Raw genomic sequence first — 57,671 nt, forward strand, 5'->3', positions numbered from 1 at the left:
GGGCGTATGCGGTATTAGCCCGAGTTTCCCCGGGTTATCCCCCTCTGCCAGGCAGATTCTCATGCGTTACTCACCCGTCCGCCACTCGCCACCCAGGGAGCAAGCTCCCCCGTGCTGCCGTTCGACTTGCATGTGTTAGGCATGCCGCCAGCGTTCAATCTGAGCCAGGATCAAACTCTTCAGTTCAAGTCCTTCTGGTTTTACCTAAGTCAATTAGGCTTAACCGTGTCTTGCTCGACAGGTCTCACTTGAGAAGACTTGTCCGATCTCTTGGATTCCCAATCGACCCTCAAAGTCCCCACACAAATTATCTGAACAGCTTGTTAAAGATCTGATTTCCTTCATGTTCTTCGCGAAACTTTCGCCCCGCCAAGACCAACCATTCTACAGACTCCCTTCACGCTGTCAACTCCTTTTTTCAGCTCCGTACCGCTTTGCTTTGTCTTCAGCGATTCGGCTCGCAACTTAATCAGCACTGTCTGTGCCGCTTCGCCGCCCTCCTGAAGCTTCCCGCTTCGTGGTGAGCCGCGCATTCTACTCCTACCAACCTCTGTGTCAATACCGTATCAAATTTATTTCACGGGCATGACGGACAGCGTTCTATACATATGGCGCAACCGACCACGGCACCCAATATCGTTGCCCATGATGTTCGCCCATCACTGCCCCAATTCCATACGCCTGCTGCAATGATGCGGCGCTCAAGACGCGCTCGACTGCGCCCGTTGCGACCACGCGCCCGCCGTTTAATAACACTAACCGATCACAAAAGCGGCTGGCTAATGTCAAATCGTGCAGCACGACGATGATGCTTGCTCCGCGTTGCGCTTGGGTGCGGAGCACGGTCATCACTTCAAGTTGATGACGCGGGTCGAGCGCCGCGACCGGCTCATCTGCCAGCAGCAATCCGGCTTCAACCGCCAATGCCCGCGCTAGGCGTACCCGTGCCCGCTCGCCGCCCGACAGGGTATCGGATGCCCGTTCGCGCAATGTCCACACATCAGTTGCGTGCAGCGCGGCCTCAATCGCCTGCTGATCGGCAGCCCGCGTCTGGCCCGCGCCGCGCCACCAGCCGCCGCGATAGGGATGCCGTCCGAGTGCGACTAAATCGGCGACTGAGATCGGCCATTGGACGCGATCATCTTGGCTTAAATAGGCGATTTGTCGCGCCCGTTCTCGCGCCGTCAACTGCTCTAGTGGTTTGCCGTGCCAGCGCATCGCGCCATGATAGGGAATCAGTTGCGCAATCGCCTGAATGAGCGTGCTTTTTCCGGCACCATTGGGGCCAATGAGACCGACTAATTCACCCGCGCTGACCTGACATGACACCGCTTCAATCAGCGTGCGCCCGCCGCGCTGGACTGTTACGTCACTTAGTTCGAGCGCGGTCACAGCATGTCTCTCCGCGCTCGCAGTACCAGCGTCAAAAAGAAGGGGGCACCGATCAACGCTGTGACAACGCCGAGCATCGGTTCGCGCCCGCTGTTGGGTAGTCGCACGGCGATGTCGGCTGCCAGCACCAGCACTGCTCCGCCCAGTGCACTGGCCAAGAGCAGCGGCCCGGGGCGAAAGCCGACGGCGCGGCGCAAGAGATGTGGCACCACTAGCCCAACAAAACCAATGGTGCCCGTGATCGCCACTGTTGAACCGACGCTCAAGGCCGATCCGAGAATAATTAGTGTACGCAAGCGCCCCAAATCCACGCCCAAGCTGCTGGCTTCCGCTTCGCCCAGTGCTAACGCATCGAGCGCCGGAATGCACCAGAACAAAAGGGCCAGACCGATTAACACGAATGGCAAGCATAGCCACACATCGTCAAAACTGCGATCACTAATCGAGCCGAGTAACCAGAGAATGATGTCTTGGGCATCGGTTGGATTGGGCGCGAGGTTGAGCGCCAGCGAGGTCAAGGCACCGGCCAGTGAGGTCAGCGCCACACCAGTCAAGATGAGCGTGAGATTGTTCGAGCCGGCGCGGGTCAAGACGTGTAGCACCAGCGTTGCTAACAGCGCACCGAGCATCGCGGCGGCTGGGAGCAGCCAGGGACTGACCAGCGCCAGCCCAAAATAGAGCGTCAATACCGCACCGAGACTGGCGCTTGCTGAGATGCCTAGCAAGCCGGGTTCGGCTAATGGATTGCGCAACAGTCCTTGCAGCGCCGCACCTGATGCGCCCAGTGCGATCCCGACCAGCCACGCCAATACGACACGCGGTAGGCGAATCTCGCGCACGATGACTTGATGGGGTTCGGGGCCGCTGCCGATCAATGCTGCCAGCACTTCCGCGAGACTGAGCGGCGCTTCGCCAAATCTGAGCGAGAGCACACTGAGCAGCAGCAAAGCGAGGAATAAGAGATGATTTAGCATTGAATGGGGTGGTGTTAAATTAGACAGGATTAACAGGATATTTCAGGATTGACAGGATTTTTTATTTTAAGTGATTGTTCATAAAGCAATTTTAAAGTTGAATCCTGTTCATCCTGAAATATCCTTTTAATCCTGTCTCATGGCTGAACGTGCCGCCGTTCCAATTCAGCCGATTGCGCACTGAGTTGTTCGGCCACATCGAGCAATTCCAGCCCCCCACAGCCCCAGGCTTGACCGGGCAGCGTCAGCAATGGGGTACGCGCCAACAGCGTCCGCAGCAGCGGATGCCGACCATAGGCCGAGCGCGTCGGCGACTGTGCTTGATCGAAATAGCCGAGCAGCAAGCGATCCGGCGGCGTGTGCGCTAACCGTTCGAGCGGAAACCGTCCCCAGCCGCTGATGCCCTGTTCTGCCGCCAGATTGCGCCATCCTAGCCGCGTGATGAGATCATCAACATAGGTGTCGCGTCCCGCCGTGCCACCACTCGGACGCAGATAGAGCACACGCGGTGCAATGGTCGTCGTTGCTGGTCGCGCCAACGCTTGCATCCGGTGCGCAAAATCCGCGACCAGTGCCGCGCCGAACTCCGCCCGCCCGATCCGCGCCGCGAGCGTGCGGGCCGTATCTAATGCCGCATCCCAAGTTTTCGTGTAAGGCACGGCGATGACTTCTATGCCCTGTGCCGCGAGCCGTTCGGCATGACGCCGCCCCGTCCAGCCCGCATACACCAGCACGATATCCGGCTTAAAATACAGCACATCTTCCACCCCGCCGCGATTGGCTGGATAGAGGCTGGCGTGCTCGGCCACTGGCGACACCTGCCGATCCTGACTGTGGCGCGACACCGAGCGAATCTGTGTCGGATCAGCTAATCGCAACAGCAGCAAATCAGCACAGAGATTGGTGCTCATCACGCTCGGATAGGGCGGGTCAGCGAGCGCCGCGCCGGGAACAACACTCAGCCACAACCCAAGCGCATAAGCGGTGAGCTGTTGCCGAATATGGACAGGAGTCACAGGATGAAACAGGATAAATATAGCCCTAAAATACTGTTTTATAAAGTTTTTTAATCCTGTCAATCCTGAATCATCCTGTTAATCCTGTCTAAAAATCCGCTTAATTCTATGCGCGATCAATGGGGACACCCAACCGCCGCAAATCAAGCGCATACCCCCCCGTCACCAGATAGGTTGCATCAGCACGCGGCCCCAAGCGCCGCACCAGCGCCCCGAGTCGATCACGAAACACGCGCCCCTGCGGATAGGCCGGTATCACCCCCCAGCCGGTTTCTTCCGCGACCAGAATCACCAGCGCCGCCGGGCGCTGCACCAGCGCATCCAACACCTGCGCACAGTGCGTGCTCCAAGCCGCATCATCCAGTTCCAGCAAATTAGCAACCCAAGTGCCAAGTGAATCGACCAATAAACAGCATTCACCCGTGCCGACTGTCAGCAGCGCCAACTCTAATTCAGTCGGCGAACAGAGCGTCAACCAATGCGCCGGGCGGCGCTGACGATGCGCGGCAATGCGGGCCGTCCAATCCGCATCATCTGGATCTTCGCGGGCCGTCGCGATATAGAGCACTGGCCGCCCCGATTCGTGCGCTAACCGTTCGGCCCATTCGCTTTTGCCGCTCCGCGCTGGCCCGGTGACCAAAATTGTTGTCTGCGCGTGGGTGTTGTCCATTTGGCATCAGGCTCCGTCGTAGAGTCGCGGCACGCGCCGCCCAAGACCGGTAAACAGTTGATAGGCAATGGTATCGCTGGCCTCGGCGACTGCACGCGCCGCGACAGTCTGACCCCATAGCTCGACCGGATCACCAAGCTGCACCGCGCCGCAATCGGTGAGATCAACCGTAATCATGTCCATCGACACCCGCCCGATCAGGCGCGTGAGCTGTCCATTGACGGCAACCTGCGTGCCGTTGCGGGCGTGACGCGGATAGCCGTCGGCATAGCCAATCGCCACCACCCCAACCCGCGTCGGGCGCGTGCAGACAAACCGCCCGCCATAGCCGACCGGCTCGCCGGCGGCCAGTTCACGCACCGCAATCACGGCTGATTCGAGCGTCATCGCTGGACGCAGTGCGGGCGTGGCAGCGTGCGGATCGCCCGCCACAAATGGCGAGACGCCATAGAGCATAATGCCGGGGCGTGTCCAGTCACCCTGCGCGGCCGGCCAAGCCAGTACAGCGGCAGAATTAGCAAGACTGCGCCCGATCTGCGCACCGGAAACGGCGTGCTCAAAGGTCGCCAGTTGCGCGGCGGTATAGGGATGCGCGGTCTCATCAGCGCGGGCAAAGTGCGTCATCGCCACCCGTGCGCCGATATGCGGACACGCGGCTAGTTGCGCATTGACGGCGTGAAATTCGGACGGCGCAAAGCCGACGCGGTGCATTCCGGTGTCGAGCTTGATCCACACCTCAAGCGGACGGCTGGGCGCAGCGGCGAGCAACCAAGCAAGTTGTGTGTGATTGTGAACAACGAGGGCTAATTCTGCCTGATCGACCAGCGCCAATTCATCGGGACTAAACACGCCTTCCAGCAGCACCATACGCCCGCGTATGCCCGATTCACGCAGTTCCAGCGCCTCTTCAACACAGGCGACAGCGAAGCCATCGGCCTCTGCGGCCAGCGCCTGCGCAACGGCCACCGCGCCATGTCCATAGGCGTTGGCCTTGACGACCGCGAGGGCGCGAGCGTGTGGGGTGTGAGATTTCGCGTGACGGTAATTGTGGCGAATCGCGTCCAGATGAATCCGAGCGCGGAGCGGGCGAGCAGAGCGGGTCATGGGTGCAGTCGAAAAAGCCGTAGCAACGAAAGCAAATCAGTGTCGCATAAGCTGAGTGCAAATGCGCGAGGTGGCGTGCCGTGCAGTTATTTTCCGGGCAGACCGCCGTCGATCTGACCATGCTCAAAAAAGGTATGACAACGCGAGCATAAATAGAGCACCGGGGAGTTCATGTACGGCGTTTTGAGCACCCGCGTCCCGCTGCCACAGCGCGGGCAGGTATGAATGCGTCGATGTAGCCAATACATGCCTATGAGCCAGGGCGTGACGATCCAGACGAGATCAGCGTGCCATCCGGCAGCAGCCAAGAGCGGAATCCCCGGAAAAATGCCGAGTAATACCAGCGCCAACCACAGCCGAAAGCGCCGTTGAGCACGGGCCGGAAAGGCGCATTCTCGATACAGATGACCGTCGCGGCGCAAGCTGTGGCCATCTTCCGAAAACAGCACGCCGCGATAGCGATACCCTTGACGGCGGTCGATCCAGTTAGGTGGCGGGTGAGAAGGGGTCATAACTCACTGTGAACAATCAGTTTTTCGGATCCAGCCCAATCTTTTTTAATCCCTGACGAATCAATCCCTCACGCGCCTCATAATCCGGCACATCCAGCAAAATCTGCTCAGATGCCCGCGCCGCTGCTCGCTTCGGATCGGGGCGCTGCGTGCCCTCGATGCGCACTAACAGATCGTCCTTAAAATGCAGCGTCAAATCGCGCTGCTCCATCGGCTGATGCCCGCGCTGGATGGTATAGGTGTAGTCCCAGCGATCAGCATGGAAAAAACTTACTAACGGCGGCGTGCCTAACAGAAAGTTGACTTGACGCTTATTCATGCCGAGTTCCAGCGCGTCAATCATCGCTTCGGTCAGGATATTGCCTTGCTGAATCGTCATTTTGTAGACAAAGGGCACGGTCTCCAGCAGCGAGTTAGAGGCCGCCTCGGGCTTAGTTTCGCGTGTACAGCCGGTCAGTGCGCTGACCACCAACACGCCGACGATTGGAAGACTCAAAAACTGTCGCATCTTGCCTGAATCACACCATTGCGCTAAATCAATCCATCATACCGCAGCGCCGTGTTGGGAGCATCGGGGGGCGTGAGGGCTTGGGTGCAACCAAGAGGCCGCTTAAAAGCTAAACTATTGATTTTTAAGTATATTTTTCAAAAATCTGACAGATTTTGCGAGTTAATCAGCCTAAGAGACTATCTAGAAACGAGTCAATCATCTTTTCTAGCTGATGGCGAATTTGATTATTGCAAATTTGGCGAAGCCATAACCGACTAGATGCTAAATAAACAGTGGGTTTGGCTAACAATGAATGATATACACGAAACAGTATTGCCGTTTGCATCGGCGACCGTAATGCGAAATCTGCTCAAGCTGTATGGGATTCTCTGCGGCTAGCTGATCGTCAAAATTATTTTAATCACGAAGCGCCAACTTCGTTACGAGCACAATTCTTCTGCTGTCTGCAACATGAGCGACGGATTATTCCGGTTCAGTATCCATATTAAGTTCATGCTGCTCTCCTGTGCTTTTATTCGGTGCTTTTTTCACAAATGACGTTACGGAGACCTTTGATAAGCTCGATTATTTGTGGTGTAAAACGACCACCTTCATTCAAAGCGATTTCCTGATACCCCTGCTCTGCCAAAGTATCCCATGACCACGTATCAATAAAAGCCTGTGCCTGCGCTTTATCTTCCCCGATATTCAGATATATTTGATTGTACGAACGCTTGGAATTAAAAGGCGGATCTATATAACATAAATCAACTGATTCGTCTGATACCTTTTTTCTTAATACCTCAAGATTATCTCCGTAATATAAATTATTTTTGTGTTTTGTTTCCATTTGTATTCCTATGCCTTCTGGCAAGATTAATAGGGTATATACCAATAGCGATGCGCTACATATTATTATGAAATCTTCGACTAATTGCACTGGTAGTGTCAAGCAGTTAACCGCTAGACTTTTGCAAAAAGCGGGGCGAAGTGGAGCAGTGATTCAATTTGCGATCATCGGCATCGATTTCAGCCTACACGTAGCCGCCTGTTTGCGTTTTGCACCGCTCATACGATAGTGTCAATCAGCCACTGATTTGGCGACATTCACATACAACATGACATCTAACGGGGGGCATATCGTGGAACAGCTAACCGCGTGGATCAACATTTTGAACGGCTGGGTCTGGGGGCCGCCGATGCTGGTGTTGATCTTGGGAGTGGGCTTTTTTCTCATGCTCGGACTGCGCTTGATGCCGCTCATCAAGCTCGGTTTTGGCTTTCGGATGCTCTGGCGCGGGCGCAGCAGTCAGGGTCATGGCGATATTCCACCTTACCACGCGCTGATGACGGTGCTATCGGCGACTGTTGGCACGGGCAATATTGCCGGTGTCGCCACCGCGATCTTTCTCGGCGGGCCGGGGGCGCTGTTCTGGATGTGGTGTACGGCGCTCGTCGGCATGGCGACCAAATATGCTGAAGCCGTGCTGGCGCTGCATTACCGCGAAGTCGATAAGCAAGGTCGGCATCTCGGCGGCCCGATGTATTACATCAAGCTCGGATTGGGCAAAAAATGGCTGTGGATGGCGACCGCATTTGCTGGTTTTGGGGTGCTCGCCGGTTTTGGCATCGGGAACACCGTGCAGGCGAACTCAGTGGCGCAAGCGACGCTGAACGCATTTGACGTGCCAGTTTGGGCAACAGGTGTCGTCATGGCGAGCTTGACCGCGTTGGTGCTGCTCGGCGGGATCAAGCGCATCGGCGATGTGTCGGCCGCATTGGTGCCGCTGATGGCCGTGATCTATGTCAGCGGCGGTCTGGTGGTGCTGGCGCTCAACAGCGAGCAGATTGTGCCGGCGCTCGATCTGGTCTTGACCCAAGCCTTTAACCCCACCGCTGCCAGCGGCGGTTTTGCGGGCGCGACCGTGGCGGCGGCAATTCAATTCGGCGTAGCACGCGGCATCTTTTCTAATGAAGCCGGTCTCGGCAGCGCCCCGATTGCACACGCCGCCGCGCAGTCTAATGATCCGGTCGCACAGGGCGCTGTCGCGATGGTCGGCACCTTTATTGACACATTGGTGATTTGTACGATCACCGGCTTGGTCATTCTCGTTACTGGCGCTTGGGAATCGGGCGCAACGGGCGCGGCGCTGTCCTCACAGGCATTCGAGAGCGCATTGCCTGGCTTCGGCGCTTACATCGTTGCTATCGGGCTGGTGTTATTTGCTTACACGACGATTTTGGGCTGGAGCGTGTATAGCGAACGCTGTGCGCAATATCTGCTTGGCGAACGCGCTGTGTTGCCATTTCGCATTCTGTGGGTGTTGGCTATTCCGCTCGGCGCAATAGCGCAACTGGATTTCGTCTGGCTGGTCGCCGATACGCTCAATGCGTTAATGGCATTGCCGAATTTGGTGGCGCTGCTATTACTCAGTCCGGTCGTCTTTCGATTGACTCGCACGTATTTTGCCAAACCGCGTTTGGAGACCTCGGCGGAAGAGGTTTAAGCAATCAACTCCCCCGCCGAAAAGCGGGGGTTTTTTATTCCCGCCACGCTTATCCCCCCGTCATATTCATAAACCGCTGAACCACAGGCAATCCCGACTGTGCGAAATCATGGCCGCGTGGTTTGAGTTCTAGGCTGGCAATAATCGCCTGTTTAATGCGTTCTGCATCTGTCGGATGTGCGCGTAATACGCGACGCAAATCAACTGCATGTTCTTGCCCTAAACAGAGCACTAATCGCCCTTCAGCCGTCACCCGCACGCGATTGCAGTCGGCGCAGAAATTATGACTGTGCGGCGCAATAAATCCGATGCGATGTTGATAACCGGCGACCCGTACATAGCGCGACGGCCCGCCGGTTGTTTCAGTTGTCGGGAGTAAAGTAAATTCGCGTTCAAGCTGACGGCGAATTATATTGCTTAAACATCGCTCGTCGGTGCGCTGATGATCGCTGATGTCACCCAGCGGCATTTCTTCAATAAAACTGATATCCAATCCGCGTTCTAGCGCAAATCGTGCGAGATCAATCACTTCATCGAGATTCTGTTGCGCTAGGATCACGCTATTGAGCTTGATGCGTTCAAATCCAGCGCGTTGCGCGGCTTCAATACCAGCGAGCGTTTTGCTTAATTCGCCGATGCGCGTTAAGGCTTTAAATCGCTCTGGGCGCAATGAATCTAAGCTAATATTGACACGGGTTACGCCCGCTGCTTTTAGCGCCGTAGCAAAACGCGGTAATTGCGTGCCGTTGGTGGTTAAGGTTAATTCACGCAAGCCGGGTATTTCACCGAGTCGCTCAAATAACCACAGCGCATTCCGACGCATTAAGGGTTCACCGCCGGTGACACGAATCCGCGTCACACCCAATTCGACAAAACAACGCGCTAATCGCGCCATTTCTTCTAATGTCAGCAATTGATGACGCGGCAAAAAGCGCGTATCCGCTTGCATACAATAGAGACAGCGCAAATCACAACGATCTGTGATTGACAGGCGCACATAGTCGATGCGGCGACCATAGCGGTCGAGCAGCGCAGACGTTGCGGCAGACGGTGGCATGGGATGTCCTCAATACGCCGCGCTATGCCGCAATGGGCGGCGGGCGGTAGGATGTTATTGTTATGTTGATTGATGGGGATGTTGCAGTGATCGACGCACGCGGCGCAACCCTCTACGCTGTCCGAACTCGCCACCGCACGTTATGTAGCGCCAATATGGGGTCTCGCGCACGCCTGATGAACGATACTTTACAGACGATTCTTGAACACGCGATGCACTTGGGTCGCGCTGGGCGGCTCACCGCAGCGGCTGAACTGATTCAACGTGAACTCGGATGGGCAGCGCCGCGCACCGCGCCGTCGGCGGCTACCGATACCCGCTCGCCGCTGATCGACGCCGATTTTGAGGCCACTGAGCCGCCCGCCACCAGCGCCAGCGGTCAATTCCTTCATGGCCGTTACAGTCACGGCAACGAGACACGCGATTACCGCCTATATCGTCCGGCGCATCTCCGTACCGCGCCGCCGCTGATTGTGATGCTGCATGGCTGTCAACAGGATGGCGAGGAACTTGCCCGTCTGACCCGCTGCAATCAGTGGGCTGATGCGCAGGGCTGCATTGTCCTGTATCCCAGTCAATCGCGTCTGGCCAATCCGACCGGCTGTTGGAATTGGTTTGCCCCCGAACATCAACGGGCCGATCAGGGCGAAGCGGCGGTGCTGGCGGCGCTGACCCGCGAGATCGCGGCGCGTCACGGGGCCGATCCGCAGCGGCTATATGTCGCCGGTTTGTCAGCGGGCGGCGCGATGGCGCTCAATCTGGTGGCGACGCATCCCGGACTCTTTGCAGCAGTGGCGGTGCATTCGGGCCTGCCGTATGGATTGGCGCACGATCAACTTTCGGCGTTGACGCTGATGCACCAGGGGCCAAGCGGCGGCCATGTGCCCTTGACGTTAGCTGAGAACGGCGTGCCGATCATCGTGTTTCAGGGCGATGCCGATCTGCGCGTCAATCCGCTCAATGCGTCCTGGATCATCGAGCAGGCCTTGAACACGGCGGATACGCTGCATCAGGAACGCGAGACGCGACGAGCGGCGGGCGGTCTGGATGTCACGCGCACGCGCTATCTGACCGCATCGGGAACCGCCTGCGCGGAACTGTGGATGATTCACGGCGGTGGACATGGCTGGTTTGGTGGCGATCCAGCGGCGGCCTTTGCGGAACCAAAAGGGCCAGATGCAACCGAGGCGCTGTTGCGATTTTTTCTCGCTGAGCATTGAACTGAATCCAGATCAGCGCCCATTGAATTAAGCCATTCAAGAGCCATCTAGCGCCAAACACCTAACCGGATTGCAACCATGTCCATTGATTTGCCACCGATTCCGCCGACACAGGAAATCAGCGCATCATTACCAGCCGCAGCCGCTGAATCGATTGCAACGGCGACCGTGCCGCCATTAGAGAGTGCGAATTTATCGCAGACGCGGCAATTAGTGCTATTTGAAGTTGAACAATGCGCGGCCTGTCAGCAATTTAAACGCGATATTGTGGCGACTTGGCAAGCGCCAGTCCCCTTAGCGCGGAGCTTACGTTTTGATGCGCCAAATGGTTGGATATTAGAAAAACCGTTAATTGCAACACCAACCTTAGTGTTATTTGAGCAGGGGCGCGAAGTCTCGCGCTATACCGGCTATGATGGCGATGCCGCGCGCTTTTGGGCTTGGCTTGGCGGGCAATTACTCAGCCCGGAAGCGCGTAAAATTGCCTTCGAGCACGGCACTGAACGCGCATTTACTGGCTCGTTACTCGACGAAAAACGCTCGGGAACATTCATCGATTCCATTACCGGCGCGGCACTGTTTCGCAGTGAAACCAAATTCGACAGCGGCAGCGGGTGGCCGAGCTTTTTTAATCCAGTCGCTGGCGCTGTGACATTTCATGAAGATGTCAGCTATGGAATGCGCCGGGTTGAAGTGCGCAGCGCCAGTTCTGGGATTCATTTAGGGCATGTCTTTGATGATGGCCCACCACCAACCCATAAACGCTATTGCATCAATAGTCAGGTGTTGCGATTTGTGCCGGATTGATAATTCAGGTGTTGCGATTTTTTCTGGTCACGAAGTTTCCGCTTCGTGACCGCTGAATAGCAAGCTGACCAACCCATCGGCCAGCTTCGGCTCAAACCAAGTCGATTTCGGCGGCATGATCGCGCCCTGATCGGCGACCGCCATCAATTCCGCTACGCTGGTCGGATAGAGCGCAAAAGCAACTGCCATCTCGCCGCTATCAACCCGTTCGGTCAGTCCCGCCAGCCCACGAATGCCGCCGACACACTCAAGCCGCTCATCGCGGCGCGGATCGCTGATGCCCAGCAACGGGCCGAGTATCTGATGCTGTAAACGGCTGACATCGAGCGCAGCGACTGGATCGGCAGACTGCTCCGACTGTTCGGCCAATGTCAGCCGATACCACTGACCAGCTTGATACATCCCGACCACGCCCGCCCGCTCGGGCGCGAGCGGAGCCGTGACGGGTTCGACGGTGCAGCGCGTTGCCACCTGTTGCACAAAACTGTGCGGCGCTAGTCCATTGAGATCGCGCACCAGCCGGTTGTAATCGAGAATGCTCAGTTGATCGTGCGGGAAGGTGACGGCGAGAAATCCCGCTGTCGGATCGTGACGGAGCGCCGCGACCCGCGAGGCCGCCGCCGAGCGGTGATGACCGTCAGCGATATAGAGGCTATCGAGCCGCTCAAATGCCTGCGTCAACTGCTCAATAACAGCGCGTTCGGTAATCCGCCAAAGCTGATGCCGCACGCCGCCGGGTGCGGTGAGGTCGTAATCCGGTGCGTGTGCGTCGGCAAGTGCGGCCAGCGTCGCATCAATCTCAGGCGTGGCGCGATGCACCAACAGCACTGGCCCAGTCTGGGCGTTGAGTGCTTCAATCTGGCGCACGCGGTCAGCTTCTTTGGTCGGGCGGGTCAATTCGTGTTTTTTGATCCGTCCGGCGTCATACGCAGCAATTGAGGCGGCCACCACGCATCCGGTTTGAACATGCGCCCCCCAGGTGAGCCGATAGACGCTATACCCCGGCTCGGAATCGCGCACCAGCACGCCAGCGGCCAACATGCGTTCCAGATTAGCCCGTGCCTGCGCGTAGACTTCGGGCGCATAGGGATCGGTAGTTTCGGGCAGATCGACTTCAGCCCGCGAAATATGCAAAAAGCTCCACGGACGACCGGCAACCAACTGCCGCGCCTCGGCGGTACTGAGCACATCATAGGGCGGTGCCGCGACCGCAGCGGCGTACTCGGCGGTTGGGCGCAAGGCGGCGAAGGTTTGAATTAACGACATGGCGGATCACGGCTCGGCATCATGGATCATAAAAGCGAGCGATGGTAGCAGGTCACTTGCCACAACGGATGCTTACCAACGGGCACGGATCTGACCCAATCGGCTACACTGGCACCCCAATCGCCGCCCGCCCATCAAACAGAAAAGACTGAATTTCCCCAGCCAAGCGGGTAAATTACGGCGTCAGCATTTCTTTTTCTCCGCGAACGTGACCACAACAATGCATACAATTTGGGTAATGAACGGCAAAGGCGGCGTCGGCAAATCGGTGTTGACGATGGCGCTCACCTGGCTTTACGAAGCCTCTTGGCGGCCACTGCGCATGATCGACATCGACGACAAGGCCAAGCTGGCCGAGTTTGCCGGTCAAGACAAGGTGCTCTCACTGCGCATCGGCGCGAGTGCTGAGGAACTGCGGGCTGATCCGGCACTGGCCTATAGTTACTGGGATCAACTGGCCGCCGAGATTCTCGAACACGACACCATCATTGACACTGGCGCGAACATGGATCGCCCGCTGCTGGAATGGGCGCGTAAATCCGAACTGGCCGAATTGCTCTCCGACAGCGGCGTAACGATGGATCTCTATGTCCCGATCACCGCCGATCCGCTCTCGGTGAAGGGTGGACTGGATGTGCTCGAAACCGTCGGCGAGATTTTCCCTGACTGCCGCCGGATTCTGGTGCTCAACCGCATCGCTGGTCAGTTCAATGCTTATGAATCGACCCCTGAATTTCAGCGCGTCGCCGATCTGCGCTCCGATGGCTTGATTGTGCTGCCGATGGCCGCCTGTTTAAGCGAAGCTTGGACAGACTTTGAGCGCCTCAAACTGCCGCCCTGGAATGTGCTGACCATGAATGCTGCCGAGGTCGCCCGTCAAACTGGCTTAGGCATTTTGGCTGCAAAACGTGCCGCTGGCGATTACGCCTCTTGGATCAAACAACTTCAGCAAACCTTCGGCCCGCTCGTCGTCAAGAAAGCGTGACGCGCCCGCCAGGAAGCCGCAACCGATGGATAGCCGCTGGATTGCCCATCTTGATTCGCAGATCGCCGCCGGTCAGGTCGCCGCCGAAGCCGAGAGCGCCGAACTGTTGAGCTGGCTGCTCAAGCTCGAACCCGAGCAACGCTGGTGTCTGGTGCTCAGTCGTGAGTCACGGTTAGAGCGTCTATCAGCGGCCGATTATCGGCGACTGCTGGCGCTGATGGTCGAGCACGAAGCCGGGGCGCTCACTGCCGCGCCGCCGAATGCGGATGCTTGTCTCGATGAACTGCCGACTACCGCACTGCCGGTGCCCTTTGCCGCACGCATTGCTGATCCGCCGCGCCTGCTGCCGCCGCCCTCGGCCTCAGCAGTGCGTCCGCGTTGGCTGCTACGCGGGAGTCTGGCGGCAATGGTGCTCGGTGTCGGCTACTGGCTGACCTTCCACGCCGGTGCCCAGCGTCTGCTAGAGGCCGGGCACTGGCTCGCCGGTCTGGAAGCGCGGATGACGCACGAAACCCAGAGCAATGCGCGGCTCGAACGCTTGCTCACCACCCGTGGCGCGTTGGAAACGCTCGAACGCAAACTCACCAGCGGCGAGCCATTTGCCGCTGAACTCACCGCGCTCCAACGGCTGTGGCCGACGCCCGCTCAGCTTGCCCCGCTGCATGCCCTCGCTGCCAGCGGTCGCCCGACACCGGAGCAGTTACGCGCTCGGTTAGAGCGACTCCAGCACAGCACGCTCAGTCAGCAAGACGCCGCCCTGCAAGCGGCACGCAGCGGACAGCTTGCGCCGGATCAATACTATGCTCGGCTGCAAACCCTGACGACCCAGCGCACGCAGGGTGAAACGGCACTGACCGCAGCGCAGCGCGGCGATTGGACAGCGGCACAGCGGGCGGTGCAGCGCGTAGAGGATGCGGACTATCAAACCTGGCAGGCACAGGTCGGCGCGTGGCTGGCCACGCAAACGCTGATGGATACCCTGCTGCAACAGCTCTGGTCGGCGTGGCTGGACGATACCAACGCGACCCCGACCGCTGCTGCTGATGCGCCATGATCGCGGCGCTGGTTATTGCGCTGGTGCTGTTGGTGCTGCTGGGCGCGGTGGTGTGGTTTTGGCAGCGGCGCTTGCATCAGGCAGCCCGCACGGAATTTAACCCAGTGATGCGCCCCGAAGCACCGCGTTCGACCCAACTGCGCCCAGCGACATCGACTTTATGGCGACCGCCGCCGCGCCAGCATCTGTTACAGCAGCAGCGCCAGAGTGCAGCACAACGCGGCCAGCGTGAGGGGCCGAATCAGCGGCTGTATACGCGACGGCAGCGGGTGGTGAGCGATGATCCTGATTCGGCGGCCGTGACATCCTTTGCTGCTGCGCCGGAACGCTTTGCTCACGCGCCCAACCCGATCACACTTCAGGTCGAACCGCGTGCAGGGCGGGTTGCGCCGGGGAACGTCTCCACGCGCCTCGACCGCAAACGCCAGGGACTCGATAGCTTGATTACTGAATGGTCGTCCGAGACAACGGATCACTCTACTCGTGAACACTGATTCTTCGCTCCAAACGCCCGAAATCATCGCCCTTGTCAGCCAACACAGCGGCGTCGGGCGCACCACCATTGCAGTTAATTTTGCCCTCGCCCTGGCCGCCGCCGGACGGCGCGTGCTGCTGATGGATTTGAACACCGACGGCGCAGTCGGGCGGGCGCTGGTGCGCAGTGGCGAGGGGCTGGGCTTAGAACGGGCGCTGCTCGATGCGGTGCTCAGTCGTGACATGATCGTGGCGACCGAAGTGCCGGATCTCTATTTAGCCGCCTCTGGCCCCGGATTAGCACAGATCGAGACGCAACTGACGCTGCTCGGCGACAGTCGCACGCGGCTGCATCAGGCGCTTGCTGCTGCCACGACGCTGACGCAACGTTTTGATCACATCATCATCGACTGTCCACCGGCGCTCGGATTATTAACGCTCAATGCGCTCAGTGCCGCCCATCGCGTGCTGATGCCGCTGCCCTGTGATGTCACCACGCTCGAAGGACTGCCGGAGTTACTCAAAAGCATCGGGCGACTGCGGGCAGGCTTGGCGCAACCGCTGCTCGGAGTGCATCTGCTGGTGAGCGGCACCTGCACCAAAGATGCGTTCTCGCAGCCGAGTTTAGCGGTGGTGCGGCGCAACTATAAACGGCTCATGCTGCATACCGAGATCCCCGATGATCCGGCGGTGATGACCGCAGCAGCCAATGAGCGTCCGTTGCTGGTCGATAATCCGCGTGCGCCAGCCAGTCGCGCCTATCTGGCATTGGCGGCAGAATGGCTGACGCTGGGCGAATTTGGCGAGCGGTCGCGGCTGCCGTGGCGCTCAAAAAGCCGTCAGGAACAGATGACTTATCACGGCGCGGTGATGAATCGGCGCATCGAAGCTTGGTTGAGCGATCCGTCCTCGCTGCTCTATGACGAGCAGGTGGCGTTGCGCTTGCAGGATGCGCCAGCGTTTGATGAGTTTTTAGGTCTGCCGCCGCTGCCCGATGCGCCCACTCAGCAGCGCCGGACGCGACGAGCGTGGCTGTGGCGGACGGGGACGGTGCTGGCGTTAGTCGTGCTGGTGTTCTCGACTTGGAATCTGACTGCCGCGTGGCGCACGACACTGGGTATATGGCTGATTGGTTCTGAGCCATCGTGGGAGGTCGGCAGTTTGCTGCTGGCGCGGGCCGATCCGCTCGCCTATCGTGAAATTCAGTGGACGCTGAATCTGCTAGAACGCAATCGTCAGGCGCTGTTGGAGTGCGGCGAGCAGGCGCGGGCGGAACGTGAAACCATTGCGTGTTTGATTGATGTCGGGCCGTGAGTTTTCAGCGTCCAGCGATCAGCTTCCAGCTTTCAGCCACCAGCAGGCGGACGCTGATGGGCGCTACATCCGTCTGCGCGGTGTCCGCACCCATACCCTGAAAAATATCGACCTCGATCTGCCGCGTGAGCAACTGATTGTGCTCACTGGCGTTTCGGGATCGGGCAAATCCTCGCTCGCCTTCGATACCCTGTATGCGGAAGGGCAGCGGCGCTATGTCGAATCGCTCTCGACCGATGCGCGGCAATTTCTCTCGATCATGGCCAAACCCGATCTGGATCAGATCACCGGCCTCGCGCCCGCTATCGCCATCGCGCAGCACAGTGGCTCACACAATCCGCGCTCAACTGTCGGCACCATCACCGAGATTTACGATTATCTGCGGCTGCTGTTTGCCCGCGTCGGTCAGCCGCACTGCCCGACGCACGGCGCGCCGCTGGCCGCGCAAACCATTAGTCAAATGGTCGATCAGGTGCTGGCGCTGCCCGAAGGCGAGAAGCTGATGTTACTCGCGCCGCTGGTGATCGCTGAGACGGACAATCCGCAGCGGGTGCTCGCCGAACTCCACGCGCAGGGCTTTATTCGTGCTCGCATCGACGGTCAGGTACACGAACTCACCGCCGCGCCCGCGCTCAATCCGGCGGCGCCGCATCAGCTTGCCGTCGTCATCGACCGCTTGCGCGTGCGGGCGGATGTGGCGCGACGGCTGGCCGAATCCTTTGAAACTGCGCTCAAGCTCTCCGGCGGGCGGGCGCAGATCGGCTGGATCGACGCGCCCGAACGCCCAGAACTTAGCTTTTCGGCGCTCTTTGCCTGTCCGCACTGCGGTTACAGCGTGCCGGAATTGGAGCCGCGTCTATTTTCGTTTAATAACCCGGCGGGCGCGTGTCCGAGCTGTCACGGATTGGGGAGCATTGCCGCTGCTGGGCCATCGCCGTCAGTCTGTCCGCAGTGTCAAGGAACGCGCCTCACGGCATCAGCGCGGCATGTGTTCATTAACGGACACAGCTTGCCGGAGCTGGTCGAGCTGCCCATCGGCGATTTGCTCACGCAGCTTACTGCGCTGGAACAGACTGGTCAGCGGGCGGCGATCAGTGCGCCGATTCTGCATGACTGCCTTCAGCGTCTGCGCTTTTTAGTCGATGTCGGGCTGGACTATCTGACGCTGGCGCGTCCGGCCGCGACGCTCTCCGGCGGCGAAGCCCAGCGGATTCGGCTGGCCAGTCAGATCGGGGCCGGCTTAGTCGGGGTGATGTATATTCTCGATGAGCCGTCGCTTGGGTTACATCAGCGCGATACCGAACGGCTATTGCACACGCTCATGCGCCTGCGCGATCAGGGCAATACTGTGATCGTCGTCGAGCATGATTTGGAGATCATCCGCGCTGCTGATTGGGTGGTCGATCTCGGGCCGGGCGCGGGGGCGCTGGGCGGTGAGATTGTCGCGCAGGGCACGGCGGCACAGCTTGCCGCGCATCCCGTATCACTCACCGGCCAGTATCTCGCCGCTGTGCAGCGGATCGAACGTCCGGCTCCGCGCAGACCGAATGCTCCAAATAACCCAAATCACCCGACGCGCGCTCTGCGGCTGCTCGGTGCCAGCGGGCAGAATCTGCGCGATCTCGATGTCTCGATCCCCATTGGTACGCTCTGCTGTATTACTGGCGTGTCCGGTTCGGGCAAATCCACGCTCATCAATGACACCCTGTTGCCAGCGGTCGCCCAGCACTGCAATGGGGCCAGCATCACACCTGCGCCCTATCGCGCCCTTGATGGACTCGAACACCTTGATTCGGTCATCGCCATCGATCAACGCCCGATTGGGCGCACCCCGCACTCCAATCCTGCGACCTATACCGGCCTGTTTGACACCGTGCGCGAGCTATTCGCCGCCGTGCCCGAAGCCCGCGCTCGCGGCTATGACGCCGGACGCTTTAGCTTTAATGTTCCCGGCGGGCGCTGCGAAGCCTGCAAAGGTGATGGCGTGATCCGCGTGGCGATGCACTTTTTGCCGGATGTCTATGTGCCCTGTGATGTCTGCGGCGGGCGGCGCTATAACCGCGAAACGCTGGAGATTCGCTACAAAGGGCGCACCATCGATGCCGTGCTAAAGCTCACAGTCGCCGAGGCGCTGACGCTGTTCGCGGCGGTGCCGGTGCTGGTGCGCAAATTGCAAACGCTGATCGATGTCGGTCTGTCCTATCTGCAACTCGGTCAGAGTGCGACCACGCTTTCTGGCGGCGAGGCGCAGCGCCTCAAACTCAGCCGCGAGTTAGCCAAGCGCGACACTGGCCGCACGCTCTATCTGCTCGATGAGCCGACCACTGGACTGCATATTCACGATGTCAAGCAGTTGCTGGCGGTGCTCCAGCGATTGCGCGATCAGGGCAATACCATCATCGTGATTGAACATCATCTGGATGTCATCAAAACCGCTGATTGGGTGATTGATCTCGGGCCAGAGGGCGGCGAGCGCGGCGGGCAGGTGGTCGCCATCGGGACGCCGGAGGCTATCGCCGCCCATCCCACATCGCACACCGGGCGCTATTTGCGGGCGGTGCTTGCCGCTTAATTGTTGATGGCAGCGGGTTCGTCTCATTCTGCTGGATTGATTTGATGTATTGCGCAAAATCAAATTAAACCTGACCCCGGTAATTCCCTTACATTTGTTTGCTATATATTAAATTTAGTCAATATATCAAGTTCTTAATGTTAAATTGATGCTGTCCGTTTGAATTTTTTGCAAATCTCAACTATCAAATTTTAGAGATAATATTTTAATTTAATCGTTTGTCAAAATGAAAGTCGAGTTAATAGAATCAAATAGTTCAACTAGAATTACTTAACATCCTAATTTATTTCAGAATATAACTTCGAAAGATAATTTCTGTTCATTGACATATTTGACCCATTTAGTGAAATAATTGAGCTGTTTTTAATTCCGATTTTTTCCAAAGCAGTTTTTATCAAATGACCTGTTTTTGTTAATAGTTTTTTGTATCTTACTGCAAATATTGTTTTATCAGTAATTTTGGGTTTGATAGAGGATAGTTTTATTGAAAGAAAGTGTTCCATTGTTGTTTCAAAAATTTTGGAATACAATCGTGTTGACATAGTTTGATAGTTGATACCTGTTGTTATTTTCGGATTAAAAGCAAACGGAAATATGTCAAGTATCAGAATCCCAGCTTCATTAAGCTTTTTAATGAAATAAATTTTCTTTTCTGTTTTAGTTGAGAAATCGTTTTGCATATTTTTACTAAATATCGCATTCAGATCGTTGAAATAGAAAAATGCCGTGAAACCGTAATCCGGGTTATAAATATAAGCTTTTTCATCTCCGAATAGTGGCGCTTCAGAAAATAGCAGTATTTTTATTGAACCAATATTTTTTATTTGTTCATCCCAGTATTTTTCAGTAAAATCAAAGGCTGATTTCAGATATTTTTCATCTTTTTCAAAATCATTTTCGATATTTTCCTGAGAATAAATTTCATGCAGTGCTGCTTTCAGTTTTTTCCAATTCATAAAAATTACTCGCTTTTGTTGAATAGTTTAGTATTTTTTAAATTTTATTTTATGTATAAGAAATAATTTAATTCGCATAATGTAAGTAAGTGTTCCGTCCCGTTGGATTATATTCCGAACAAGACAGTCAGTCACAGAGCTGGAGCTTTGTGACTAGAAAAATAGTCATTCATGCGAATTGCGCAACCAGTTATTGATAGCGTTCAAATAATAGGACGACGTGGTCGCTATCGCTGGTGAGTTTCCGTTTGGAATAGGCGGCATCGACAGCAGCATCTAATTTGCGATGAGCTTTGACTAATTCGGGCGACATGGTGAGCGGGTCATAGAGTACAGCAAGTGAGGCATTGGGATGCGCGGCGCGGGCATCAAGCACCGCTTGTGCGGCAGTTTCAATTGCTTGGCGTTGTTTTGGAGTTGATTCAGGATGGGGTTAATGGCAACAGCTTACGTCTAAACTAAGAGAACTTGCAAAAGGGAAAAAAAGCGGACAAAATGCCCTAAATAAGTTTCATAAAAGATAGCTCCATGAATCAGCTTACATATTTAGATCTACTTCGTACAGCAAGAACCAGATTTACACAAAAACAACTAGCTGAAATTCTTGATGTTGATGTAAGAACCATTCGGCGCTGGGAGGTTCAAGAAAATGAACCTCCAGCTTACCTTTCTGACGCGATTAAACAAAGAATTATCCCATTAGTAAAAAGTTTAAAAGACGAAAAAACCGTGTTTAAGTTTAATTTTGTAGACTTATTTGCAGGTATTGGAGGTGTTCGCTTAGGTTTTGAAGCTTGTGGTGGGCAATGTGTTTTTACAAGCGAATGGAATAAGTTTTCACAAAAAACTTATTCCGCTAATTTTCCTAAAACGTCAAATCATACATTTATTGGTGATATTACTCAGTGTAACGAAAAAGATATACCTGACCATGAAATACTGTTAGCTGGATTTCCTTGTCAGCCATTTAGCATCGCGGGAGTATCTAAAAAAAATGCTTTGGGTAAACCGCATGGTTTTGAATGTACTACACAAGGAACACTCTTTTTTGATGTGGCAAGAATTATTGCTGAAAAAAAACCAAAAGCATTTTTATTAGAAAATGTGAAAAATCTTATTTCTCACAACAAGGGAAATACATTTCAAATTATATTGAATGTTCTTCGTGAGGAACTTGGCTATGAAGTTCATTATAAAGTAATTGATGGCAAACACTTTGTCCCTCAACACAGAGAGCGTATTTTAATTGTTGGATTTAATCATAAAACTGATTTTACTTGGGATGACTTATCTCTTCCTGAAAAAGGTGCTATAAAACTTTCTTCAATTTTGCATCCGCAAAATGGCACAGAAAAAGCTGAAGAGCCGTATACTATTGGAGAAAAAGCAGAGGTTAATAGTAAATATACATTAACACCTCAGTTGTGGAAATATTTACAGGATTACGCAGAAAAGCATCGAAAAGCTGGAAATGGTTTTGGATTTAGCCTCGTCGATGGTAACAATATAGCTAGAACTTTATCAGCAAGATACTATAAAGACGGATCAGAAATACTTATTTCTCAAGGAGAAAATAAAAGACCGCGCCGACTGACTCCAAGAGAGTGTGCGAGAATTATGGGTTTTCCAGATAGTTTTATTATTCCTGTAAGTGATACCCAAGCATATCGACAGTTTGGTAACAGTGTGGTTTTACCTGTGATTAAAGCTGTAGCAGAAATAATGATTCCACATATTTAAAAAAATAACCATAAATTATTTAGCAATTTCAAACAGCTTTCATTGCTATAAAAGTCAATGAATTTGGAAATTTCAGATGAAAAAAGGTTACTTATCACAATATTTTGAAGGCGTAGCATTCAAAATGCTGAGCGGTGTAGAAGTAAACTCGCTGATTTCTAATCAACATGAGTTTAATGGTGTAGGAGAGCTAAAAAAAATACTTGGCGAACCTAAAGGTAAGCGCAAATATCAAGCAAAATTCTTGTATTTAACAGATGATATAGATAACTCTATTTTCAATGATGGGTTTCTTACATGGTATGATGCTAGAGAAAAAGCTCGATTGGAGCGAGGAATAAATAGATCAGAATATAGACTATATTTTTCTGAAAATGCTGTTTTAAATTTGGCTAAGCCTAGTGATATTCTTGTAATAGCCAAACGCAACGATAATACTTTGCTGGCAATCATCTGTAAAGCTGAAACTACAATATCTAAGCAAATATTATTGTTGTTTAATTTTTCAGATTTGTTGCACCCTAAATTTTCTGTACGCGACGAACTCGAAACAGAGCAAGATCAAATTAAATTTGCATCAAGATTTATTTTAGAAAGCATAGGAATATCAGTCGAAGTTTCAGAAGATATATATTTAGAAAAAATGTTAAAAATTTTTTCAGGCAAATTTCCAACAACCAGAGAGTTTTCAGCATTTGCTAGAAGCACAGTATCTGATATAAATGTTCAAGATGGTCAAGATGAAATTTTTATGGCTTGGATGGAAAGAGAGGAAATACTTTTTCGCACTCTTGAAAAGCACATTATTAGCAATAGATTATCTGAGGGATTTAACGATGATGTAGATGGCTTTATATCTTTTTCTTTATCTGTACAAAATCGTAGAAAAAGCCGAGTTGGTTTTGCATTAGAAAATCATCTTGAAATGATTTTCAAAGAATGTGGAATTCGTTACTCAAGAACACCTGTTACTGAAAATAATTCAAAACCAGATTTTATTTTTCCAGGAATAAACGAATATCAAGATCAAAAATTTGATTTTTCACGTTTAACAATGTTAGGCGTTAAATCTTCTTGTAAAGATAGATGGCGTCAAGTTCTCGCTGAAGCAGATCGTATTAAAAATAAGCACTTATTTACTCTTGAAACAGCAATAAGCAAAAATCAGACCGATGAAATGCAATCAAAAAATTTGCAATTAGTTCTCCCTAAAATTTTGCATAAAACATATTCAGAGGATCAGCAAAAATGGCTTATAGACATAAAAACATTTACAGATCTTGTTCTAAAGCGTCAAATGAACAACTGATACAGTTAAATCTAGTTAATCTGGTAGAGAAATAGGCGAACATCTCGATTCGGTCATCGCCATCGATCAACGCCCGATTGAAGAAAATAGAGGTCTGACCCTATTTTCTACTATTTTCTATGACGGTATGGTGGACAGGCAACCCAACCTACAATCTGGATCTCACACAGCTCACTGGTCGATCTATCCGTTGCTGATAGCACTCTTCTGGGTCTGTGCGACCGCCGCTGCCGAACCGACCATCGACCTGACGCCCGCAGAGCGCGTCTGGTTCGACCAACATCCCAAGATTGTGCTCGGCATCAGCAGCCAGTTCCAGCCCGATGTCATCCTCAATCCCGACGGCAGTCGTTCCGGTCTGATCGTGGATTATTTCGAGCAGCTCAACCGTCAGTTGGGCGATCGCCTCGAACTGCATGTCGAGACCGATTGGAGCGCGGTGACCGATAAGGCGATACGCGGCGAGATCGACGGTCTGGCGTCATCTGCACCCAATGCCACTTGGAACCGCTATTTCCTCTATACCCAACCCTTTTATCACGGCTATTTTCATCTCTATGTCCGGCACGGTTCAGCACCCGTCCAAAAACTAGCCGATCTGGTCGGCAAGCGGGTCGGCTATCTGACCGGCATGAAGATCGTCGAACAGCTCCTCGCATCCGTGCCCGATGTGACAGTCTCGGCATTCGAGACCAATGAAGACATGGCGAAAGCCTTGCTGGAAGACCAGGTTGATGTCTTGATCGGCGCTGTCGATTTGGAATGGTGGCGCAAGCAGAACAGTCTCCTTGGTTTTGAAATTTCCGGCTTCATCGAGTCGAGTCGGCATCCGATCCTGATGTCGATTCGCAAGGACTGGCCGCTGCTGGTCGGGATTCTTGACCAGGCGCTCGCTCACATTCCAGCTTGGGAGCGGCAGCGGATCAACCAGAAGTGGTTAGGTACGCACACGGTAGCAGAACGCTCCGGGTTAGACATTTCAGCATCCGAACGCGCCTATCTTGATACGACGGTCTTCCGACGCACGCCGGCCCGAGGTTGGCCGCCGTTCAATTTTCTCGGCAGCGATGGCCAAGTGGTCGGAATCAGTGAAGATTACTGGTCGCTGCTGCAAAATAAACTGGGACTTCAGGAAACCCGACTGACGCCTCGTCCGTTCATTGAGATCCTGCGGGCCATGCAACAGGGCGAGGTAGACATCCATCCGACAGCCAGTCACGTCAGCGCCCGTGATGCCTATGCTGTGTTCACCGACAGCTATGAGCAATATCCGGTCGCCATTGCTCGGCGGCGGGATACCGGCTTTATCACCGATGCCGCAACGCTCCAGGGCCAGGTAGTCGCTGTGGGTCAGGACTACAATGCCTATCACCTGCTCAAGGAACGCTATCCCAACATTGAGTTTCTCCAGGTGCCAGATACGCACGCGGCGCTCGATGCTGTTGCAACCGGTCAAGCCTTCGCCGCCGTCGATATTCTGCCGGTGCTGCAATATCAGATTGCGGCCCGCGAGGACAACGCGATCCATCTGGCTGGCATCACCGATGTCACCTTCAAACTGCAAATCATGGTGCATCGTGACCAAGCGCGTCTGGTGCCATTGCTCAATCGCGCCATTGCCGCGCTCACGCCGGAAGAACGTCTGGAGATCCACAAGAAATGGATGTTGCGCGATGTCATCACCGAGCGCGAAATCGACTACGGACTACTGTGGCGGGTTGTCGGCGTGGCATGCGTCGTCGTCGCGCTGGTGCTGTATTGGAATCATCTGCTGCAACGTCAGATTAGTCAGCGCAAACGCGCCGAGCAACAGTTGCAGGACACCAGTGAACGCCTGCGCTCGATCCTAGCCTCAATGGACGATCTGGTGTTCGTGCTCGATCCCGAACAGCGGTTCATCGACGCCTATTATCGCGACGTGCGGCGTCTGCTAGTGCCGCCCGAACAGTTCTTGGGCAAGCCCGGTCGTGAGGTACTGCCGTCGGCGATCTACGAACAATTGAACACAGCGATTCAGGACGCGATCCAGAGCCGACAGGCACCGCAGTTCGAATATGCCGTCTCCATGCCCGATGGAGAACGCTGGTCGAGCGCCAGCGTGTCGGCGCGTTATGACGCCACCGGCCAGTGTATTGGCACCACCGTCGTCGTGCGTGACATCACCGCCCGCAAACTGGCCGAGGAAGCGCTGCGGCTTGCCAAAGACGCTGCCGAACGCGCCAATCAGGCCAAAAGCACCTTTCTGGCCAATATGAGCCATGAACTGCGCACCCCGCTGAATGCTGTGCTCGGCTATGCCCAGTTGCTCCGGCGCGAGACGACGCTCAGCAGCGAGCAACGTCAGAGCCTCGATGTCATCCAACGTAGCGGCGATCATCTCCTGACGCTCATCAACGATGTCCTAGATCTGGCCAAAATTGAGGCCGGACGGCTCGACTGCGTGCCCGCCCCCTGTCGGTTGCAGGATTTCCTGAGCGACCTGTGCGAACCCTTTCGGCTACGTGCGGCGGAAAAAGGGATCGCCTTCCAAGTTCGCACGCAGAGCCTGCCGACGAGCGTGGCGGTCGATGCCCAGCGTCTGCGCCAGATCGGTCTCAATCTGCTGGGGAATGCCGTGAAATTCACCGAGCGCGGCGCGGTGCGGCTAGAGGTCGCGTATCAGGTCGGCACTTTGATCGTTCAGGTCAGCGACACGGGTATCGGAATCCCCGCCGCCATGCACGAAGCCGTGTTCGAGCCGTTCAGTCAGACCGGAGCCAATCGCTACCAACAACAGGGCACGGGATTAGGATTGGCCATCAGTCGCCTGCTTGCGACCAAGATGGGCGGACACATTGATCTGAAAAGCGACGCGGGACAGGGCAGTTGCTTCACACTCACAGTGCCAGCACCGGAACTTGAACCGGCTGTTAGTGAACCCGATGGGCGTTCTGATGAGTGCGAGATGCCGAGCGGCTATCGGCGCACCGATGCACGTCAGGAGCCGTTGTGCATACTGGTCGTCGATGATGCGCCACTGGATCGCCAATTACTCGAACAGCAGTTGACGCTGCTGGGATTCAGCGTCACCCTAGCCGAGGATGGCCAGCAAGCGTTGCGCTTGACGCTGGCGCACACCTTTGACTTGATTATCATGGATATCGTGATGCCAAACTTGGATGGACTGGCAGCCACACGGATGATGCTTGACCGTCAGCGCCAGACAAACCGGCGGATCGTTGCGCTCACGGCCTGCGCTTTTGCCGACGACCGGCTCGCCTGCTTAGAAGCGGGCTGTTGTGATTTTATTAGCAAGCCGGTGGACTGGCAGCAGTTGTTTCAAATCTTTGAAACCCAGTTGCCGTTGCTGTGGCGATATCAACCTGTCAGCCAATCCCGACCGTCATTCGCCGCCGTGCCCAATGCCACAGAAGGCAGAACACGGATTCCGGCACTCCAAACGTTGTTACCACAGGCATGGCTTGCAGATTTGGAACAGACCATAATTCGTGCCAAACCAGATCAAGCACTCGCGCTGTTAGAGTCGATAGCCGACGATCATCCAGAACTGAGTGCGTCGCTGTGCCACTGGATCGAACAGTATGACTATCCGCGTGTTCTGGACTGGATCCTTAACCAGCAACGAGATGAGGCATCGTGAGCACCAAGCCGTCCGCCAGTATCCTTATCGTCGATGATAAACTAGAGAACCTGAACGTTCTCAAGCGGATGCTCTCCGCCGAGGGCTACGAAGTCCGTCCGCTGCCCAGCGGCGAACTGGCCCTGCGGGCGATTCAGGCGGAAGTTCCGGATCTGGTTCTGCTCGACATTATGATGCCCGGACTCGACGGCTATGCCGTCTGCGCCAAGCTGAAAGCCGATCCGCGCACCCGTGACGTGCCGGTGATGTTTATCAGTGCCCTGCGTGATGCGGAAGATAAGGTACGTGCCTTTGCCGCCGGTGGGGTGGACTATATCAGCAAGCCTTTTCAGGTCGATGAGGTGCTGGCCCGCGTCACAACGCATCTGCGCCTCAGTGCGCTGCAACAGGCGTTACGCGCCCAGAATGCCCAGTTACAAGAGGCGGCTGCCCTGTTTGAGGTCAGCAATGAGGGCATTATTCTCACTGATGCAAACGGAGTCATTCAGCGCGTCAATCCCGCCTTCACCCGCATCACCGGCTATACGCCCGAAGAGGCCATCGGTCAGACACCTCGCCTCCTGAAGTCCGATCATCATCCGCCCGAGTTCTATTCGCACTTCTGGTATACGCTGCTGAACCTAGGCTATTGGGAAGGTGAGGTCTGGAACCGCTACAAAGATGGCTCTATCCATCCGCAATGGGACATGATCACCACGATCCGCAACGATGAAGGCGAGATCACCGGCTATGTGGCCCAGTTCAGCAATGTTGCACGGCGACATTTGACCGAACAGGAAATCCGTCAGCACGGCAATTATGACGCCCTGACCGGGCTGGCCAATCGTTCGCTGTTGCTGGAACGGCTGGATCTGGCGTTCAAGGGGCACAGGCATCAGGGACATCGGCTGAGTTTGTTGTGCATTGGCCTAGACCGTTTTAAACAGGTCAATGAAACTTTCGGCTACAACACGGGCGATCTGTTGTTGCAGCAGATTGCCCAACGGCTCATGGCCGAGATCCGCGACATTGACACTGCCGCCCGCATCGGCGGCGATGAGTTCGTAGTCGTGCTCGTCGATCAGGTCGAAACCACTGCAACCGAGCGCCTAGCGAGCCGCGTGCTGGAGCGTTTGACCCAACCCTTCGAGCTTCCGAGCGGAAATCTTGACATTGGCGTCAGCATCGGTCTCGCCGTGTTTCCCGATGACGGGGATGATGTCGAAGTCATCCTACGTAATGCGACTATCGCCCTGTCGCGGGCCAAAGAACAGGGCGGTCGGCAGATCTGTTTCTTCACCGACGCGATGGGACGTGAACTCATCGCACGTCATCGTTTAGAGCGCGATCTAAAACAAGGTCTGATACGGCAGGAAGTGAGTCTGCATTATCAACCAATCGTCAATCTGCAAAACGGTCAGCCGTTAGGGTTTGAGTGTCTACTGCGCTGGCACCATTCCGAACAGGGATTCATCCGCCCGGATATTTTCATTCCCATCGCTGAGTCCTCCGGTTTGATCCGCGATCTGGGCAACTGGGTGATTGAAACGGCCTGTCGTCAACTCGCACACTGGCGGCGTCAGGGGTGGTCGCTCTATGCCTCGGTCAATATCTCGACGCGCCAGATCCCCGACGGTGTGGCACCGAATTGGTTGCTGAAGGTGACGCGGGATCTGGGGCTGGAACCAGCGGCGCTGGTGCTAGAAGTCACAGAAAGCGTGTTCGCGACCGATCTGGAAGCCGTCACCGATTGGTTGCGCGAGGTGCGTGCGTTGGGCTTTCGTATCTATCTGGATGATTTCGGGACAGGCTATTCGTCCCTGTCTTATCTTAAAAACTTCCCGCTAGATGCGGTCAAGGTCGATCGGACATTTGTGCGCGATATGGTTGAACAGGAACGCGACCGTGCCCTGATTCGGGCGATCCTAGCCATGTGTCAGGAGCTGGACTTGCAGGTCGTGGCCGAGGGGATCGAAAACGCAGTGCAAAGACAGTTGCTGTGCGATCTCGACTGCGCCTATGGACAGGGCTATTTGTTTTCGCGTCCGCTGCCGGTCGGTGAGTTCGAGGCGTTTCTAAAGGCACATGCGTCTTGAGGCTGCGTAACAGTTACACAGCCCCTCTCACCCCACATCGCCCACCACGCCCTATTTGTAGGCTGTGCTTGTCGGCTAATTGTTGATGGCAGCAGCTTCACGCTTCAGTAAACGAGCCGCTCTACACTAACGCAGTTGCCGTTATCGGCGCTTCTGTCAGTGCTGCATCATGTCCATCGCCGATTTATCCTGCCGCTTGCTGCTTGCGCTCCGTTCGCACTTACTCACTTGGTTAATGCGCGGTTACACGCTCGCTGACCGCTTGGTCGGCATGAGTCGCTGGCGCTTGGCGCGTCAGTTGTTCGTTGCAACACTGATGATTGTCACACTCTCCGTGCTTTTGAGCGGCTCGCTGTTGTTTCAGGTCGAACGCGCCCGCCAGTTGAGCGAACAGCAACAGTTTTTCCACGAAATGCTGAATCTGATCGCTGCTATGAGCCGCGAGGCTGTGCAGCGCGGCGATCACGCTACGCTGACGCGGCTGCTGGCGGAAGTCGGAACACGCGATACGAATCTGTTACGGCTGACGCTTCACGACAGCGCCACTGGTTCGACGCTCGCTGCCTGGCAGCGCCTAACGCCCTTGACCGGCCACCCACACCCGCTAGAACTGCACCGTACCATCACCGATCCGGCGCTCACCGTCGCGCTGGTTTGGGACAGCGGCCCGCTCCAGTCAGGGATTGCGCGGCACACGCTCTGGTTGCTGGCGGTGATGACGCTGCTGTTGCTGGCGCTGGCGGCAAGCCTGATCTGGCTGGTTCATGCGCATGTGATTCGCCCGATCAATATTTTGCGAGCGGATTTGCAAGGCGAACGCGCTCCGCGTCTGGCACTGCGATTGCGGGCCTGTGCGCCGGAATTGCGCTATCTGGCCCGCACGCTCGATGCGCTGTTACGGCTCAAGGGCGAAATTAAACGCAGTGAAATCCGCTATCGTGGACTATTTGAAAACATGATTAGCGCCGGCATCGTGCTCTCGCACCAGCACGTGGGCTTTCGCATCGAGGCCATCAATGAGCCGTGCCGACAGCTTCCGCTGCTCGATTTGCGCGAGCGTTCCGTACACTGGCTGCATGAAGTCATCGCCGTCCGCGAATCGCCGCATGTGTACACTGCGCTGCAAACGGTATTAGCACAGGGCGGTAGTTTGCATCTCGATGAATTTACGCTGATGCGCGGCGGGCAAACGCATTGGCTCGATTGTCATGTGTTTCCACTCACCGCAGGCGAGGCGATGTTAATGATCCGCGATGTCACGGATCGCAAAATCGCCCGCGAGCTACGCCACGCTAAAGAAGCAGCAGAACAGGCCAGCGCCCTAAAAAGCGCCTTTTTAGCCAGCATGAGCCATGAAATTCGCACGCCGCTCAATGGCGTGTTGAGCATGGTCGAATTGCTCCGCAGTTCACCGCTAACGGATCGTCAATTACATTGGGTTGAAGCCATTCGCAGTTCTGGACAACTGTTGTTATCGACGATTAACGATATTCTCGATTTTTCGCGTATTGAAGCCGGGCGCTTGCAATTAGAAAAAGTGCCGTTTTCAATCGGCGAAGTGATTGCGAATTTATTTAATGCAACCTTGCAACGGGCGTATGCGAAAAATCTCGAATGCGTGATTCATCAAGACCCCGAATTACCGGATTTATTAGTCGGCGATCCGTTCCGCTTGCAACAGATTCTGGTCAATTTAGTCGGTAATGCGATCAAATTCACCCATCAAGGTGAGATCGAAATTCGGATTACCTATAGCGAATTACCCGATGCGCGGTTAAAACTCTGCGTCTCGGTGCGTGATACCGGCATCGGCATTGCCCCCGAACAGGTCGAGATGATGTTTCAGCCGTTTCAGCAAATTCGCGCTGGTGGTTGGCGGGTGTCAGAAGGCACCGGATTAGGATTGGCGATTTGTAAACGGCTGCTCGATGCAATGGATGGCGAGCTAGGCGTTGAGAGTGCGCCTGGGCAGGGCAGTTTGTTTTATTTCGAGGTGCCGGTCGGTCGTGCCGAGCCAGGGCAGCAGGCATCTTGGCTGCTGCCGTCGGCGTGGCGCTGTCCAACACTGGTGTGGATTAAGCACGATTTGGTGCGGGCGACGGCAACGCATTTGCTCTCAATTCTCGGTTTTGAGGCTGAACAAACTGGCGAAGTCGCGGTAGCAATGCAGTGGGCGCAGGCGCTTGCGCCCGAAGTGGACACCTGTTTACTCGTGCTTGATGAAGCCTGGTTGCTGCATGATGGGCCACGTTTGGTGGCCGAATTGCAGCGCCGCTCGGCGCGGACGCAGCGGCGGGTGTTAACGCTGTATGTCGTCAATGTGTTTGCACACGATCAAGGTGAATTAGATCGTTTAATAACTTTGCGTGATACGACACATGTGCTCAAACCATTGCATTTATCGGCGCTATTTAATGCGTTGCAGGATTTATTTGATGCATCCAATCAGCGTGCGCCGATAATGCGCCGCTCTGATGATCCGTCTTGGGAGGTGCTGATTCAGCGGCTGGAAGCACGCGAGCATTTATCTGGAGCGCGGTTGTTATTAGCTGAAGATAATCTTGTTAATCAGCAGGTCGCAACGGAAGCTTTAGCAATGATTGGGATTGCGACCCGCGTGGTTGTCAATGGCGAGGAGGCGTTGCAAGCTTTAAATGAAGAACCATTCGATGGTGTATTGATGGATGTGCAGATGCCAGTGATGGATGGGTTAGAAGCAACGGCTTTGATTCGCAGTCAGTATGCGCCGAGTGAGTTGCCGATTATTGCGATGACGGCGAGTGTGTTTTTTAAAGATCGGCAGCGTAGTCTTCAGGTTGGCATGAACGATCATATTGGTAAGCCGATCAATATGCGCAATTTGTTGGAGACGTTATTGAAGTGGATTCGTCCAGCGCATCCGCAGCCGTTTCATCCGCCAGCATCGGAAGCACTCAGCACGCGGACTGAGGAGCGGTTGCAGTTGATTGAAGGGGAGTTGGATTGGCATACGATTAATTTGCCGGGCATTAAACCGCGCAAGGGGTTGAGCCGACTCGGTGGGAATGGGTTGTTGTATTTCCGGCTGTTGATGAGTTTTGCTAGTTTGCAGCAGCAGGGCGTAGTTGAGATGCGGGCAGCTTGTGAGCGTGAGGATTTAGCCGCGTTGCGTTTGCAGGCGCATACGCTCAAAGGTGTGGCAAAGACGTTGGGAGCCGATGCGCTGCATCAGTGGGCTGAGCGGGTTGAACAGGCGTGTGAAGCCGGTGAGCGTGAGGATTTGGCGGTGTTGGTGCCGCCGATGCTGGATGAGTTGACGCGGGTGTTGGGTGGTGTGCAGCAGTTTTTGGAGCACTGGCATTTGCATCCCGAACCTGTAGCTGATGCGCTTGTGTGTGCGGAGGTTGATCCAGCGGTTGCCGGTGAGCGGTATGCGCTGGTTGGGACGCTGTTGGAGCATGGGGATACGCGCTTGCGTGATGTCTGTGCGGAGAATCGTGCGTTACTGCAGGTGTGGTTTGAGGTGAATGGAAGTCATGGCGTGGAGTTTGAGCGGTTTAGTCAGTTGATTGAGCAATATCGTTTTGAAGAGGCGCGGCGGATTTTTCGTGAGAAAACCTGTGCGCCTGGTGTGGTGAGTGCGTGATTTAGATGCGCCTTGGATTGCCTGTCCGCGAATGTTGGTGATTTGAAAGTTAATGGGATGAGCAGGCAATTTAATCTAGTGCTGTTAATCCTGAATCATCCCATTGATTCTATCTCAATTACGCCGCCAGCTTACGCAGTACGTACTGCAAAATCCCGCCATGACGGTAATAATCGACTTCATTCGGCGTATCAATCCGCACCCGCGCCATAAAGGTCTTTACGGATCCATCAGCAGCCGTCACCCGCACCGTCACCTGTTTGGCTTCACCGCCATTTAAATCGACAATATCAAAGATCTCAGTGCCATTTAGACCGAGCGCAGCGGGAGTGTCACCGCTTAGGAATTGCAGCGGCAAAATACCCATGCCGATTAAATTCGAGCGATGAATGCGTTCGTAGCTTTCAGCAATGACCGCTCGCACGCCGAGTAAACGCGGCCCTTTTGCGGCCCAATCACGCGATGAACCTGAGCCGTATTCTTTGCCGGCAATCACAATCACTGGCGTATTTTCAGCTTGATAACGCATCGCGGCCTCATAAATCGACAGGGTATCGCCGCTAGGTTGATGCAGCGTGACACCGCCTTCGGTACCCGGAGCCATAAGATTACGCAGTCGAATATTGGCAAAGGTGCCACGCATCATCACTTCGTGATTGCCGCGCCGTGAGCCAAGACTATTAAAATCTTTTGGCTCAACACCAAGTGATATCAGATATTGACCGGCTGGCGAATTAGGTTTAATTGAGCCAGCAGGCGAAATATGATCGGTGGTGATTGAATCACCGAGCAGTGCCAAACAGCGTGCGCCACTGATGTCGGTCACAGGCGCAACGGCTAAACTCATGCCCTTAAAATAGGGTGGTTCTTGAATATAGGTTGAATCGGCTGGCCAATCATAGGTTTGACTGGTGGCCGCTGCTAAAGATTGCCAGCGGTCATCACCGGCAAAAACATTGGCATAGGCAGCGGTAAATTCATCCGGCGTGACGCATTCTGCAATCACGGCGTTAATTTCGTCCGGTGTTGGCCAAATGTCTTGTAAATAAACCGGCTGACCCTGTGCATCCACTGCCAAAGGATCGCGGTATGGATCCAAATCAATGCGCCCAGCAATCGCATAGGCAACTACAAGCGGTGGGCTGGCGAGATAATTCATCCGCACTTCTGCATGGACGCGCCCCTCAAAATTACGATTGCCGGATAAAATTGACACGGCGCATAAATCCTGTTCAGCAATCGCTTGCGAAACAGGCTCTGGTAATGGGCCAGTATTGCCGATGCAAACCGTACAACCATAGCCAACGTTATGAAAGCCGAGCGCCTTGAGCGGTTCAGTTAATCCAGCGCGATCTAAATAACGGGTGACAGCCATTGAGCCGGGGCCAAATGCGGTTTTTACCCAGGGCGCGGCTGTTAATCCGCGTGCGACTGCTTTTTGCGCGACTAAACCCGCACCAATTAAAACGCTGGGATTTGAGGTATTTGTACAGGACGTGATTGCCGCAACCACAATTGAACCGTCGCCGATTTCGACGGTTTGACCGTCGAGCACCACGGTTGCTGGCCCCTTGTTCGGCAATTGGCGTTCGGCTTTGAGCGCGGCAAGTGCGGCGGGAAAATGGCTGGCCAGATCACGCAGGGCGACACGATCTTGCGGGCGTTTTGGCCCCGCAAGCGAGGGCACGACCGTGCCTAAATCTAGCTCCAACGTCTCGGAATACGCGGCTTCGGGCGCATCCGCCGTGTGCCAGACGCCCTGCGCTTTGCAATAGGCTTCAACCAGCGCGAGCTGCTGGGCATCGCGTCCGGTCAGGCGCAGATAATCGAGCGTGACTTGATCAATGGGGAACAAGCCGCAGGTTGCGCCGTACTCTGGCCCCATGTTCGCAATAGTATTGCGCTCGCCCATCGGCAAGCTGGCAAGCGCCGGGCCGTAAAATTCAACGAATTTGCCAACTACACCATGTTTGCGTAATTGTTCGACAATAGTCAGCACTAAATCGGTCGCGGTCACACCCGCATTCAGTGTGCCGGTGAGCTTAAAACCGACGACCTTTGGTACTAGCATCGACACGGGTTGCCCGAGCATCGAAGCCTCAGCTTCAATACCACCAACACCCCAGCCAAGCACGCCAATACCATTGACCATCGTTGTATGCGAATCGGTGCCAACACAGGTATCAAAATAGGCTTGCGTGTGACCGGCGAGTGATTTGGCAAAGACAACCCGTGATAGATATTCGACGTTAATTTGATGAACAATGCCGGTATCAGGCGGCACAACTTTAAATCCGTCGAATGCCTGCTGACCCCATTTGAGAAAGTTATAACGCTCTTGATTGCGCTCGAACTCTAATTCCGCATTTTTCGCAAAAGCCTGATCTGATCCGAAATAATCGACCTGTACGGAATGATCGATGACTAATTCCGCCGGTTGCAGCGGATTGATGCGACTGGGATCGCCACCTAATTCGCGCATGGCATCGCGCATTGCTGCTAAATCGACGACGGCTGGCACGCCAGTAAAATCTTGCATCAAGACCCGTGCTGGACGATATTGAATTTCTTTATCCGGTTCGGCCTGCGGATTCCAGTGACTAAAATAGTCAATATCTTCGCGGGTGACGGTGACGCCGTCCTCATGGCGTAATAGGTTTTCGAGCAAAATCTTCAATGAATACGGCAGCCGCGCACTATTCGGCACAGCATCGAGCTTGAAGATTTCATAATCCTGACCGGCAACATTCAGGGTAGATTGAGCATTAAAACTATTGGACATTGAGGACTCCGAATCCGGGCAAGCAATAAGCAGCAACTTGGCAGCGGGTGAGGCGGCGCGGGGTGGCAAAACAAGTAATTTTAGCGTTTCGGGTGCGGCGCTGTCACCGACAGCACGGACAGCGCCGAGCAATGGGGTCAGTGTGACGCATCTAACTGCGCCAAATACTGCTGCGCAGCGGTCAATGTCACCTGATTGTTAAACACCATCTGCCAGCGCGAGCCGCCGACCTGACGCCACAACCGCGCTGCACGCACCGCCGCAAGCAGTAGCGTGCGGATGCGCTGTTGATTAGCCGTGTTGCGCAGATGCTGCGAGTCGCCATGAATCAACAGCCGAGGTTTAAGCTGGCTGAGGGTGCGGCTGTATAACTCAGCAAAATGTGTCCAGACCGCTGGATCGCGTAGCTCGAAAGGTGTACAGACAGATGCGGTTGCGCAGATGCCCGTACTCAAAATGTCCAGCAAATCGGGGCGCTTGACCAGCGCACGTTCGAGCTTGAGCACTTGCAGTGCATAGCGGGTGAGTTCGAGATTGCGCTGCGGCTGGCCGGTCAGTTGGCTCACAAGCTGGCGCAGACCGCCCGCGACCGCCCCGGGTTCGCCGAACACGGATTCAACGGTTGCGGCATCAACCTGCAATAAACTATACACAGATGGCTGCATGGCCTGCGGTTCAGCGGCCCCGTGACGGGCAATCTCGATGACACAGTGCAAAGCTTGATAGAGACCGGCCAGCGCCAGCGTGCGCTCCAGATGGGTATGCGACATGAGGATTCTCGAACATTTTCAATAAGAATTGCGCATTTTTGCGCAGTTATTTATCTTTTAACCATGTCACGCAAACTCGTCAGCATCCGAAAGGCCGCCGATTTTCTCGGCGTTGCGGCGCAAACGCTGCGGCGCTATGACTTGGCACGGCTGCGCTCGGCCCAGCTCTACGGCAGCCGCTCGCGCAAGAACCGGAAACTACTGGACGACGTGAAACAGGCGATCGAGGCCCATGCTGATCGCCCATAAGATTGAGCTGCGCCCAACTTCGGAGCAAGCCGTCTATCTCAATCAAGCGTGCGGCGCACGACGTCATTGTTATAACCAACTGCTCAATCATTTCAATCAGCCTGGCGTAAAGTGGTCAAAGGCGGCGGCCTATCAACACTATATGACCGTGCTGCGCATTCAGTTTCCGTGGTATGCGGACGTTTCTAGCCGTGTCACCCGCAATGCCATTGACGATCTGGATGCTGCTTTTAAGCATTTCTTCCGGCGCGTCAAGGCGAAAGCCAAAAAACCGGGTTATCCGCAGTTCAAGAAAAAAGATGTCAACGATTCCTTCGCCCTACGCGAACCGACCAAGTTTGCTGTGACGGGTCGTCAATTGCGCATCGAACGGCTCAAAACGCGAATTGCGATGCGCCAACCGCTGCGCTTCACTGGCCAGACCAAACAGGCGACGATTAGCAAGCAGGCCGGTCGCTTCTACGTGTCAATCTTGGTCGAAACCGAGGACTACAATCCACACGCGCCGGATCAACCCTCAGTCGGCGTGGATTTCGGGATTAAACATCTCGCCACCCTCAGCACCGGTGAATTCATCCCCGCCAATCAACAACTCAAAAAGCATCTCAAACGTTTGAAGCGCCGACAACGTAACCTGTCGCGCAAACAACAAGGCAGCCGACGCCGAGCGAAAGCCAAGCTCCGTGTCGCCCGACTGCATCAGCGGATCAAAAACCAACGTCAAGCGGTTCTCCATGAACTGTCTGACAAACTGACCCGCACCTATCAGGTCATCATGCTCGAAGACCTGAATATCACTGGAATGGTGAAGAACTGCCGACTCGCCCGCGCCATCGCTGATGCTGGCTTGGGTGAATTGCGGCGACAGATCGAATACAAGGCTCACTGGCGCGGCGTGACGGTTATTATCGCGGATCGATGGTTTCCATCGTCCAAGACCTGTCACGCCTGCGGTCAACTCCACGACATGCCGCTGTCACAGCGCACGCTGGTCTGCGACTGTGGGCACGTCATGGATCGCGACCTCAACGCCGCCAAAAACCTTGATCAGTATGGTCGCGACGCGCTCAGGCGAGACCTTAAACGCACGGAAGAGCCAGGTAAGACGGGTTCGCCCGCGCTGGCGTTGACGACGTGAACAGACTTATTCAGCTTCGTGCAAGTTTGAGTAGGTTTTTATGAGCGGTTCTCGATCACGATGGATTCAGTTCAGATCCGCTGATCTTATAGCGCATTCCACGCTTGGCAACCTGTTCGGCGCTGGCGGGTGGGCGGCGCATCAAACGCGCCGGCCGCGCTCGATCACTGCGCCGCCGAGACAGGCGCTGCCCTGATAAAACACAATCGATTGTCCGGGCGTCACGGCGCGTTGTGGTTGCTCAAAACGCACCCGACAGCCGCTGGCATCAAGCGCAAGCAGCTCACAGACTTGTAACGGCTGACGGTGACGCAGACGCGCTAGACAGCGCAACGGCAGCGCGGGCGCATGGCCGCTGATCCAATGGGGCACGAGTGCGTCGAGTTCATTGGATAATAACAGCGGATGTTGGCTATCTTGCACGACGATCAAACGATTGTGTGTCGGATCTTTCGCTGCGACATACCAAGGTGCTTCGCAGCCGTGACTGACCCCACCGATTCCCAAGCCCTGCCGCTGACCGATGGTGTAATACGCCAAACCGCGATGCTCACCGAGTTGCACCCCGTCGGGTGTTTCAATTGGCCCCGGCTCACGCGGTAAATAACGTGCTAAAAATTCACTAAACCGCCGCTCGCCAATAAAACAGATGCCGGTGCTATCTTTTTTGGTGGCATTGGCTAAACCGAGTTGCTGTGCGAGCGCCCGAACGTCTGGTTTCGTGAGATCGGCGAGCGGAAAATGTGCCCGCGCTAATTGCTGCTGATTGAGTAAATGGAGAAAATAAGTTTGATCTTTATTGTCATCAACAGCGCGATGCAAATGATAACAGCCGGATTGATCGCGAATCACTCGCGCATAATGTCCGGTTGCGATGGCTTCCGCACCCAAGCTACGTGCATGATCGAGAAAAGCGGCGAATTTAATCTCTTTATTACAAAGAATATCGGGATTCGGCGTGCGCAAGGCTTGATATTCACGTAAAAAATACGCAAAGACCCGATCCCAATATTCAGCGGCAAAATTAACCGTATGCAGCCGAATTCCCAATCGCTCGGCGACAGCCCGCGCATCGGCTAAATCCGCAGCCGCTGCACAATACGTCTGGGTATCATCTTCCTCCCAATTTTTCATAAACATGGCTTCGACCGCATAGCCCTGCGTGAGCAAGCGGTGCGCGGCTACGGCGGAATCAACCCCACCGGACAGACCGACGATGATCCGCGATAGCGGGGACGAAGCGGACGCCAGATCGCTGACGGCTGACGGCGGGAGGCTGGAAGCTGAAGACATACAATCGGTGTTAATCATGGCTGAATCACTGGTGCAGTCGGGACTCTGGGTTATACTTGAACGTCGCCTCATTGGGTTAGTCACGGCTTCATAACGGTTATAAACAGCCTCAACACGCGGGTGGTGCGCAGCCGTCCCCCGACTACAGGGTGATGATTCATGCAGGAAGGAGCTAAGAAACGACTGGCAGGTGCCGTGGTAGTCATTACCCTAGCCGTAGTCTTCGTGCCGATGCTGTTTGAGGAGCAAGCCTCAGATCCGACCTATGTTTCCGGGCCGTTGTCGGCGGAGTCGAGTGTGCCGAGCACCTTCGATGCGCCCTATCCCGATCAAGGTTTCCTGTCCCCGCCTGGCACGCAAACGCTTACCGAAGCCGAAACGCAGTTGACGCCGTCTGCGCCGCTGCAAAATTTTGCGCCTGTTGATCCCGAAGCAGCAGCGGTCGATGATGGTGATGCGCTGGTGTTCGATCCGCTGCAAGAACCGACTGGGCCATTCGTCGCGGCACCGACGCCGCCGCCGACGGCTCCCACGCCGGCACCACGCCAAGCTGTTTCCGTATCACGTCCGCAACCGACCCCCGCACCGCGTCCAGCACAACCGCCGTCGCGTCCGACGCCGCCCCCTGCACCACCGCCCCGCCGTGAGCCGAGTGTTGCCGCCGCCCCGCCGCCCCCGAAACCACGTTCTGATGCGCCAGCGGTGTGGATTGTACAGGTGGCGAGTTTAAATTCGGCGGACGCGGCGAACAATTTGGCCGCCAAACTTAAACAGTCTGGTTTTACTGCCTTTGTCGAATCCGCTGTGGTCAATGGCCGAACCTATTATCGCGTGCGCGTCGGGCCGAGCAACGAGCGCGATCAAGCTAATCGCCTTGCTGACAAGCTACGCAAGCAGCATAAACTTGACACGCTGATTCAACGCTACAGTCAATAATCACCTTTCATCGTTGTGGATAGTTGCTCATGAACTGGATCGATTACATCATTCTCGGCACGATTGCGCTTTCGGCCCTGGTCGGCATCGCCCGTGGTTTGATTCGTGAAGTGTTATCATTAGGCACTTGGATTGCCGCGCTCGTCATTGCTTGGTTATTTCATCCGTCGCTTGCAGATTTATTAACCTCACAGCTCGCCCATCCGCTGATGCGACAAGCTGCGGCCTTTATTGGCTTAGTGATCGTGACTCTGATTGCCGGTTCGATTCTCGGAGTGATTCTCACGGCGCTGATTGATAAGGTTGGATTAAGCGCCCTCAATCGGCTGCTGGGAATGCTCTTTGGTGGAGCGCGTGGCGTGGTGATGATTGCGATGGCGGTGTATTTAGCGGCATTAACGCCGTTACCGTCGGATCCAGTCTGGACAGGATCGCTCTTGATTGCCGATTTTCAAGCGATTGGTCAATGGCTGATTGAGTTGACGCCGCCGGAAATTGCTGGAAAGCTGAAAGAGATTTAAAGCTATATAAAATTATACCCCCCCCCAAAAATTCCCACCCAATCATGCCGCAATTAAATAACGCTGACCCCATCACTGATCTTGTCCTGCTTCACGGCTGGGGCATGAACTCCGCCGTGTGGAATGGCGTCCCCGCATCCACTTGGAACGGCCTGACGCAACATCGCATCGACCTGCCCGGGCACGGCGATAGTCCCTTTCCCACTGGCCGCGATGATCTCTGGGGCTGGGCAGAAGCCTGTCTCGATGCCGCTCCCGAACGTGCCGTCTGGGTCGGTTGGTCATTGGGCGGACTCCTCGCGCTGGCCGCTGCGCTGCACGCACCCAAGCGTGTCGCTGGCTTGATTCTGCTGACCGCCACCCCGCGCTTTACCCAAGCAACCGACTGGACGCCCGCGATGCCTGCCGCGACCCTGGCGCAGTTTCACGACGCGCTGCTGGCCGATCCGAGCGGTACCCTGAGCCGCTTTCTGGCCCTACAGGTCTCTGGTAGCGAAGCAGCCCGCGATACAGTGCGCCAGCTCAAGCAGGAACTAGCGACACGTCCCGCCCCGCAACCGGCGGCGCTGGCGCTGGGTCTCGATCTGCTACGCGAGGAGGATGTGCGCCCGCAACTGCCCGATATTCGCTGTCCGACGCTCTGGCTGTTTGGGCGCAACGATACGCTGGTGCCGGCGCGGGTCGCCGAGCGCATCGCCGTATTGTTGCCCGAAGCGCAGATCGCCGTGATCGCTGGCGCTGCTCATGCGCCGCATCTCTCGCACCCCACTGAAACGGCGCAGGCCGTTCAAGCCTTTCTGCTCAATCATGTTTGCTGACGCTGTAAACGCCGCTCGCCGCTATGCACCCGATTGATAAAACCTGCGCTCGGCGTAGCTTTGAACGCGCCGCCGCTGAGTATGACCGCGTGGCCGTGCTGCAACGCGAAATGGCGGATCGACTGCTCAGTCGGCTGGATTATATTCGACTCGCGCCCCATCGCATTGTCGATCTCGGCGCGGGCACTGGCTACGCGATTGAGCCGCTCACCCGCCGCTATCCAAAGGCGCAGATGTTGGCGCTCGATTTCGCCCACGCGATGCTGCTGCACGCTCGCCGCCGTGGGCGCTGGTGGCGACGCCCGCTGTGCGTCTGCGCCGATGCCGAAGCGCTGCCGTTAGCCGATCAATCGGTTGATCTGATTGTGTCGAATGCCGCGTTCCAATGGTGCAACGATCTGGAACGCACCTTTGGCGAATGTCGGCGCGTGTTGCGTCCGGGCGGGCTGCTATTGTTCACCACCTTTGGCCCGGGGACGCTTCAGGAACTGCGGGCGGCTTGGAGTCAGGTTGACGCATACACGCATGTCAGCCCATTTCTCGACATGCACGACATCGGCGATGCGCTGGTGCGGGCGCGATTCGCTGATCCGGTGATGGACGCGGATCGGCTGACGCTCACCTATGACAGTGTGGCCGGGTTGATGCGCGATCTCAAAACACTCGGCGCACGCAATGCGACCGCAACTCGCCCGCGCACCCTGAGCGGACGGGCACGCTTGGCAGCGGTCGCGCAGGCCTATGAAATGCAGCGCCGCGACGGGCGCTTACCGGCCAGTTATGAGGTGCTCTATGGTCATGCTTGGGCACCGGAAGTCGATGCGCCAGTCTGTCGCGGTGGCGAGGTGGCAATTCCAGTGAGCGCGATTGGACGACTGCGGCGGGCGCTTGCGCCATGAACGGCCTGTTCATAACCGGCACGGATACCGATTGCGGCAAGACGGCGATCACCCTCGGTCTGATGGCAGCGGTGCAGGCACGCGGCGAGCGGGCACTGGGCATGAAGCCGGTGGCCAGCGGTTGTGCGTTGACCCCAGCCGGCTTGCGCAATGCGGATGCCGAACAGCTTCAGGCGCTGGGGTCGTGTGCTCGGCCCTATGCGCAGATCAACCCCTATGCGTTTCAGCCGCCGATTGCGCCGCATCTGGCAGCCGAACAGGTCGGCGTGCGCATTGAGCTGGCGGCGATTCAAGCGGCCTATGCTGAGTTGATGCCGTTAGCGGATTGGGTGTTTGTCGAGGGCGTCGGCGGCTGGCGCGTTCCATTGGGGCCAGCGTGCGCAGTGCCGGATATTCCGCGTGCGCTCAAGCTGCCGGTGCTGCTGGTGGTCGGGGTCAAGCTCGGCTGTCTCAATCATGCGCTCTTGACTGTCGAGTCGATCCAGGCCAGCGGCTGCACCTTGGTCGGCTGGATCGCCAATCAACTCACGCCCAATCTGCTGGCGCTCACCGGCAATCTGGAGACGCTCCAGCGGCTGATACCCGCGCCCTGCTGGGGCATAGTGCCCTGGTTGCCCGAACCGGAGCCACAGGCCATAGCGCGCTATCTGCATCTCCAACTCGCTCGATCCTGACGCATGCACCAACGCGCCGCAGCGGATTGCGCTATGCTCTCGGATGTTTCGACCCACACTGTATCGAGTCAAAATGGCCGTTCATCGTTCGCATTGGCTATTACTCATTGCCGCATTTGCGCTCAGTCTCACCGCACAATCCGCTCTATCTGCTGACGACCCCATCGCGCAGGTACGCGCCCTAGAGCACGCCAGCCTCTTGGTCAGGGAGCGCGGTCAAGATCGCCTTGCCTATCACGCGGACACGGCACGCATTCCTGCCTCAACCATGAAGCTGCTGACTGCCTATGCTGCGCTCGAAACCTGGGGGCGAGCGCGCCGCTTCCACACCGATATGTTTCAGGAAGCATCCGGCTGGCTCTGGATCAAAGGGGCCGCAGACCCCTATCTCGTTTCCGAAGAACTTGACCGATTGGTCACGGCGCTCAAACAACAGGGCGTGCGTTCGGTGGCCGGCATCGGACTGGATGACAGCGTGTTTGCGCCGGATATTGAGATCGCCGGTCGCTCGACATCGACGAATCCCTATGACGCACCAGTCACGGCCTTAGCCGCCAATTTCAACACCTTGAATCTAATCCGCGACGGCGAGCAAATCCGCACTGCCGAACCGCAAACGCCGCTGACGGCAACCGGCGAGCGCCTCGGGCGCAGTGGTGCTGAGGGGAAACAGCGCATCAATCTGCGTGAGCGTGAGATTGCGCTGCGGTATTTTGGTGAACTGCTGGCCGCCAAGCTGCGTGCGGCAGGCCTGGCCGTCAGCGATGCGCAACGCATCGCGCCCACGCCGCCGACCGCCCGCCGCCTGTTCCGTCACACCAATCGCCGCACGCTGGCCGAAGTCATCGCGCCGATGCTGAAGTATTCCAATAATTTCGTCGCCAATGCGCTGTTTTTGCGGCTTGCCGTGCCGGATTTAGCGAGCACAGAGCGTATCAGCCTCGCCCACGCGCAACAGGCAATGCGCACCTTTGCACAGCAGCGATTGGGCTGGAAAACCTTCATCATTGATGATGGCGCGGGGTTATCGCGCACCAATCGGCTGAGTGCGCGGCAATTGGTCACGCTGTTGGACGCCTTCGCACCCTATCGCGATCTGCTACCGCCGCAAGACGGCGATCCGGCAGTTCGCGCCAAAACCGGCACGCTTCGTAGCATTAGCAGCTATGCGGGTTATGTGCAGCGCGGTGGTGTCTGGGAGCCGTTTGCGTTGTTGATTGAACAGCCAGTATCAGCCGATTTGCGGCAGCGTGTGGCGAGTCAGTTGGCGCGATGAGCGGTGCGAGTTGGTAACTGTTCCATTCCATCAAGTTGCCACTTCAGCATTGAATCTAAATAGCGCGTGCCGCTTCAATTGCAGCATTTAGCGCGAGCAAATTAGTTTATTCCGCAATACTGCGAACCACATCAAGGGCGCTGCCAATTTGCAGACTCATCAAGTGGTCGCAAATAATATTTCAATGTTAGGCCCTGAAGCTTAATATCAGAATTATCGACTAAGCGCACTGGGTCGCATGGATATTCGCCATTGACAAATACCCGCACCCGTTTAGCTGGAAGGATATAATGCGCATCCGGCTGTTGCTGAATTGTCGCCGCTAATTTAGGGGCAAACCAACCACCGCATCGTAAATCGCACTCACGACCCCGCCCAAGCGTAAATCTGGCCTTGTCTAATAAAATTCTGACACCAGAATCAACGACGAGAAGATATGCAACCCGCGCTTGTTCTAATTTTTTGCGCAGTGCATCTAAATCTCTGGTTTGCATAACAACTGTTCCCGATTGCGCTAATGCAGCGGTTTGCGTTGTCTCACGCGACGCTGTTTCGCCTGCTAATCGCGCCGTTGACATAAAGACTAACTTATAGGAATGAATCTGGATTTCATCCCAAAATGTCAGCGTATGGCGGCTAATTTTTTGCGTATTGACAAAGACGCCGTTGGTACTGGCATCATCGACTAAAATATATTGATGGCCGTCAGTTTCAATATGCGCATGATGATTGGAGACGGCGGGATGCTGGAGCACAATATCATTATCAGGCGCACGCCCAATTGTGAGACAATTAGCACCTAGCTCCCATTGCTGTTGCAGTGTTTTTCCTGAATACAATCGCAAAAAAGGCATGGTTCTCAGCGGCTCCGAGTGTTGGGTTTTTCAGTACAGGTCATGCAAAATCAATCTTGCTATATAGCTCACTGTCTAACCTGCAAGGCTATATTTATATTCTGTATAAATGATTGTCCTGAAATCGCTAACTGAATTTTTTTTGATCTAAATAGGGTTTAAAAGCTGAGAGTGAAAACGAATATTCTGATTCGACATCAGGGTAACAGCGCCCTCAACCCCACCACCACTTGATCTAAATTTCAGCCGCCCGCATGTCTGCCGTTAACCATCTGTCCTGATCCAACAGTCGAGAGAGCCGCCATGAATGACATCAGCGCCATTTCCGCCACTCCGTCTAGCCTTGCCGCACAAGCCACCGCTGCCCGTCAGACTGATACCGCCAGCGAAGTCAGTACCGCTGTATTCAAAAAAGCCCTTGATATTCAAGAACAAGGCGCACTACAACTGATTAACAGCGTCACCACTCCATCAGCCAACATAATGAGTGGCAACACCATTAACACTACCGCTTGAGCACGCCTCCAGCGCGGCGCTCACGTCGGAGCGCCGCCCGCCGCCGTCAGCACCTCGCGATACACGGCTAGATTGCCGTCTACCATTGCATCTAGGGAAAACTCCCGCGCCATCAGCGCCCGCCCACCAGCTCCCAATGCCCGACGGTATTCCGGATCGGCAAGCACGACGCTCAATGCCGCCCGCAGTGCCGCCACATCCGCCGGCGGCACTAACAGTCCAGTCTCACCCTCGCGCACCGCTTCGGGAATGCCGCCGACACGACTGGCGACAATCGGCACCCCGGCACTTGCGGCCTGAAGCAGCGAGACGCCCAGCCCTTCCATCAGCGCCGGATGCACCACCAGATCGAGTGCGGGCAACAGCGCGGCGAGATCGTCGCGAAAGCCCGCCAGTTGTACCGCTGCGCCCAGTCCGGCGGCGTCAATCTGCTGTTGCAGCGTCTGCGCCAGCGGCCCCTGACCGAAAAAACGCACCTGAATCTCAGGATGCGCGGTGAGCAACTCCGGCAGTGCCGCGAGCAAAAAACGATGCCCTTTGCGTGGAATCAACTGCGCGATCACGCCGATCAAACACGCCTCCGCTGGCACCTGAAGGCGGGCGCGACGCTCGGCGCGTTCGGCGGCGGTCAGCGGCGCGGAATAGCGATGTTCGACCGCACTGCGCACGACGCGCAATTGCTCCAACGGCAGCCCCTCGGCGATCAGCACCCGCCCGATGCCCTCAGAAATGGCGATGACGCGATCATGCAGCCGATACTTGAGCGCCACCAGCCAGCGCGGTTCGGGATTATCAACGCGGCGCGTATGAATCACCGGCACGCCAGCTAATCGCGCCGCGCATCCGCCCATCACATCCGCCCCGATGCGACTGTGCAGATGCACCAGATCAGGACGCACGGCGCGGATCAGCCGGTACAGTCGCGGAATCAACAGCAGATCGGCATCGCCATGCATCGGCAAGCCGCACACATCGGCACACTCGGCAGCCGCTGCTGCCAGCGCACAGCCACGCGGACAGGCCAGCACATTCTGATGGCCACGCGCCGCCAAGCCGCGCATCAGATGCAGCGCCTGATAGGCGCCGCCGTAAAGATGCCGACCGCCTTCAACATGAAGAATTTTCATTTCACAATCGCAACACCGCATCGGCTTGGTGCAAAATGTCCTCAACGATCAGCGCCTGCATACAGTCAAAGCGTCCGTTGCAGGTCGGATGGCGTTTGCATGGCGAGCAAGGGCGCGGCTGATAGAGCACCCGCGCATTAGCACGGGTTGTTTCCAGATAGGGACAGGTCGCGCCGAACAGCAGCACGCTTGGCGTTTCACAGGCGATGCCCATGTGCGACAGTCCGGTATCGACACCGATTAAGAGCGCGGCGCGGTCAATCAGCGCGGCCGCTTCGGTGAGGCTGGTCTGACCGACCAGATTGATCAAATGCTCATCGGCAGCCGCGACGATGCGTCGCGCTGCGTCGCCATCGCTCGGCCCGCCGAGCAGCACTGGAATCAATCCGAGTTCAGCGCGGAGCCGCTGCGCCAAATGCGCCCAGCGATCTTCAAACCAGTGTTTTTGCGGACGGGTCGTAAACGGACAGAGCACGGCATAGCCGTTCGCTAGGGATTCACGGGCAATCACCAAATCAGCCGCGAGCGCATCGGCGGCGCTGTAATACACGGCCATTTTGAAGTCATCGGCGTTCGGTAGCCCCAGCGTCGCGGCCAAAAAGCGATATTCCGAGCCAATCAACCGCACATCCCCGCCACGCGGCAGGCGGCGCGTCATCAGCCACTGACTGCCCTCGCGTGAGCCTAAGCCGATGCGCTCGCGGGCACCGGACAGCCAAGTAAGCAATCCGCTTTTGAGCAAACCTTGCAGATCGAGCGCCAAATCAAAGTCATAGTGGCGCAGATTGGCGCGGAGTGTGCGCACGCTCGCCCAGAGTTCAGCATAGCGGTGCGCCCGCCACAGCCGCTGCCAGTGACGCAGCGGACAGACGATGACGGTATCCAGATCGGGATGTTGATCGAGCAGCGCGGCGCATTCCGGTTGCACCAGCCAAGCGATGTGCGCCTCGGGCCACTGCTGGCGCAGGGCGGCAATCAGCGGGGAAGCAAAAACGATGTCGCCGATGGCACTCAGCCGAACAATCAGGAGGGATTTTACGACCTGCGCCGAGCGGTCGGCGATCTGCGCCGCAGATGACCGCCGCCCGGTGCGCACGGCGCTCAATTCAACCCGCACATCCCGCCGCCACAGCAGGAGCCAGTCGGACAGGCGGGCGCGGGCGCACAGCCGCTGCCTAAGCTGGCGCTGGTGATGACGGTGCCGCCGGTGGCCAGCCGATGCACAGGCGCATCGGCCGGAGTATCGCCACAGTCGATGCCAGCCCGCGCACACAGCTCGCCCCAGTTGCTGAGGGTCTCGCTCATGCGGTGGCTGACTTCGATCACACGATCATTGGTATCACAACGGTAGTCATAGGTTGGCATATCAGCATTACTCCAGCTAGCTAGTGATCTAGCAATAATCTTGCTCACTTTCTGCATGAATCAAGCAGTTGACGGGCGCGATTATATGGAGAGCGATGCCGAGGCGCAAAGCCTGTGCCCGAGCACTAGCGGTCACGGTAAAGCCACACGCCCGCACACTGGTTTATGCTATGTTGCGCCCCGGCGACGACGGCAGTCGCTGCTGTAATCTCAATATTTTAAGGAGTTCATGCTTGCGCACTGTGGTCTATCCCGGAACCTTCGACCCCATCACGAACGGCCATGTAGATTTGATCCATCGGGCCGCGCAGTTGTTTGAGCGCGTGGTGGTGGCGGTGGCGGCTGACACCGGCAAATCGCCGGTTTTTTCGACTGAAGAACGGGTCGAGCTGGTGCGCGGCAGTGTGACGGCCTGCGCGAATGTCGAGATCCTGCCCTTTGAAGGTTTGCTGGTGAATTTCGCCCGCAACCTCGGGGTGTCGGTCATCATGCGCGGGCTGCGGGCGGTCTCGGATTTTGAGTACGAGTTTCAGCTTGCGGGCATGAATCGGCGCATGGCTCCGGATATCGAGACGCTCTTTCTCACCCCAGCCGAGCAGTATGCGTATATCTCCTCGTCGCTGGTACGTGAGATTGCCCGACTGCGCGGGGATGTCTCAACCTTTGTCTCCCCGACAGTACAGGCTGCATTGCGTGCGCGGTTTGGTTAAGATCGGCACCACACACCCCAACCTGATTGCGAGTCTCACTCACCGCGCCCGTATCCGTACCGACGCGGTGGCTCGCGTAATACTGATGAACCACGAAGGAGAATGCCAATGGCCTTGATGATTACTGATGAGTGCATCAATTGTGATGTGTGCGAGCCGGAGTGCCCGAACGGGGCAATTTCTCAGGGTGATGAGACCTATGTAATCAATCCGTCACTCTGCACTGAGTGTGTTGGGCATTATGAAACGTCGCAATGCGTCGAGGTCTGCCCGGTTGACTGTATCGTCAAGGATCCCAGTCACGAGGAAAGCGAAGACGAGCTTCGTGCCAAATACGCCCGTCTCACCGGCGAAGGCTGAGTGCGGCTGTAGGCGTCGCGCCCGTGCCAGATGAGATGGTGCGGGCCGCGCCGCGCCGATGCTGCGGTCTGGAAGCACTGCTAGGCGTGCTTGTCAACACAAGCCGCCGCCCCGATTCAACAGGCCGCCACCGTTTGCGTGTTTTTTGAAGGTGGCCGGCGTCTGGGTGAGACTGCGGGATGCCTCGATTCCCGACTCACACGGTCGCATCCCCCCCCATTCTCCCTAATTTAGCGGAACTCAAGCCATGCTTGCGGCTGAAACCTCGGTCGAGTACTACCTGATACTCGGACTCGTCATTCTGGCGTTCTGTTCGCTCAACCTGATTGTCCTGACTGTGGCGCGGCGGGTGCTGCCGGAGCGACGGCTGACGGTGGCGCGGCTGAATGCGGCGGACTGTCCATCGGTGTTGGTGCAACTGCCGCTCTTCAATGAGGGCGATTTGATTGAGCGCATTTTGGCGGCAACGCTGGCGCTCGACTGGCCGCGTGAGCGGCTGAGTATTCAGGTGCTCGACGATAGCACCGACGGTTCGTTGGCGGTTAGTCAGCGAGCGGTGGCGGCGCTCAAACAACAGGGCGTGCAGATTGAATTGCTGCATCGGGTGCAGCGCACGGCGTTCAAAGCTGGGGCGCTGGCTGCTGGACTGGAACGCTCGACTGCGCCCTTTGTGGCGATTTTTGATGCTGATTTCATTCCACCTCCCGATTTTTTGCAGCGCACCGTCGGCGCACTGGTCGCGCATCCCGAACTGGCCTATGTCCAGACGCGCTGGGGACATCTGAACCGCGATGACAGTATCTTGACGCGGATTCAGGCGCGGTTACTCGATTCACATTTTGGCGTCGAACAAGAAGCACGCTGGCGGCTGGGTCTGCCGCTGCCGTTTAACGGCACCTGCGGACTGTGGCGACGGGCGGCGATTGACGAAGCCGGCGGCTGGGATGGCGACACGCTCACCGAAGATTTAGATTTAAGCCTGCGCGCGCATTTAGTCGGCTGGCGTTCGGGATTTATGGGCGATCTGCTGGTGCCCGGCGTGCTGCCGACCTCGGCGCGGGCGTGGCGCGTGCAGCAGTTCCGCTGGACGAAAGGCTTTGCCCAGTGCTTTATTAAGCTCACGCCGTTGATTTGGCGCAGTCCACGACTGGCGATCTGGCAAAAACTGATGATGAGTTTCCAAATTGGTCAGCCGCTGGCGTTTGTTGTCGGTGTCGCCTGTTTGATTATGGGCTTGCCGTTTATGGCGGGCGCGGTGGTTGGCGGCAGTGGTCTGAGTTTCGCGGCCTTTACCGCATCGTTTCTCGGCTTTGCAGCGCCGATTGCGTTTTTGGCCACCGCTGGACGTGGTACCGGCTGGCGGCAAGCGGTCGTTGAGATTTTCGGCGCACTCGCCTTAACCAGCGGTCTGCTCTTGTCGAACGCACGCGGCGGCGTTGAAGCCCTGCTTGGTCATCGCACTGAGTTTGTCCGCACCCCCAAAGCCCGCGACCGCAAAACTGCCCGCGCTCCGATCTGGCGCAATGGTGCGGCAGAACTGGCCGTCGGTCTGGCGCTGCTGGGCTTTGCGCTGATTGAGCAACCGGTTGCCGTGCTCTATCTGGCCATGCTGATCGGCGGTTTGGTTGGGTTAGGCGCAATGCAAATGCGCGATAGTCAGGCGGCGTGAGTTAGGAGCTTCCAGCTATCAGCCGCCAGCTTCCAGCAAAGACGGCCGTGCAGGTTAAGCGACGCTATCAGCTAACCGAAAGCGGGTAGCTGATAACTGGAGGCTGGAAGCTGATCGCTAAAAAAAACACGAGAGGGTGTCTCGATGGCAAGTGCAGCGCGATTTGATGGCTATGTGGTAGCCATCGGCGCTTCAGCTGGTGGGCTGGATGCGTTGGAGCGGTTTTTTCAGGGATTGCCCACAGATACCGGCGCGGCCTATGTCGTCGTGCAGCATCTCTCGCCCGATCACAAAAGCATGATGGCGAATCTGCTCGCCCGTCATACGCCGATGCCGGTGGTGACGGTCGAGCACGATATGCGCGTCGAAGTCAATCGCGTGCATTTAATTCCGCCCGCTAGTTTAATGACCGTGAGCGGCGATACGCTGCGCTTGAGTCCAAAAAATCCACGCGGTTTAACCCTGCCGATTGATCTATTTTTTAGTTCATTAGCGAAAGAATTTGGCAATCATGCGATTGGCGTAATTCTCTCCGGTACCGGCTCAGATGGAACACGCGGCGCGGTCGCTATCAATGATGCTGGCGGTTTTTTGGTTGCTCAAGATCCCGAAACGGCAAAATTCGACGGAATGCCGCGCAGTGTCATCGCGACCAGTTTAGTTGATGCCATTCTCCCGCCGGAAGCGATTGGCCCGCGTCTGCTCGATCATATTCATCAGCGCCCCCAGCCAAAAGTGCGCCCGCCGTCAATGGCAATGGAAATTGACCGCGATAGTGCCCATGAAGAAGTCATGCACCTGTTGCAGCATTCGGGCGGCATTGATTTCCGTGAATATAAACCGGCAACTGTGATGCGGCGCATGGAACGGCGGATGCAAGTGCGCCAAACGCCGGATTTGCTGAATTATGTCCGATTATTAAGTGCCGATCGCGGGGAATTAGCAACGCTGCGGCGTGAATTATTGATTCCCGTAACCAGCTTTTTCCGTGACCCGGATGCTTTTGAAGTTTTAGCTGAAACCGCTGTGCGCACCATTGTTAGCGATCATAATGGCAATCAGCCGATTCGCGTTTGGGTGCCCGGCGTGGCCACCGGGGAAGAAGCCTATTCCTTAGCCATTTTATTCGCTGAAGCTTTTGAAAAAGCGCGGCGCTGGCCGAATTTCAAATTATTTGCCACCGATGTTGAGCCGCAAAATATCGAAGTTGCTGGCGCAGGCGTGTTTAGTGAAGCGATTACTGCTGAAATTTCTCCTGAGCGATTAGAGCAATTTTTTATTAAACGCGGCAATCATTTTGTCGTTAAAACTGAAATTCGCCAAAGCATTGTTTTTGCGCGACATAATTTGCTTGACGATCCGCCGTTTACGCGCATGGATTTGGTTTCCTGCCGCAATCTGCTGATTTATTTCCGCCCCGAAGCCCAAGAACGCGCCCTGCGCCGCTTGCAATATGCCCTTGCGCCGGGCGGTTTTCTGTTTCTCGGGCCGAGTGAAACTATTGCGAATTTGCATACCGATTTCACGGCGGTCAGCTCGAAACATAAAATTTATCGCATTCTGCGCCATGTCGCGCTGCCGCTCGATGCGGCCAATCCGCCACGCACGCGCCAGACGACTATCATTCCGACTCCGCCGCGTCCGGGGATGCGCACCCGTGGTGTTGCGACCGATGCCGCCGCCATTGATGCCGCGCAGGGGCTGCTGCTACGCGGCTATGCGCCCACCAGCTTGCTGCTGAATCAGCGCCACGATCTGCTGCATGTGTTCGGCGATGTCGGCCCCTATCTGCGCATCGGTGAGGGCAGTGTCAGCCTCGATCTGTCGAAACTGCTGCCCGGTTCGCTGGTTGCCGTCGCTAAAGCCTTACTGTACAAGGCCGCCCGCGACCGCGTGCCGCTGCGTTCCGACATCATTGGATTGGCGCTGGCCGATGATCGCACCGAGCGCCTGCGTTTGGTGGCACGTCCGGTCGAGCCACCGGGCGGGGAATTGCATCTTTTATTATCATTTGAACCGCTGACCAGTTACACGCCCGATGATGTGCTGCCGCCCGAACCTGGCACGCTGCGCATGATTGAAGGCGAAGCGGTTAAATCCATTGAAACGATCAGTCTTGACCGCGAAACCAGCCAGCGGATTGAAAATCTGGAGCGGGAATTAGCTGCCACCCGCGAGAGTTTGCAAGCGACTATCGAAGAATTAGAAACGGCGAACGAAGAATTACAAGCGACCAATGAAGAACTCATGGCCTCAAATGAAGAATTGCAAAGCTCAAATGAAGAGCTGCAATCGGTCAATGAGGAGCTGTATACCGTTAATGCCGAAAATCAGGAAAAGATCGAAATTCTCAATCGCCTGAATGCCGATCTGGATAGCATGGCGAAAGCAGCGTCGATTGCGACAATCTTTGTCGATTCGCAATTACGCCTCACGCGCTTTACGCCCGAAGCGACGACCCTGTTTAAAATCCGCGACGGTGATCTCGGTCGCCCCATCGACGATTTTACCAATCTGCTGCAATATCCCGATTTTATTACCGATCTGCGTCAAACCATTGCGCGGGGCGAAATGTTTGAGCATGAAATTCGCGCCGTCAATAATCGACAATATTTAGTGCGCGTGCTGCCCTATGCCGTGCGCAATAGTGAACCACGCGGTGCGGTCGCCACCTTTGTTGATGTCACCACATTACGGGATATTGAGCATTTGCAAGCGGTGCTTGATTCACTCCCCGAGCATGTTGCGGTATTAGATAGCAAAGGCTGTATTACGATGGCAAATAATGCCTGGTGTGAATTTGCGCGGACGCATGGTGATCCTGAATTGCGCGAAACTGGCGTCGGTGCGGATTATCTTGCGGCCTGTGAAGATGGCCGTTTAGCGGGTGCGCCTCATGCACGCGAAGCCGTGGCGGGAATTAGACAGGTGATGTCCGGCGAACGCACCGCCTTTTATCTGGAATATGCTGCATCATTAGGCACTGTGCCGCAGTGGTATTTAATGTATGTCGCGCCGATTCGACATGCCCGCGCTGGAGTCGTCGTCAGTCATATCAATATCACTGATTGGATTAAGCGGCGCGATGACTGACCGGCACCCGCCGTCCAAATCGTCTGTTATACCGCCTGAATTAACGCAGGCCACTGCCACGAGCACGTCCACGACCCTCACCCATGATGTCCGCGAACGGGCATTAGCCGCATTACGTGCTCATCGTTTTGATTTAGCTGAGGCGCTTTTGAGCAGTGCTGATCCTGGTCAAGAGGTGCTGATTGAAAATCTACGTATTTATCAAGCTGAATTAGAAATTCAGAATGATGAATTGCTTCAAAGCCAACAGCGCACTCAAGAATCCTTGTCGCGCTTTTCGTCGTTTTTTAATACTTTGCCGATTGCCGAAATCGTGATTGATCGGCAAGGGCTGATTTATGAAGCGAATTTAACTGCACAACGGTTATTTCGTTTGCGCCCGACGCATTTTCATCAGCATTTTTTCGGACGCCTCATTACTGAAGCAGATCGGGCGAATGTCATCAGTGCCTGGGGTAATTTGCGCAGCGACGGAACAGTGATTCTCCCAGAAGTACGTTTTCGTGTCGCCGATGATACCGATTTTATTGCTGATTTACATATTGCCTCGATTCCGAGTCTCGATGCCAGCACCCAGCATTATGTTTGTGCGATTATTGATCGCACTGAAGCAGTACAACAGCGCCAACGGTTACGCGAAACCAGCGAGCGGCTTGATTATCTCGCCCACCATGATGCGCTGACTGGATTAGCGAATCGCGCTTGTTTTCAGGAGCGATTAGAACAATGTCTCCAACGCGCCAAACGCTATCAACGACAATTTGCGCTGCTCTTTCTGGATCTCGACCGTTTTAAAGAAGTCAATGATACCCTCGGGCATCATATCGGCGATGTGCTATTGCGGCAGGTGGCAGCGGTCTTGTCACAACAAATTCGCGATGTCGATACCATTGCACGGCTTGGCGGTGATGAATTTGTCATTATTCTCGAAGATGTGCCCGAACCGCGCTTTATTGCGCACTTTGTCAATCGTTTGCTCGAAGCCTTTAAAGCACCGTTTCAATTAGATGGCCGCGAATTTTTTGTCACGGCGAGTATCGGGATTAGTCTCTATCCCGATGATGGTACCGATTTAGAAACCTTGGTGCGGCGTGCTGATATTGCCATGTATCAAACCAAAAAAAGCGGTCGCAACGGCTTTAATTTCTTCGCACCAACGATGTCTGTTGGCGCAGTAGAACGGCTGCATTTAGAGCATGATTTGCGTTTAGCGATGCAGCGCAATGAATTTATGTTGTATTATCAACCACAAGTTGATCTACACAGCGGTAAATTGATTGGTGTCGAAGCACTCTGCCGCTGGCAGCATCCGCAAATGGGTGTGTTATTGCCGAATTTATTTATTCCGATGGCTGAAGATCTTGGACTAATTGATGAGCTAGGATTGCGGATGGTCGAAATGGGCTGTCGTCAGATGATGGCTTGGGATCAAGCTGGTTTGCAGGTGCCGCGCTTGGCCGTCAATCTCTCTGTGCGTGAATTAGAACGCTCGCAATTACCGCAACAAATTGCTGATATTTTGCAACGGACAGGATTAAATCCGGCGCGTTTAGAATTGGAAGTGACAGAATCTAAGCTAATGCGCCATGCAGATATGGCGATTCAGGCGCTTAATGCTTTGCGGGCGTTGGGAATCACGCTGGCGATTGATGATTTCGGCACCGGGTATTCGTCACTGTCCTATTTGAAACGCTTGCCCTTGCATCGGCTCAAGATCGACCGCTCGTTCATCCGCGATTTAACCCATGATGTCAATGATGATTCGATTGCCCGTGCGATTATTGCGCTCGGTCATAATTTGGGATTTGAGGTGCTGGCTGAAGGGATTGAATCACGCGAGCAGGCCGAATTTCTTTCTGGTGAAGGCTGTTTAGAAGGGCAGGGTTATTTATATAGCCGTCCGATGACAGCGGATGAATTGCAGCTTCATTGGCAGGCGACGCTAGAACCGCACCTTAAGCCGAATGCGCCGCCAAATGCCTAACAGCGTCGCACGCGCCAGCTCCGTCCGCCCCCCGAATTATTTAAGGATCGTCGCGCTGATCGCGAGCGGCGATATACTGCGCGACTTGGTTTCATTCCCGCGAGGTTAATAAAAACCCATGCCCCAATATCGCTCCCGCACCAGCACGCACGGTCGCAACATGGCCGGCGCTCGCGCCCTCTGGCGTGCTACCGGCATGACGGATGCCGATTTTGACAAACCAATTATCGCCGTCGTCAATTCTTTTACTCAGTTTGTTCCCGGTCATGTGCATTTAAAAGACTTGGGTCAACTGGTCGCCCGCGAAATCGAAGCCGCTGGCGGAGTGGCCAAAGAATTTAACACCATCGCTATCGACGATGGGATTGCGATGGGCCATAACGGGATGCTCTATTCGCTGCCCTCACGCGAGATCATTGCCGACTCGGTTGAATACATGGTCAATGCGCACTGTGCCGATGCGCTGGTGTGTATTTCTAACTGCGATAAGATCACGCCCGGAATGCTGATGGCGGCATTGCGCCTGAATATTCCGGCGGTATTTGTCTCCGGCGGGCCGATGGAAGCGGGCAAGGTGCAGCGGGCTGAGGGTGAGGTGCATCTGGATTTGGTCGATGCCATGATCGCGGCGGCCAATCCCAATGAAACGGATGCCACAGTCGCGCAGCTCGAACGCTCGGCCTGCCCGACCTGTGGGTCGTGTTCGGGTATGTTCACGGCTAATTCGATGAATTGCTTAGTGGAAGCACTGGGCTTGGCGCTGCCGGGGAATGGCTCGCTGCTGGCTACTCACGCCAAGCGCCGTGATTTATTTCTGGAAGCGGGGCGGCTGATTGTCGCACTCACGCGCCGTTATTATGAACAGGACGATGTCCGCGTGCTACCGCGCTCGATTGCCAATTTTGCGGCCTTTGAGAACGCGATGAGCTTGGATATTGCGATGGGCGGCTCGACCAATACCGTGCTGCATTTGCTGGCAGCAGCGCGTGAAGCTGAGGTGGATTTCACCATGAGTGACATCGACCGCCTCAGCCGCGTGGTGCCGAATCTGTGCAAGGTCGCGCCCGCAACCCAGAAGTACCACATGGAAGATGTCCACCGCGCTGGCGGGGTGCTTGCCATTCTGGGTGAACTGGAACGCGCTGGTTTGCTCCACACCGATACTTACACCGTTCACAGTCCGACGCTCGGTGACGCGCTGACAGCGTGGGACATCGGGCGCACGCAGGCAAGCGCCGCGCACGAGCGGTTCCGCGCTGCGCCCGGTGGCATCCCGACTCAAGCGGCATTCAGCCAAGCGGCGCTGTGGCCGGAACTGGATTTAGATCGCGCTACTGGCTGCATCCGCGACCGCGAACATGCTTACAGTCAAGACGGTGGACTCGCGGTGCTGTTTGGCAATCTGGCCGAAGATGGCTGCATCGTTAAAACCGCTGGGGTTGATGCGGAAATTCTCTGCTTCAGCGGCCCGGCGCGGATTTTTGAAAGCCAAGAGGACGCGGTAGCGGCGATCCTAACCGACCGTATTCAGCCCGGTGACATCGTGGTCATCCGCTACGAAGGCCCAAAAGGTGGCCCGGGGATGCAGGAAATGCTCTACCCGACCAGCTATCTCAAATCGAAAGGCTTGGGCAAAGTCTGTGCGCTCATCACCGACGGGCGGTTTTCGGGCGGCACTTCGGGCTTGTCCATCGGTCATGTGTCGCCGGAAGCGGCTGAGGGCGGCGTGATCGGCTTGGTGGAAGACGGCGACCGCATTGAAATCGACATTCCCAAGCGTCGCATCCATCTTGCCGTCAGTGACGAACAGCTTGCAGGGCGGCGTCAGGCGATGGCGGCGAACGGGTGGCAGCCAGTCGCACGGCAGCGCGTGGTTTC

47 protein-coding genes, 1 rRNA gene and 1 pseudogene (1 of these 49 running past the window's edge) are annotated in these 57,671 nt (G+C 55.7%); 29 read left to right on the forward strand and 20 right to left on the reverse strand.

The genetic code is table 11. From position 1 onward, the window contains the following. From BLW10_RS06270 to BLW10_RS06315, 9 genes are all read right to left on the reverse strand, one after another. Positions 1-186: ribosomal RNA gene (locus tag BLW10_RS06270) — 16S ribosomal RNA — on the reverse strand; the annotation flags it as partial. Positions 187-600: 414 nt separating this feature from the next. Then, the gene (locus BLW10_RS06280; RefSeq protein WP_091333177.1) at positions 601-1,392 is read right to left on the reverse strand and encodes an ABC transporter ATP-binding protein; all 792 of its coding nucleotides are present in this window, start codon (positions 1,390-1,392) and stop codon (positions 601-603) included. Next, positions 1,389-2,366 carry a FecCD family ABC transporter permease gene (locus BLW10_RS06285; protein ID WP_091333179.1) on the reverse strand — a complete coding sequence of 326 codons (978 nt, stop codon included), beginning with the start codon at positions 2,364-2,366 and terminating at the stop codon, positions 1,389-1,391. Before BLW10_RS06285 ends, BLW10_RS06280 begins: the two co-directional genes overlap by 4 nt. 137 nt (positions 2,367-2,503) lie before the next feature. Beyond that, entirely contained in the window at positions 2,504-3,382 is an 879-nt protein-coding gene (locus tag BLW10_RS06290; RefSeq protein WP_245709131.1) for an ABC transporter substrate-binding protein, read from the reverse strand. 106 nt (positions 3,383-3,488) lie between these two features. Further along, positions 3,489-4,052: a bifunctional adenosylcobinamide kinase/adenosylcobinamide-phosphate guanylyltransferase gene (gene cobU, locus BLW10_RS06295; RefSeq protein ID WP_091333181.1), complete on the reverse strand. Its 564-nt coding sequence runs from the start codon at positions 4,050-4,052 to the stop codon at positions 3,489-3,491. A gap of 6 nt (positions 4,053-4,058) precedes the next feature. Continuing rightward, on the reverse strand, positions 4,059-5,156 hold the full coding sequence (gene alr, locus BLW10_RS06300) for an alanine racemase (protein ID WP_091333183.1): 1,098 nt from the start codon (positions 5,154-5,156) through the stop codon (positions 4,059-4,061). Between the two features lie 86 nt (positions 5,157-5,242). Next, a complete protein-coding gene (locus BLW10_RS06305; RefSeq protein WP_091333186.1) occupies positions 5,243-5,668 on the reverse strand; it encodes a hypothetical protein in 426 nt (141 codons plus the stop codon). Positions 5,669-5,684: 16 nt separating this feature from the next. Further along, on the reverse strand, positions 5,685-6,176 hold the full coding sequence (locus BLW10_RS06310; RefSeq protein ID WP_091333188.1) for an outer membrane protein assembly factor BamE: 492 nt from the start codon (positions 6,174-6,176) through the stop codon (positions 5,685-5,687). A 514-nt stretch (positions 6,177-6,690) separates the two neighbouring features. Further along, positions 6,691-7,032 (reverse strand): class I SAM-dependent methyltransferase, encoded by a 342-nt coding sequence (locus BLW10_RS06315; protein WP_177169002.1) that lies wholly within the window; start codon positions 7,030-7,032, stop codon positions 6,691-6,693. Positions 7,033-7,300: 268 nt separating this feature from the next. On the opposite strand from BLW10_RS06315, the gene BLW10_RS06320 reads away from it, so the two are divergent. After that, positions 7,301-8,665, forward strand: a complete 1,365-nt coding sequence (locus BLW10_RS06320; RefSeq protein WP_091333258.1) for an alanine/glycine:cation symporter family protein — start codon at positions 7,301-7,303, stop codon at positions 8,663-8,665. A gap of 49 nt (positions 8,666-8,714) precedes the next feature. Here BLW10_RS06320 and moaA read toward each other — a convergent pair whose 3' ends face one another. Further along, positions 8,715-9,722, reverse strand: a complete 1,008-nt coding sequence (gene moaA / locus BLW10_RS06325; RefSeq protein WP_091333190.1) for a GTP 3',8-cyclase MoaA — start codon at positions 9,720-9,722, stop codon at positions 8,715-8,717. A gap of 176 nt (positions 9,723-9,898) precedes the next feature. On the opposite strand from moaA, the gene BLW10_RS06330 reads away from it, so the two are divergent. Next, positions 9,899-10,942 (forward strand): extracellular catalytic domain type 1 short-chain-length polyhydroxyalkanoate depolymerase, encoded by a 1,044-nt coding sequence (locus tag BLW10_RS06330; RefSeq protein ID WP_177169003.1) that lies wholly within the window; start codon positions 9,899-9,901, stop codon positions 10,940-10,942. Between the two features lie 78 nt (positions 10,943-11,020). Continuing rightward, the gene (gene msrB, locus BLW10_RS06335) at positions 11,021-11,749 is read left to right on the forward strand and encodes a peptide-methionine (R)-S-oxide reductase MsrB (RefSeq protein WP_091333195.1); all 729 of its coding nucleotides are present in this window, start codon (positions 11,021-11,023) and stop codon (positions 11,747-11,749) included. A gap of 27 nt (positions 11,750-11,776) precedes the next feature. Here msrB and BLW10_RS06340 read toward each other — a convergent pair whose 3' ends face one another. Continuing rightward, positions 11,777-13,015, reverse strand: a complete 1,239-nt coding sequence (locus tag BLW10_RS06340; RefSeq protein ID WP_091333197.1) for a DUF1015 domain-containing protein — start codon at positions 13,013-13,015, stop codon at positions 11,777-11,779. A 220-nt stretch (positions 13,016-13,235) separates the two neighbouring features. On the opposite strand from BLW10_RS06340, the gene BLW10_RS06345 reads away from it, so the two are divergent. Genes BLW10_RS06345 through uvrA form a run of 5 tightly spaced genes read left to right on the forward strand, consistent with a single transcriptional unit; the run spans position 13,236 to position 19,414 of the window. After that, a complete protein-coding gene (locus BLW10_RS06345; protein WP_245709133.1) occupies positions 13,236-14,000 on the forward strand; it encodes a P-loop NTPase family protein in 765 nt (254 codons plus the stop codon). A gap of 25 nt (positions 14,001-14,025) precedes the next feature. After that, positions 14,026-15,054, forward strand: coding sequence for a hypothetical protein (locus BLW10_RS06350; protein WP_091333199.1), 1,029 nt, complete (start codon positions 14,026-14,028; stop codon positions 15,052-15,054). Then, on the forward strand, positions 15,051-15,548 hold the full coding sequence (locus tag BLW10_RS06355; protein WP_091333201.1) for a hypothetical protein: 498 nt from the start codon (positions 15,051-15,053) through the stop codon (positions 15,546-15,548). The genes BLW10_RS06350 and BLW10_RS06355 overlap by 4 nt, the downstream gene beginning before the upstream one ends. Next, positions 15,538-16,842 carry an AAA family ATPase gene (locus BLW10_RS06360; RefSeq protein WP_177169004.1) on the forward strand — a complete coding sequence of 435 codons (1,305 nt, stop codon included), beginning with the start codon at positions 15,538-15,540 and terminating at the stop codon, positions 16,840-16,842. Before BLW10_RS06355 ends, BLW10_RS06360 begins: the two co-directional genes overlap by 11 nt. Further along, the gene (gene uvrA, locus BLW10_RS06365) at positions 16,829-19,414 is read left to right on the forward strand and encodes an excinuclease ABC subunit UvrA (RefSeq protein WP_091333205.1); all 2,586 of its coding nucleotides are present in this window, start codon (positions 16,829-16,831) and stop codon (positions 19,412-19,414) included. The genes BLW10_RS06360 and uvrA overlap by 14 nt, the downstream gene beginning before the upstream one ends. A 278-nt stretch (positions 19,415-19,692) precedes the next feature. Here the strand turns inward: uvrA and BLW10_RS06370 are convergent, their stop codons facing one another. After that, entirely contained in the window at positions 19,693-20,370 is a 678-nt protein-coding gene (locus BLW10_RS06370; RefSeq protein ID WP_091333208.1) for a hypothetical protein, read from the reverse strand. A 190-nt stretch (positions 20,371-20,560) separates the two neighbouring features. Next, a pseudogene (locus BLW10_RS06375) lies at positions 20,561-20,776 on the reverse strand (type IIL restriction-modification enzyme MmeI); the annotation flags it as partial. Positions 20,777-20,898: 122 nt separating this feature from the next. Between BLW10_RS06375 and dcm the strand changes: the two are divergent. The 5 genes from dcm to BLW10_RS06400 all read left to right on the forward strand — a co-directional run bounded on the left by dcm (position 20,899) and on the right by BLW10_RS06400 (position 32,759). Then, positions 20,899-22,110, forward strand: a complete 1,212-nt coding sequence (gene dcm / locus BLW10_RS06380) for a DNA (cytosine-5-)-methyltransferase (protein ID WP_091333212.1) — start codon at positions 20,899-20,901, stop codon at positions 22,108-22,110. A 76-nt stretch (positions 22,111-22,186) separates the two neighbouring features. Next, positions 22,187-23,419, forward strand: coding sequence for a type II restriction endonuclease (locus BLW10_RS06385; RefSeq protein ID WP_091333214.1), 1,233 nt, complete (start codon positions 22,187-22,189; stop codon positions 23,417-23,419). 190 nt (positions 23,420-23,609) lie between these two features. Beyond that, positions 23,610-27,059: a transporter substrate-binding domain-containing protein gene (locus BLW10_RS06390; RefSeq protein ID WP_177169005.1), complete on the forward strand. Its 3,450-nt coding sequence runs from the start codon at positions 23,610-23,612 to the stop codon at positions 27,057-27,059. Continuing rightward, the gene (locus BLW10_RS06395) at positions 27,056-29,134 is read left to right on the forward strand and encodes an EAL domain-containing response regulator (protein ID WP_091333217.1); all 2,079 of its coding nucleotides are present in this window, start codon (positions 27,056-27,058) and stop codon (positions 29,132-29,134) included. Before BLW10_RS06390 ends, BLW10_RS06395 begins: the two co-directional genes overlap by 4 nt. A gap of 169 nt (positions 29,135-29,303) precedes the next feature. Then, entirely contained in the window at positions 29,304-32,759 is a 3,456-nt protein-coding gene (locus BLW10_RS06400) for an ATP-binding protein (protein WP_091333219.1), read from the forward strand. Between the two features lie 118 nt (positions 32,760-32,877). Here BLW10_RS06400 and acnA read toward each other — a convergent pair whose 3' ends face one another. Both acnA and hflD read right to left on the reverse strand, forming a co-directional pair. Then, the gene (acnA, locus tag BLW10_RS06405; protein ID WP_091333221.1) at positions 32,878-35,541 is read right to left on the reverse strand and encodes an aconitate hydratase AcnA; all 2,664 of its coding nucleotides are present in this window, start codon (positions 35,539-35,541) and stop codon (positions 32,878-32,880) included. A gap of 137 nt (positions 35,542-35,678) precedes the next feature. Beyond that, on the reverse strand, positions 35,679-36,311 hold the full coding sequence (gene hflD / locus BLW10_RS06410) for a high frequency lysogenization protein HflD (protein WP_091333222.1): 633 nt from the start codon (positions 36,309-36,311) through the stop codon (positions 35,679-35,681). Positions 36,312-36,374: 63 nt separating this feature from the next. Here hflD and BLW10_RS06415 point away from each other — a divergent pair, with 63 nt between their 5' ends. Then, positions 36,375-36,560, forward strand: a complete 186-nt coding sequence (locus BLW10_RS06415) for a hypothetical protein (RefSeq protein ID WP_091333224.1) — start codon at positions 36,375-36,377, stop codon at positions 36,558-36,560. Next, positions 36,544-37,698: an RNA-guided endonuclease InsQ/TnpB family protein gene (locus BLW10_RS06420; RefSeq protein WP_091333225.1), complete on the forward strand. Its 1,155-nt coding sequence runs from the start codon at positions 36,544-36,546 to the stop codon at positions 37,696-37,698. The genes BLW10_RS06415 and BLW10_RS06420 overlap by 17 nt, the downstream gene beginning before the upstream one ends. Before the next feature lie 141 nt (positions 37,699-37,839). On the opposite strand, the gene mnmA is transcribed toward BLW10_RS06420, so the two are convergent. Then, positions 37,840-39,009, reverse strand: coding sequence for a tRNA 2-thiouridine(34) synthase MnmA (gene mnmA, locus BLW10_RS06425; RefSeq protein ID WP_245709146.1), 1,170 nt, complete (start codon positions 39,007-39,009; stop codon positions 37,840-37,842). Between the two features lie 141 nt (positions 39,010-39,150). Between mnmA and BLW10_RS14410 the strand changes: the two genes are divergently transcribed. The 6 genes from BLW10_RS14410 (at position 39,151) to BLW10_RS06455 (ending at position 44,115) form a co-directional block, all read left to right on the forward strand. After that, the gene (locus BLW10_RS14410) at positions 39,151-39,927 is read left to right on the forward strand and encodes an SPOR domain-containing protein (protein WP_091333227.1); all 777 of its coding nucleotides are present in this window, start codon (positions 39,151-39,153) and stop codon (positions 39,925-39,927) included. A gap of 29 nt (positions 39,928-39,956) precedes the next feature. Beyond that, the gene (locus BLW10_RS06435) at positions 39,957-40,448 is read left to right on the forward strand and encodes a CvpA family protein (RefSeq protein ID WP_091333228.1); all 492 of its coding nucleotides are present in this window, start codon (positions 39,957-39,959) and stop codon (positions 40,446-40,448) included. A gap of 44 nt (positions 40,449-40,492) precedes the next feature. Beyond that, positions 40,493-41,266, forward strand: coding sequence for a pimeloyl-ACP methyl ester esterase BioH (gene bioH / locus BLW10_RS06440; RefSeq protein ID WP_091333230.1), 774 nt, complete (start codon positions 40,493-40,495; stop codon positions 41,264-41,266). Positions 41,267-41,289: 23 nt separating this feature from the next. Next, positions 41,290-42,165 (forward strand): malonyl-ACP O-methyltransferase BioC, encoded by an 876-nt coding sequence (gene bioC / locus BLW10_RS06445; protein WP_091333232.1) that lies wholly within the window; start codon positions 41,290-41,292, stop codon positions 42,163-42,165. Beyond that, a complete protein-coding gene (bioD, locus tag BLW10_RS06450) occupies positions 42,162-42,839 on the forward strand; it encodes a dethiobiotin synthase (protein WP_091333233.1) in 678 nt (225 codons plus the stop codon). Before bioC ends, bioD begins: the two co-directional genes overlap by 4 nt. Before the next feature lie 73 nt (positions 42,840-42,912). Further along, complete coding sequence (locus tag BLW10_RS06455) at positions 42,913-44,115, forward strand: D-alanyl-D-alanine carboxypeptidase/D-alanyl-D-alanine-endopeptidase (RefSeq protein ID WP_245709148.1); 1,203 nt, start codon at positions 42,913-42,915, stop codon at positions 44,113-44,115. Between the two features lie 131 nt (positions 44,116-44,246). Here BLW10_RS06455 and BLW10_RS06460 read toward each other — a convergent pair whose 3' ends face one another. After that, positions 44,247-44,969 carry an FHA domain-containing protein gene (locus BLW10_RS06460; RefSeq protein ID WP_091333236.1) on the reverse strand — a complete coding sequence of 241 codons (723 nt, stop codon included), beginning with the start codon at positions 44,967-44,969 and terminating at the stop codon, positions 44,247-44,249. Between the two features lie 303 nt (positions 44,970-45,272). Between BLW10_RS06460 and BLW10_RS06465 the strand changes: the two genes are divergently transcribed. After that, positions 45,273-45,485 carry a putative motility protein gene (locus BLW10_RS06465; protein ID WP_091333238.1) on the forward strand — a complete coding sequence of 71 codons (213 nt, stop codon included), beginning with the start codon at positions 45,273-45,275 and terminating at the stop codon, positions 45,483-45,485. Between the two features lie 20 nt (positions 45,486-45,505). Here the strand turns inward: BLW10_RS06465 and BLW10_RS06470 are convergent, their stop codons facing one another. Genes BLW10_RS06470 through BLW10_RS06480 form a run of 3 tightly spaced genes read right to left on the reverse strand, consistent with a single transcriptional unit; the run spans position 45,506 to position 47,977 of the window. Continuing rightward, positions 45,506-46,612, reverse strand: a complete 1,107-nt coding sequence (locus BLW10_RS06470; protein ID WP_091333239.1) for a glycosyltransferase — start codon at positions 46,610-46,612, stop codon at positions 45,506-45,508. A 1-nt stretch (position 46,613) separates the two neighbouring features. After that, positions 46,614-47,675: a glycosyltransferase family 9 protein gene (locus BLW10_RS06475; RefSeq protein ID WP_091333263.1), complete on the reverse strand. Its 1,062-nt coding sequence runs from the start codon at positions 47,673-47,675 to the stop codon at positions 46,614-46,616. Positions 47,676-47,713: 38 nt separating this feature from the next. Next, entirely contained in the window at positions 47,714-47,977 is a 264-nt protein-coding gene (locus tag BLW10_RS06480; protein WP_091333241.1) for an FmdB family zinc ribbon protein, read from the reverse strand. Between the two features lie 55 nt (positions 47,978-48,032). Between BLW10_RS06480 and BLW10_RS13965 the strand changes: the two genes are divergently transcribed. The 7 genes from BLW10_RS13965 to ilvD all read left to right on the forward strand — a co-directional run. After that, the gene (locus BLW10_RS13965; protein WP_177169006.1) at positions 48,033-48,185 is read left to right on the forward strand and encodes a hypothetical protein; all 153 of its coding nucleotides are present in this window, start codon (positions 48,033-48,035) and stop codon (positions 48,183-48,185) included. A 25-nt stretch (positions 48,186-48,210) separates the two neighbouring features. Then, positions 48,211-48,687, forward strand: coding sequence for a pantetheine-phosphate adenylyltransferase (gene coaD, locus BLW10_RS06485; protein WP_091333264.1), 477 nt, complete (start codon positions 48,211-48,213; stop codon positions 48,685-48,687). A gap of 108 nt (positions 48,688-48,795) precedes the next feature. Further along, the gene (locus tag BLW10_RS06490; RefSeq protein WP_091333242.1) at positions 48,796-49,047 is read left to right on the forward strand and encodes a YfhL family 4Fe-4S dicluster ferredoxin; all 252 of its coding nucleotides are present in this window, start codon (positions 48,796-48,798) and stop codon (positions 49,045-49,047) included. A gap of 247 nt (positions 49,048-49,294) precedes the next feature. Then, positions 49,295-50,716, forward strand: a complete 1,422-nt coding sequence (locus BLW10_RS06495; RefSeq protein ID WP_091333244.1) for a glycosyltransferase — start codon at positions 49,295-49,297, stop codon at positions 50,714-50,716. Positions 50,717-50,860: 144 nt separating this feature from the next. Further along, positions 50,861-53,809 (forward strand): chemotaxis protein CheB, encoded by a 2,949-nt coding sequence (locus tag BLW10_RS06500; protein ID WP_091333246.1) that lies wholly within the window; start codon positions 50,861-50,863, stop codon positions 53,807-53,809. Then, positions 53,802-55,793: a putative bifunctional diguanylate cyclase/phosphodiesterase gene (locus BLW10_RS06505; protein WP_091333247.1), complete on the forward strand. Its 1,992-nt coding sequence runs from the start codon at positions 53,802-53,804 to the stop codon at positions 55,791-55,793. Before BLW10_RS06500 ends, BLW10_RS06505 begins: the two co-directional genes overlap by 8 nt. 118 nt (positions 55,794-55,911) lie before the next feature. Then, positions 55,912-57,671, forward strand: partial view of a dihydroxy-acid dehydratase gene (gene ilvD, locus BLW10_RS06510; RefSeq protein ID WP_091333249.1) — the 5' portion only. Its footprint extends 79 nt past the window's final position; 1,760 of the gene's 1,839 nt are visible here — the first part of the coding sequence; it begins with the start codon at positions 55,912-55,914; the stop codon falls past the right edge of the window.

Origin of the sequence: Allochromatium warmingii (assembly GCF_900107145.1) — a bacterium.
In the GTDB taxonomy this organism is placed as follows: Bacteria; Pseudomonadota; Gammaproteobacteria; order Chromatiales; family Chromatiaceae; genus Thermochromatium; species Thermochromatium warmingii.

What these genes read in the sequence shown, in the direction of transcription:
- BLW10_RS06285 (WP_091333179.1), bottom strand. Translation starts at nt 2,366, where the DNA reads ATGCTAAATCATCTCTTATTCCTCGCTTTGCTGCTGCTCAGTGTGCTC.
- cobU (WP_091333181.1), bottom strand. Translation starts at nt 4,052, where the DNA reads ATGGACAACACCCACGCGCAGACAACAATTTTGGTCACCGGGCCAGCG.
- alr (WP_091333183.1), bottom strand. Translation starts at nt 5,156, where the DNA reads ATGACCCGCTCTGCTCGCCCGCTCCGCGCTCGGATTCATCTGGACGCG.
- BLW10_RS06305 (WP_091333186.1), bottom strand. Translation starts at nt 5,668, where the DNA reads ATGACCCCTTCTCACCCGCCACCTAACTGGATCGACCGCCGTCAAGGG.
- BLW10_RS06310 (WP_091333188.1), bottom strand. Translation starts at nt 6,176, where the DNA reads ATGCGACAGTTTTTGAGTCTTCCAATCGTCGGCGTGTTGGTGGTCAGC.
- moaA (WP_091333190.1), bottom strand. Translation starts at nt 9,722, where the DNA reads ATGCCACCGTCTGCCGCAACGTCTGCGCTGCTCGACCGCTATGGTCGC.
- BLW10_RS06330 (WP_177169003.1), top strand. Translation starts at nt 9,899, where the DNA reads ATGAACGATACTTTACAGACGATTCTTGAACACGCGATGCACTTGGGT.
- msrB (WP_091333195.1), top strand. Translation starts at nt 11,021, where the DNA reads ATGTCCATTGATTTGCCACCGATTCCGCCGACACAGGAAATCAGCGCA.
- BLW10_RS06340 (WP_091333197.1), bottom strand. Translation starts at nt 13,015, where the DNA reads ATGTCGTTAATTCAAACCTTCGCCGCCTTGCGCCCAACCGCCGAGTAC.
- BLW10_RS06345 (WP_245709133.1), top strand. Translation starts at nt 13,236, where the DNA reads ATGCATACAATTTGGGTAATGAACGGCAAAGGCGGCGTCGGCAAATCG.
- BLW10_RS06350 (WP_091333199.1), top strand. Translation starts at nt 14,026, where the DNA reads ATGGATAGCCGCTGGATTGCCCATCTTGATTCGCAGATCGCCGCCGGT.
- BLW10_RS06355 (WP_091333201.1), top strand. Translation starts at nt 15,051, where the DNA reads ATGATCGCGGCGCTGGTTATTGCGCTGGTGCTGTTGGTGCTGCTGGGC.
- uvrA (WP_091333205.1), top strand. Translation starts at nt 16,829, where the DNA reads ATGTCGGGCCGTGAGTTTTCAGCGTCCAGCGATCAGCTTCCAGCTTTC.
- BLW10_RS06370 (WP_091333208.1), bottom strand. Translation starts at nt 20,370, where the DNA reads ATGAATTGGAAAAAACTGAAAGCAGCACTGCATGAAATTTATTCTCAG.
- dcm (WP_091333212.1), top strand. Translation starts at nt 20,899, where the DNA reads ATGAATCAGCTTACATATTTAGATCTACTTCGTACAGCAAGAACCAGA.
- BLW10_RS06385 (WP_091333214.1), top strand. Translation starts at nt 22,187, where the DNA reads ATGAAAAAAGGTTACTTATCACAATATTTTGAAGGCGTAGCATTCAAA.
- BLW10_RS06400 (WP_091333219.1), top strand. Translation starts at nt 29,304, where the DNA reads ATGTCCATCGCCGATTTATCCTGCCGCTTGCTGCTTGCGCTCCGTTCG.
- acnA (WP_091333221.1), bottom strand. Translation starts at nt 35,541, where the DNA reads ATGTCCAATAGTTTTAATGCTCAATCTACCCTGAATGTTGCCGGTCAG.
- hflD (WP_091333222.1), bottom strand. Translation starts at nt 36,311, where the DNA reads ATGTCGCATACCCATCTGGAGCGCACGCTGGCGCTGGCCGGTCTCTAT.
- BLW10_RS06415 (WP_091333224.1), top strand. Translation starts at nt 36,375, where the DNA reads ATGTCACGCAAACTCGTCAGCATCCGAAAGGCCGCCGATTTTCTCGGC.
- BLW10_RS06420 (WP_091333225.1), top strand. Translation starts at nt 36,544, where the DNA reads ATGCTGATCGCCCATAAGATTGAGCTGCGCCCAACTTCGGAGCAAGCC.
- mnmA (WP_245709146.1), bottom strand. Translation starts at nt 39,009, where the DNA reads ATGATTAACACCGATTGTATGTCTTCAGCTTCCAGCCTCCCGCCGTCA.
- BLW10_RS14410 (WP_091333227.1), top strand. Translation starts at nt 39,151, where the DNA reads ATGCAGGAAGGAGCTAAGAAACGACTGGCAGGTGCCGTGGTAGTCATT.
- BLW10_RS06435 (WP_091333228.1), top strand. Translation starts at nt 39,957, where the DNA reads ATGAACTGGATCGATTACATCATTCTCGGCACGATTGCGCTTTCGGCC.
- bioH (WP_091333230.1), top strand. Translation starts at nt 40,493, where the DNA reads ATGCCGCAATTAAATAACGCTGACCCCATCACTGATCTTGTCCTGCTT.
- bioC (WP_091333232.1), top strand. Translation starts at nt 41,290, where the DNA reads ATGCACCCGATTGATAAAACCTGCGCTCGGCGTAGCTTTGAACGCGCC.
- bioD (WP_091333233.1), top strand. Translation starts at nt 42,162, where the DNA reads ATGAACGGCCTGTTCATAACCGGCACGGATACCGATTGCGGCAAGACG.
- BLW10_RS06455 (WP_245709148.1), top strand. Translation starts at nt 42,913, where the DNA reads ATGGCCGTTCATCGTTCGCATTGGCTATTACTCATTGCCGCATTTGCG.
- BLW10_RS06460 (WP_091333236.1), bottom strand. Translation starts at nt 44,969, where the DNA reads ATGCCTTTTTTGCGATTGTATTCAGGAAAAACACTGCAACAGCAATGG.
- BLW10_RS06465 (WP_091333238.1), top strand. Translation starts at nt 45,273, where the DNA reads ATGAATGACATCAGCGCCATTTCCGCCACTCCGTCTAGCCTTGCCGCA.
- BLW10_RS06470 (WP_091333239.1), bottom strand. Translation starts at nt 46,612, where the DNA reads ATGAAAATTCTTCATGTTGAAGGCGGTCGGCATCTTTACGGCGGCGCC.
- BLW10_RS06480 (WP_091333241.1), bottom strand. Translation starts at nt 47,977, where the DNA reads ATGCCAACCTATGACTACCGTTGTGATACCAATGATCGTGTGATCGAA.
- BLW10_RS13965 (WP_177169006.1), top strand. Translation starts at nt 48,033, where the DNA reads ATGAATCAAGCAGTTGACGGGCGCGATTATATGGAGAGCGATGCCGAG.
- BLW10_RS06490 (WP_091333242.1), top strand. Translation starts at nt 48,796, where the DNA reads ATGGCCTTGATGATTACTGATGAGTGCATCAATTGTGATGTGTGCGAG.
- BLW10_RS06495 (WP_091333244.1), top strand. Translation starts at nt 49,295, where the DNA reads ATGCTTGCGGCTGAAACCTCGGTCGAGTACTACCTGATACTCGGACTC.
- BLW10_RS06500 (WP_091333246.1), top strand. Translation starts at nt 50,861, where the DNA reads ATGGCAAGTGCAGCGCGATTTGATGGCTATGTGGTAGCCATCGGCGCT.
- BLW10_RS06505 (WP_091333247.1), top strand. Translation starts at nt 53,802, where the DNA reads ATGACTGACCGGCACCCGCCGTCCAAATCGTCTGTTATACCGCCTGAA.